The organism is Candidatus Thiodictyon syntrophicum, assembly GCF_002813775.1.
GTDB classification, from domain to species: domain Bacteria; phylum Pseudomonadota; class Gammaproteobacteria; order Chromatiales; family Chromatiaceae; genus Thiodictyon; species Thiodictyon syntrophicum.
Genome location: NZ_CP020370.1, coordinates 6,072,106 through 6,129,042 on the forward strand (window position 1 = coordinate 6,072,106; position 56,937 = coordinate 6,129,042).

Annotated in this window: 52 protein-coding genes, 1 tRNA gene and 1 pseudogene (2 of these 54 cut by a window edge); 25 read left to right on the forward strand and 29 right to left on the reverse strand. The window is 66.3% G+C overall.

Features of this window, described 5'->3' with window-relative positions; translation table 11 throughout:
• On the forward strand, window positions 1–731 hold the 3' portion of the coding sequence (gene hslO / locus THSYN_RS26000; protein ID WP_100921683.1) for an Hsp33 family molecular chaperone HslO. 151 nt of this gene lie to the left of the window's left edge; 731 of the gene's 882 nt are visible here — the last part of the coding sequence; its start codon lies beyond the left edge, outside the window; it ends in the stop codon at window positions 729–731.
• Between the two features lie 222 nt (window positions 732–953).
• The gene (locus tag THSYN_RS26005) at window positions 954–2,201 is read left to right on the forward strand and encodes a NupC/NupG family nucleoside CNT transporter (protein WP_100921684.1); all 1,248 of its coding nucleotides are present in this window, start codon (window positions 954–956) and stop codon (window positions 2,199–2,201) included.
• Here the strand turns inward: THSYN_RS26005 and THSYN_RS26010 are convergent.
• Both THSYN_RS26010 and THSYN_RS26015 read right to left on the reverse strand, forming a co-directional pair.
• Window positions 2,198–2,590: a hypothetical protein gene (locus THSYN_RS26010; protein ID WP_157817938.1), complete on the reverse strand. Its 393-nt coding sequence runs from the start codon at window positions 2,588–2,590 to the stop codon at window positions 2,198–2,200. The two genes, THSYN_RS26005 and THSYN_RS26010, sit on opposite strands and share 4 nt — an antisense overlap.
• Window positions 2,591–2,600: 10 nt before the next feature.
• A complete protein-coding gene (locus tag THSYN_RS26015; RefSeq protein ID WP_100921686.1) occupies window positions 2,601–3,869 on the reverse strand; it encodes an AAA family ATPase in 1,269 nt (422 codons plus the stop codon).
• Window positions 3,870–3,944: 75 nt separating this feature from the next.
• Between THSYN_RS26015 and THSYN_RS26020 the strand changes: the two genes are divergently transcribed.
• Complete coding sequence (locus THSYN_RS26020; protein ID WP_100921687.1) at window positions 3,945–4,214, forward strand: HIRAN domain-containing protein; 270 nt, start codon at window positions 3,945–3,947, stop codon at window positions 4,212–4,214.
• Between the two features lie 72 nt (window positions 4,215–4,286).
• On the forward strand, window positions 4,287–4,586 hold the full coding sequence (locus tag THSYN_RS26025) for a hypothetical protein (protein ID WP_100921688.1): 300 nt from the start codon (window positions 4,287–4,289) through the stop codon (window positions 4,584–4,586).
• 70 nt (window positions 4,587–4,656) lie between these two features.
• On the opposite strand, the gene THSYN_RS26030 is transcribed toward THSYN_RS26025, so the two are convergent.
• The gene (locus THSYN_RS26030) at window positions 4,657–5,565 is read right to left on the reverse strand and encodes a PD-(D/E)XK nuclease family protein (protein ID WP_100921689.1); all 909 of its coding nucleotides are present in this window, start codon (window positions 5,563–5,565) and stop codon (window positions 4,657–4,659) included.
• Between the two features lie 117 nt (window positions 5,566–5,682).
• On the opposite strand from THSYN_RS26030, the gene THSYN_RS26035 reads away from it, so the two are divergent.
• Entirely contained in the window at window positions 5,683–6,357 is a 675-nt protein-coding gene (locus tag THSYN_RS26035) for a protein-L-isoaspartate(D-aspartate) O-methyltransferase (RefSeq protein WP_100921690.1), read from the forward strand.
• Here the strand turns inward: THSYN_RS26035 and THSYN_RS26040 are convergent.
• From THSYN_RS26040 to hrcA, 9 genes are all read right to left on the reverse strand, one after another.
• Entirely contained in the window at window positions 6,342–7,535 is a 1,194-nt protein-coding gene (locus THSYN_RS26040) for an ATP-binding protein (RefSeq protein WP_100921691.1), read from the reverse strand. The genes THSYN_RS26035 and THSYN_RS26040 overlap by 16 nt on opposite strands.
• 192 nt (window positions 7,536–7,727) lie before the next feature.
• Entirely contained in the window at window positions 7,728–7,982 is a 255-nt protein-coding gene (locus THSYN_RS26045; RefSeq protein WP_216644632.1) for a BrnA antitoxin family protein, read from the reverse strand.
• A 175-nt stretch (window positions 7,983–8,157) separates the two neighbouring features.
• Window positions 8,158–8,487 (reverse strand): DUF5615 family PIN-like protein, encoded by a 330-nt coding sequence (locus THSYN_RS26050; protein WP_157817939.1) that lies wholly within the window; start codon window positions 8,485–8,487, stop codon window positions 8,158–8,160.
• Window positions 8,488–8,522: 35 nt separating this feature from the next.
• Window positions 8,523–8,756 (reverse strand): DUF433 domain-containing protein, encoded by a 234-nt coding sequence (locus THSYN_RS26055; RefSeq protein ID WP_100921694.1) that lies wholly within the window; start codon window positions 8,754–8,756, stop codon window positions 8,523–8,525.
• Window positions 8,757–8,952: 196 nt separating this feature from the next.
• Complete coding sequence (locus THSYN_RS34345) at window positions 8,953–9,828, reverse strand: tetratricopeptide repeat protein (protein ID WP_157817940.1); 876 nt, start codon at window positions 9,826–9,828, stop codon at window positions 8,953–8,955.
• Window positions 9,829–10,246: 418 nt separating this feature from the next.
• Complete coding sequence (gene dnaJ / locus THSYN_RS26060; protein ID WP_100921695.1) at window positions 10,247–11,377, reverse strand: molecular chaperone DnaJ; 1,131 nt, start codon at window positions 11,375–11,377, stop codon at window positions 10,247–10,249.
• 145 nt (window positions 11,378–11,522) lie between these two features.
• Window positions 11,523–13,472: a molecular chaperone DnaK gene (dnaK, locus tag THSYN_RS26065; protein WP_100921696.1), complete on the reverse strand. Its 1,950-nt coding sequence runs from the start codon at window positions 13,470–13,472 to the stop codon at window positions 11,523–11,525.
• Window positions 13,473–13,619: 147 nt separating this feature from the next.
• On the reverse strand, window positions 13,620–14,207 hold the full coding sequence (grpE, locus tag THSYN_RS26070) for a nucleotide exchange factor GrpE (protein ID WP_100921697.1): 588 nt from the start codon (window positions 14,205–14,207) through the stop codon (window positions 13,620–13,622).
• Window positions 14,208–14,288: 81 nt separating this feature from the next.
• Entirely contained in the window at window positions 14,289–15,341 is a 1,053-nt protein-coding gene (gene hrcA, locus THSYN_RS26075) for a heat-inducible transcriptional repressor HrcA (protein ID WP_236848701.1), read from the reverse strand.
• A gap of 364 nt (window positions 15,342–15,705) precedes the next feature.
• On the opposite strand from hrcA, the gene THSYN_RS26080 reads away from it, so the two are divergent.
• The 3 genes from THSYN_RS26080 to THSYN_RS26090 all read left to right on the forward strand — a co-directional run bounded on the left by THSYN_RS26080 (window position 15,706) and on the right by THSYN_RS26090 (window position 18,794).
• Window positions 15,706–16,602 (forward strand): NAD(+) kinase, encoded by an 897-nt coding sequence (locus THSYN_RS26080; protein ID WP_100921698.1) that lies wholly within the window; start codon window positions 15,706–15,708, stop codon window positions 16,600–16,602.
• The gene (gene recN, locus THSYN_RS26085) at window positions 16,596–18,281 is read left to right on the forward strand and encodes a DNA repair protein RecN (RefSeq protein ID WP_100921699.1); all 1,686 of its coding nucleotides are present in this window, start codon (window positions 16,596–16,598) and stop codon (window positions 18,279–18,281) included. Before THSYN_RS26080 ends, recN begins: the two co-directional genes overlap by 7 nt.
• Window positions 18,282–18,581: 300 nt before the next feature.
• Complete coding sequence (locus THSYN_RS26090; protein WP_100921700.1) at window positions 18,582–18,794, forward strand: hypothetical protein; 213 nt, start codon at window positions 18,582–18,584, stop codon at window positions 18,792–18,794.
• Here THSYN_RS26090 and THSYN_RS26095 read toward each other — a convergent pair.
• Complete coding sequence (locus tag THSYN_RS26095) at window positions 18,791–19,276, reverse strand: ATP-binding protein (protein ID WP_100921701.1); 486 nt, start codon at window positions 19,274–19,276, stop codon at window positions 18,791–18,793. The genes THSYN_RS26090 and THSYN_RS26095 overlap by 4 nt on opposite strands.
• 465 nt (window positions 19,277–19,741) lie before the next feature.
• Between THSYN_RS26095 and THSYN_RS37450 the strand changes: the two are divergent.
• Window positions 19,742–19,855: pseudogene (locus THSYN_RS37450) on the forward strand (hypothetical protein); the annotation flags it as partial.
• Window positions 19,856–20,025: 170 nt separating this feature from the next.
• Complete coding sequence (locus THSYN_RS26100; RefSeq protein ID WP_100921702.1) at window positions 20,026–20,898, forward strand: formylglycine-generating enzyme family protein; 873 nt, start codon at window positions 20,026–20,028, stop codon at window positions 20,896–20,898.
• 211 nt (window positions 20,899–21,109) lie between these two features.
• Here THSYN_RS26100 and THSYN_RS26105 read toward each other — a convergent pair whose 3' ends face one another.
• The 4 genes from THSYN_RS26105 to fur all read right to left on the reverse strand — a co-directional run bounded on the left by THSYN_RS26105 (window position 21,110) and on the right by fur (window position 23,996).
• Window positions 21,110–21,652, reverse strand: a complete 543-nt coding sequence (locus tag THSYN_RS26105) for an REP-associated tyrosine transposase (RefSeq protein WP_100921703.1) — start codon at window positions 21,650–21,652, stop codon at window positions 21,110–21,112.
• A 343-nt stretch (window positions 21,653–21,995) separates the two neighbouring features.
• Complete coding sequence (locus THSYN_RS26110) at window positions 21,996–23,222, reverse strand: formylglycine-generating enzyme family protein (RefSeq protein WP_100921704.1); 1,227 nt, start codon at window positions 23,220–23,222, stop codon at window positions 21,996–21,998.
• Window positions 23,223–23,240: 18 nt separating this feature from the next.
• Window positions 23,241–23,399 carry a TIR domain-containing protein gene (locus THSYN_RS34355; RefSeq protein WP_157817941.1) on the reverse strand — a complete coding sequence of 53 codons (159 nt, stop codon included), beginning with the start codon at window positions 23,397–23,399 and terminating at the stop codon, window positions 23,241–23,243.
• Window positions 23,400–23,582: 183 nt separating this feature from the next.
• Window positions 23,583–23,996 carry a ferric iron uptake transcriptional regulator gene (gene fur / locus THSYN_RS26115; RefSeq protein WP_100921705.1) on the reverse strand — a complete coding sequence of 138 codons (414 nt, stop codon included), beginning with the start codon at window positions 23,994–23,996 and terminating at the stop codon, window positions 23,583–23,585.
• Between the two features lie 109 nt (window positions 23,997–24,105).
• On the opposite strand from fur, the gene THSYN_RS26120 reads away from it, so the two are divergent.
• Entirely contained in the window at window positions 24,106–24,603 is a 498-nt protein-coding gene (locus THSYN_RS26120; RefSeq protein ID WP_100922614.1) for an outer membrane protein assembly factor BamE, read from the forward strand.
• 202 nt (window positions 24,604–24,805) lie between these two features.
• Here the strand turns inward: THSYN_RS26120 and THSYN_RS26125 are convergent, their stop codons facing one another.
• The 8 genes from THSYN_RS26125 to THSYN_RS26160 all read right to left on the reverse strand — a co-directional run bounded on the left by THSYN_RS26125 (window position 24,806) and on the right by THSYN_RS26160 (window position 32,252).
• Window positions 24,806–25,240: a type II toxin-antitoxin system RatA family toxin gene (locus THSYN_RS26125; RefSeq protein ID WP_100921706.1), complete on the reverse strand. Its 435-nt coding sequence runs from the start codon at window positions 25,238–25,240 to the stop codon at window positions 24,806–24,808.
• Window positions 25,241–25,242: 2 nt separating this feature from the next.
• On the reverse strand, window positions 25,243–26,589 hold the full coding sequence (glmM, locus tag THSYN_RS26130; RefSeq protein WP_100921707.1) for a phosphoglucosamine mutase: 1,347 nt from the start codon (window positions 26,587–26,589) through the stop codon (window positions 25,243–25,245).
• Between the two features lie 37 nt (window positions 26,590–26,626).
• Window positions 26,627–27,493: a dihydropteroate synthase gene (gene folP, locus THSYN_RS26135; protein WP_100921708.1), complete on the reverse strand. Its 867-nt coding sequence runs from the start codon at window positions 27,491–27,493 to the stop codon at window positions 26,627–26,629.
• A 20-nt stretch (window positions 27,494–27,513) separates the two neighbouring features.
• On the reverse strand, window positions 27,514–29,436 hold the full coding sequence (gene ftsH / locus THSYN_RS26140) for an ATP-dependent zinc metalloprotease FtsH (protein WP_100921709.1): 1,923 nt from the start codon (window positions 29,434–29,436) through the stop codon (window positions 27,514–27,516).
• A gap of 97 nt (window positions 29,437–29,533) precedes the next feature.
• Window positions 29,534–30,157: a 23S rRNA (uridine(2552)-2'-O)-methyltransferase RlmE gene (rlmE, locus tag THSYN_RS26145; RefSeq protein WP_100921710.1), complete on the reverse strand. Its 624-nt coding sequence runs from the start codon at window positions 30,155–30,157 to the stop codon at window positions 29,534–29,536.
• 4 nt (window positions 30,158–30,161) lie between these two features.
• A complete protein-coding gene (locus THSYN_RS26150) occupies window positions 30,162–31,019 on the reverse strand; it encodes a hypothetical protein (RefSeq protein ID WP_236848702.1) in 858 nt (285 codons plus the stop codon).
• A gap of 159 nt (window positions 31,020–31,178) precedes the next feature.
• Window positions 31,179–31,532: a high-potential iron-sulfur protein gene (locus THSYN_RS26155; protein WP_100921711.1), complete on the reverse strand. Its 354-nt coding sequence runs from the start codon at window positions 31,530–31,532 to the stop codon at window positions 31,179–31,181.
• A gap of 252 nt (window positions 31,533–31,784) precedes the next feature.
• Window positions 31,785–32,252 (reverse strand): C40 family peptidase, encoded by a 468-nt coding sequence (locus THSYN_RS26160; protein ID WP_100921712.1) that lies wholly within the window; start codon window positions 32,250–32,252, stop codon window positions 31,785–31,787.
• 320 nt (window positions 32,253–32,572) lie between these two features.
• Here THSYN_RS26160 and trxB point away from each other — a divergent pair, with 320 nt between their 5' ends.
• Window positions 32,573–33,538 carry a thioredoxin-disulfide reductase gene (gene trxB, locus THSYN_RS26165; protein ID WP_100921713.1) on the forward strand — a complete coding sequence of 322 codons (966 nt, stop codon included), beginning with the start codon at window positions 32,573–32,575 and terminating at the stop codon, window positions 33,536–33,538.
• A gap of 754 nt (window positions 33,539–34,292) precedes the next feature.
• Here the strand turns inward: trxB and THSYN_RS26175 are convergent.
• On the reverse strand, window positions 34,293–34,796 hold the full coding sequence (locus THSYN_RS26175) for a type II toxin-antitoxin system VapC family toxin (protein WP_236848703.1): 504 nt from the start codon (window positions 34,794–34,796) through the stop codon (window positions 34,293–34,295).
• A gap of 79 nt (window positions 34,797–34,875) precedes the next feature.
• Entirely contained in the window at window positions 34,876–37,479 is a 2,604-nt protein-coding gene (locus THSYN_RS26180; protein ID WP_100921714.1) for an AAA family ATPase, read from the reverse strand.
• 299 nt (window positions 37,480–37,778) lie between these two features.
• On the opposite strand from THSYN_RS26180, the gene hisF reads away from it, so the two are divergent.
• From hisF to THSYN_RS26205, 5 genes are all read left to right on the forward strand, one after another.
• Complete coding sequence (gene hisF, locus THSYN_RS26185; protein ID WP_100921715.1) at window positions 37,779–39,380, forward strand: imidazole glycerol phosphate synthase subunit HisF; 1,602 nt, start codon at window positions 37,779–37,781, stop codon at window positions 39,378–39,380.
• Window positions 39,381–39,649: 269 nt separating this feature from the next.
• The gene (locus tag THSYN_RS26190; RefSeq protein ID WP_100921716.1) at window positions 39,650–40,492 is read left to right on the forward strand and encodes a COG3904 family protein; all 843 of its coding nucleotides are present in this window, start codon (window positions 39,650–39,652) and stop codon (window positions 40,490–40,492) included.
• A gap of 25 nt (window positions 40,493–40,517) precedes the next feature.
• Window positions 40,518–42,095, forward strand: coding sequence for an MBOAT family O-acyltransferase (locus THSYN_RS26195; protein ID WP_100921717.1), 1,578 nt, complete (start codon window positions 40,518–40,520; stop codon window positions 42,093–42,095).
• Window positions 42,096–42,099: 4 nt separating this feature from the next.
• Window positions 42,100–43,353 carry an alginate O-acetyltransferase AlgX-related protein gene (locus THSYN_RS26200; protein WP_100921718.1) on the forward strand — a complete coding sequence of 418 codons (1,254 nt, stop codon included), beginning with the start codon at window positions 42,100–42,102 and terminating at the stop codon, window positions 43,351–43,353.
• A 180-nt stretch (window positions 43,354–43,533) separates the two neighbouring features.
• Window positions 43,534–43,869 carry a hypothetical protein gene (locus THSYN_RS26205; RefSeq protein WP_100921719.1) on the forward strand — a complete coding sequence of 112 codons (336 nt, stop codon included), beginning with the start codon at window positions 43,534–43,536 and terminating at the stop codon, window positions 43,867–43,869.
• Window positions 43,870–43,993: 124 nt separating this feature from the next.
• On the opposite strand, the gene THSYN_RS26210 is transcribed toward THSYN_RS26205, so the two are convergent.
• Window positions 43,994–44,485, reverse strand: a complete 492-nt coding sequence (locus THSYN_RS26210) for a CDP-archaeol synthase (protein WP_100921720.1) — start codon at window positions 44,483–44,485, stop codon at window positions 43,994–43,996.
• Window positions 44,486–44,894: 409 nt separating this feature from the next.
• Here THSYN_RS26210 and THSYN_RS26215 point away from each other — a divergent pair, with 409 nt between their 5' ends.
• The 6 genes from THSYN_RS26215 (at window position 44,895) to THSYN_RS26240 (ending at window position 53,379) form a co-directional block, all read left to right on the forward strand.
• Complete coding sequence (locus THSYN_RS26215) at window positions 44,895–45,326, forward strand: host attachment protein (RefSeq protein ID WP_100921721.1); 432 nt, start codon at window positions 44,895–44,897, stop codon at window positions 45,324–45,326.
• Between the two features lie 130 nt (window positions 45,327–45,456).
• Window positions 45,457–49,032 (forward strand): sulfite exporter TauE/SafE family protein, encoded by a 3,576-nt coding sequence (locus tag THSYN_RS26220; RefSeq protein WP_157817942.1) that lies wholly within the window; start codon window positions 45,457–45,459, stop codon window positions 49,030–49,032.
• Between the two features lie 21 nt (window positions 49,033–49,053).
• On the forward strand, window positions 49,054–51,126 hold the full coding sequence (locus tag THSYN_RS26225) for a carbon starvation CstA family protein (RefSeq protein WP_100921723.1): 2,073 nt from the start codon (window positions 49,054–49,056) through the stop codon (window positions 51,124–51,126).
• A complete protein-coding gene (locus THSYN_RS26230; protein WP_100921724.1) occupies window positions 51,119–51,484 on the forward strand; it encodes a YbdD/YjiX family protein in 366 nt (121 codons plus the stop codon). The genes THSYN_RS26225 and THSYN_RS26230 overlap by 8 nt, the downstream gene beginning before the upstream one ends.
• Before the next feature lie 485 nt (window positions 51,485–51,969).
• Entirely contained in the window at window positions 51,970–52,284 is a 315-nt protein-coding gene (locus THSYN_RS26235) for a hypothetical protein (protein WP_100921725.1), read from the forward strand.
• An 84-nt stretch (window positions 52,285–52,368) separates the two neighbouring features.
• Window positions 52,369–53,379, forward strand: coding sequence for an IS1 family transposase (locus tag THSYN_RS26240; RefSeq protein WP_100917404.1), 1,011 nt, complete (start codon window positions 52,369–52,371; stop codon window positions 53,377–53,379).
• A gap of 648 nt (window positions 53,380–54,027) precedes the next feature.
• Here the strand turns inward: THSYN_RS26240 and uvrB are convergent.
• On the reverse strand, window positions 54,028–56,037 hold the full coding sequence (gene uvrB, locus THSYN_RS26245) for an excinuclease ABC subunit UvrB (protein ID WP_100921726.1): 2,010 nt from the start codon (window positions 56,035–56,037) through the stop codon (window positions 54,028–54,030).
• Between the two features lie 370 nt (window positions 56,038–56,407).
• On the opposite strand from uvrB, the gene THSYN_RS26250 reads away from it, so the two are divergent.
• Both THSYN_RS26250 and ribBA read left to right on the forward strand, forming a co-directional pair.
• Window positions 56,408–56,484: transfer RNA gene (locus THSYN_RS26250), tRNA-Pro, on the forward strand.
• A 138-nt stretch (window positions 56,485–56,622) separates the two neighbouring features.
• On the forward strand, window positions 56,623–56,937 hold the 5' portion of the coding sequence (ribBA, locus tag THSYN_RS26255; protein ID WP_100921727.1) for a bifunctional 3,4-dihydroxy-2-butanone-4-phosphate synthase/GTP cyclohydrolase II. The gene runs 807 nt beyond the window's last position; only the first 315 of its 1,122 coding nucleotides appear in the window; it begins with the start codon at window positions 56,623–56,625; its stop codon lies off the right edge, out of view.

Consider the following 56,937-nt stretch of genomic DNA (forward strand, 5'->3'; position numbering starts at 1 on the left):
CGGTCGCGTTATTGAGCGCCACCATCAAGTTCAATGGCGCCCTGATCCTCCAGGTCCAGGGCCGCGGCCCCCTGCGCACCCTGGTCGCCCAGGCGACCAGTGCCCGCACCCTGCGCGGCATCGCCCGCTGGGAGGGCGAGGTGCCCATGGGCGCAAGCCTTGCCGAGTCGTGCGGCGAGGGGCGTCTGGTGCTGACCATCGAGCGCGGCGGCGGCGAACCCTACCAGGGCATAGTCCCGCTGACGGGCGCCGGAATCGGTGAGGCCCTGGAGCACTATTTCGGGGCCTCCGAGCAACTGCCCACCCGCCTGTGGCTCGCCGCGGATGACCAGCGCGCGGCCGGACTCCTGTTGCAGCGCCTGCCGGGCGAGGAGCGGGGCGACGAGCAAGAGGACGATTGGCACCGGGTCGGCATGCTGGCCGCCACCGTCAAGGCGGGTGAACTCCTGGGGCTGACCGCCCTGGACCTGCTGCACCGGCTCTACCACGAGGACGACGTGCGGCTCTTTGAATCGGAGCCCCTGGCCTTCCGCTGCGGCTGCTCGCGCCGCCGCATCGAGGACATGCTGCGCACTTTGGGCGAGGCCGAGGTCCGCTCCATGGTCACCGAGCAGGGCGCGGTCACCGTCACCTGCGAGTTCTGCAATCGCACCTACCGCCTCGACGCGGTGGATGCCGGCCAGTTGTTCGCCCAGGGCCCTCGCCAGACTCCGTCGGCAGTCCATCATTAAGGAACGGTTCACCGATAAGTTAAACAATTTCATCAGGGACTGCCTGCAGCGCGATTTTCGTTGTCGTTGTCGTAATCGAGGTTATCGTAACGCCCTGGATTCTCTCGCACCCCAAAGTGCATCTCTTTCCGATTACGACAACTACAACGACAACGACAACGACAACGAATGTGTTTGTGTTTAATTTGTGCTTGACTCGTTACTAAGCCCCTGGAGCCCGCGATGTACCTGCTGCAACCCCTGCTCGGCCTGGTCCTGATCACCGCGCTCGCCTGGGCCTTAAGCGAGGACCGCCGCGCCGTCGCACCGCGGCTCGTCATCGGCGCCTTGGCCATGCAGTTCATCTTCGCCGCCGCGCTCCTGAAGCTGCCCCCCGCCAAGCACCTCTTTCTGGCCTTGAATGACGTGGTCACGGCCGTCCAGACGGCCACCGAGCAAGGCACCGGCATGGTCTTCGGCTACCTGGGCGGCGGACCCACCCCCTTCGATCTGGTCCACCCGGAACACGGCTTCGTCCTCGCCTTCCGCGCCCTGCCCCTGCTGCTGGTCATCAGCGCCCTGTCGGCGCTGCTCTTCCACTGGCGCATCCTGCCGGCGGTGGTGCGCGGCTTCGCCTGGGTGCTGCGCCGCACGCTCGGCACCGGCGGACCGCTCGGGCTCGCGGCCGCCGCCAATGTGTTCGTCGGCATGACCGAGGCACCGCTGCTGATCCGGCCCTATCTCGCTGGACTCTCGCGCAGCGCACTGTTCGGGGTCATGACCTGCGGCATGGCCACCGTCGCCGGCACCGTCATGTTCCTCTATGCCGGGATCCTGGGACCGGCGATCCCCGACGCCATGGGCCACATCCTCGTCGCCTCGGTCATCAGCGCCCCCGCCGCGCTGCTGATCGCCGGCCTGCTGGTACCGGAGACCCGTACCGACGACCACCGCGACCCGCCGCCCCTCACCCCCGAGACCACCGGGGCCATGGACGCCATCACCCGCGGCACCCTGGACGCCATCCCGCTCTGGCTCAACATCCTCGCCATGCTGGTGGTCATGGTCGCCCTGGTCGGGCTCGTCAACCAGGGCCTCAGTCTCTTCCCGGACCTGGCCGGCGCGCCCCTGACCGCCCAGCGTGTCTTAGGCTGGGTCATGGCCCCCCTGGTGTGGCTGATCGGCATCCCCTGGTCCGAGGCGACCACGGCCGGCGCCCTGATGGGGGTCAAGACGGTCCTGAACGAACTCATCGCCTATCTCCAACTCGCCGCCCTGCCGCCCGGTGCCCTGAGCCCGCGCAGCGCACTCATCATGACCTATGCCCTGTGCGGCTTCGCCAACTTCGGCAGCCTCGGCATCCTCATCGGCGGACTCGGCGCCATGGCCCCGCAACGGCGCCACGAGATCGTCGGGCTGGGGATGAAGTCCATCCTGGCGGGGACCCTGGCGACGCTGATGACGGGGGCGGTGGTGGCGGTGTTGATCTAGCCGCCGGACAACTCGCGCAACTTGCCACGGAAGGCTTCCCCCTCTTCCACGGCACTGCAGAAGCGGGTCTCCGGGCGCGGATCGCAAGCGTCCAGGACCGCGAGCAGTTCCTGACGAAACCGCTTCAGGCATCGCGAATCGAGGTCGCAGACGACGATGACCGCCGCCGGAAAGTTAAACGCCTTTCCGTAGCCACGCAGGAGCGCGGGTAGCCGATCAAGGAGTATGCGTTTCGAGGCATCGATCTGCCCCCGAAGACCTGGCGGGATGCGACCGACTCCCTTATAGGCCCGGATCGTGAAACTATCCGCCGTCGCGATGATTCGCGGGACCAAGAAATCCAGCATGCGCTTGCCGGATTGGTCCTCCACAAGAATCTCAAAGTGCATCCCGGGCACCCTATCGCGCATCCAGATAATCGCTGTACCAGAGCCCCCCGAGTGGGAGGCCCTCGGCGACCATGGCGCTGACAATAGGGTCCTCACTGGCACGGCGAATGGTCGCGAAACCGTCCGCGCCCTTCGTCAGCACCCAGACCTCGTCCGGCTCCAGGGCATCGACGAAATAGGGTTGGTGGGTTGTGACAAAGATCTGGGAGCCGCCCTTGGTGCCGGTGGCGTGCTGGCGAAACTCGCGTGCCAGGGTCTCCAGGAGTTTGTGGTAGAGCCCGTTCTCCGGCTCCTCGATACAGATGAAAGGCGGCGGGCTGGGGTCTTCCAGCAGGAGCAAATAGGCAAAGACCTTCAGCGTGCCGTCGGACATCTGCTGAGCATAGAAGGGATCGGTGAAGCCCTTGTCGTTGAAGCGCAAGACCAGCCGATCGTCGATGGTCTTCATGCAGTCGATCCGGTCGATCCCCGGAATCTTGCCGGCGACGCGGTCCAGGATGGCCTGGAAGCGCTTCGGGTGCTCCCGCTCCATGAACTGGACCACGTTGCCCAAATTGTCGCCGTGGCTGTTTAGGTGCTTCTGCGGTCCAGCGAGCGGCATGGCACGCGCAGCGTCAGGGGCAAAATGGCTCAGGTACCAACCATCAATGAAGCGGCGGAAGTCGGCAATGTGGGGGTGCTGCTTGAGTGCGCCTAACGTGGCGATGCCGAGGCGGCGGGGATCTTCCAGTTCCACTTCCTCCGCCTGCCCGCCATTAAATTCAAAAGACCAAGCGCGTTCAAGAGACTCGATAACGCCGGCATCCAAGACAAACGGCTCCCCTGTCTTCTCGCCACTCCACGCAAAGCCTTTTCCCGCCTTGAGATTAAGATAGCAATACTGCCACTCGAAAGGGACAAACAATTGAAGCAACGCCTCCTGATAGGCATAGGACCGGCGGGTGGCATCAAGATCGATGAATAGCAGGTAGGTGATAGCCCCTCCGTCCTCCCCCTGGTAATGAACCTCGAATTCTATCGGCCCCGCCTGCCCCTGGGAGCGAATACGCTCAAATCCGCCCCGCCCCCGCGCATCGCACGCCTCCTCCACCCCCTGCCGCAGGCAATCCGCCAGGAAGCCGAAGGCGTCGAACAGACTGCTCTTGCCGACACCATCCTTGCCGATGACGGCGGTCATGGGCGTCAGTGGCCGGGCCTGCTGCGAGTTCGACAGCTTGCCGATCGTAACGTCTTTGAGGGCACGGAAGTTCTTGACGCGAAATCCTTCGATCTTTGCCATGGGGTTCGATCCGACTTTGGCTCAACGGGCGTGAACGGCGACGGCGGGACCAGGCGCGCGGTGCGCCGATTGCCGATGAGAGTATCGCACGCCGCGCCCGCCCTGTGGTCGGCCCTGCACCCCGGCGCCGTGCTCATCCTGACGGCGGAAGAGGACAATCCGCACGACCCCCAGGCGGTGGCGGTCTATTGGCGCGGGTGCAAGCTCGGCTATCTGCCGCGGGCGGAGAATCTGGTGGTGTCCCGGCTACTGGCACGCCGCCGCACCCTGAGCGCCCGCGTCCGCCGCCTGCTGCCGGGGGCGGAGCACGACCAGCGGCTGCTGCTGGACGTCCTGATGCTCTGAGCCGCACCCGGGTTTGCGGCGACACGGGCGAATGCGGGATCATCACCGCCGAACCAACCACCGGAGACGACCATGGGCGAGGAGATCCGCGGCCATTGCTGGAATTGCGGCGCCGGGCTGACCCGGCTGGACCTGGGGCGCGAGTCCCCCTGCCCCGGCTGCGACAAGCCGACCCATTGCTGCCGCAACTGTCGGCACTTTGCCCCGGGGCGCCCCAATGAGTGCATGGAGCCCCTGGTGGAGCGGGTGGTGGAGAAGCTCAGGTCCAATTTCTGCGACCTCTTCGAGCCCGATCCCAAGCCCGCGGCGGGGGCCGCCGCCCCTGACCCGGACGCCCTGCGCAAGGCGGCCGAGGCCCTGTTCGGTCACTGAGCCCGCGCCCCGGAGTCCAATGCTTGCGCCTTGGCGGTGCGCGGACCGGGCCAAGACGCGGGCCAAAGCGCTAAAGCGTCGCCACGTCCAGTGAGTCGCTGAAGGTCTCGATGCCGAGTTGGTCGGCCACCTGCTGCGCCCGGGGGTCGATCATCGGCGAGATCACAATGAGCCGATTGGCCGTCTGGCCGTGGCGTTGCTCGTAGTAGCGCGCCTTGCGCTCGAAGATGTACATCCCGGCCTTGTCGATGGACGACTTGAGTTCGCAGATCAGGAGCAGTCCGTTCTTGATGATGATGTCCAGTTCCACCTGATCGGGACGGCCGAAGACGGTGCCGGCATCGTCATACTCGTCCACCCGCATGACGGTGACGCCGAAGCTTTGCTCCAGGATGCTGGCCAGGGCATTGCGGAAGGTCGCCTCGGATTGGGTACCCCAACGGGAGCCCAGGGCGCCGATGCCGCGCTCGTGTTTCTTGGCCTGGGCCATGATGGCCTCGTGGACCTCGTCGAACTGGCGCGTGTTCTGCGCCCAGCGCCGCTCGCGCTCGGCGGCATTTTCCTTCCAGAGACGACTCTGTTCGTCCATGAAATCGCGCAGGATGGTTTGCTGTTTTTCCCATTTCTGTTCTTGGGCGTCCCATTTCCGCTCCTGAGCCTCCCATCTCTGCTCCTGGGCCTCCCATCTCTGCTCCTGGGCGTCCCATTTCTGCTCCTGGGCGTCCCATTTCTGCTCCTGGGCGTCCCATTTCTGCTCCTGGGCCTCCCACTTGCGCTCGTTGGCGTCCCACTTGCGCTCGTTGGCCTCACGGTCGCGCCGCAACTCGCCCAAGAGCTTCTCGAAGCGATCCTGGGTCTCCAGCCGGTCCGCGAACTGTCCGCGCATCAGGTCCTGGATATAGCCCCGCAGGTCCGGGTCTTCCCGCAGCAGGGCCGGCAGTTCCCGGCGGATCGCCTCTTTCAATGTTTCAGCGTTCATGTGGGTCTCTCGTCAACTCATCGTCGTTTCGTAGTCTAGCCCAGGATGCTCGCCCCCTCACACTGGTCCGACCCCGCACGCCGGGTCTGGCGCCCGCCGCGGTGCTAGACTTCAGGCATGAACAGCCGCCACGCGTCACTGATCGCCGAAATCGAGTCCGAGGTCCGCCAGACCCGGCAGGAACTCGGTTTCGACCGCCTCGCCCCCGCCGTGCGCGCCGCCCTGTCCGCGGTCCCCCGCCACACCTTCGTGCCGCCCGCGCAGCGCGACCTGGCCTACGCCAATCATCCGCTGCCCATCGGCAACGGCCAGACCATCTCCCAGCCCTATATCGTCGCCATCATGAGCCAATTGCTCCAGTGCGGCGCCGGGGAGCGGGTCCTGGAGATCGGCACCGGCTGCGGCTATCAGGCGGCGGTACTGGCCGCCATGGGGCTCGCGGTCTACACGGTAGAGATAGTCCCCGAACTGGCGCAGCGCGCCCGCACGACCTTGCTGGAACTGGGTTATGACCAGGTGCAGGTGCGCACCGGCGACGGCTGGCAGGGCTGGCCGGAGGCGGCCCCCTTCGCCGGCATCATCGTCACCGCCGCCGCCCCGCGGATCCCCAAACCCCTCCTGGAACAACTGCGGCCGGGCGGCCGGCTGGTGATCCCGGTCGGTGCACCAGAGGCCATCCAGGACCTCTGCGTCTACGTGAAGGGACTGTCCGGGGAGGTCAAGGGACACCGCGTACTGCCGGTGCGCTTCGTCCCGGTAACCGGGGGGCTGGGGCGTCAGGACACGCCCTGAGCGGGGGCAGTCGCCGCTAGTTCCGTCAACGCGGCATTGAGCCCGATGGCCTCCACCCCCGCGGTCAAGGGATAGCGGTCTTCCCCGGGGTAGAGGACCCAACTGCGCGCCGGTGCCAGGTCCGCCCGGGCGCTGTGGAAACCCTTCTCGACCCGCGGGGCCAGCGTCCGCTTGATCTCGATCGCCCAGGGTTCGCGTCCACCCGGCAGTTCCAGCAAGAGATCGACTTCCGCGCCGGCGGCCGTGCGATAGAAACCCGCCTGGGTCCTGGGGGGCGCGACCGCCAGCAGGTTCTCGATCACAAACCCCTCCCAACTCGCCCCGACTACCGGGTGGCCCGCCAATGCGTTGTGGTCAGGGATGCCGAGCAGGGCCTGGACCAGGCCGGAATCGCGGACATAGACCTTGGGTGACTTAACCAGCCGCTTGCCGGTATTGGCGCAGAACGGCAGCAGGCGCCGTACCAGAAGCAGGTCTACCAGCAGATCGATGTAGGTCGCGACGGTTGGGGAACTCACCCCGAGCCCCGCGGCCAGGCGCGCCGCGTTGAGCAGGGTGCCCTGATTGTGGGCGAGCATGGTCCAGAGCCTACCCAGGGTCTCGGCCGGGATCCGGGGGCCGAACTGCGGCACGTCGCGCTCCAGGTAGGTCCGGATAAAGTTCTGGCGCCAGACCAGGCTATCGGCATCGGACGCGGCCAGCAGGCTGTCCGGAAAGCCCCCGCGCAGCCACAGACGATTCAGCGCGGCGGGGTCCGGGGCGGCCTCCAGGCAGTTGAGCGGGGCCAGGTCGACATATTCGATGCGTCCGGCCAGGCTCTCTCCCGATTGCCGCAGGAGATCCATAGAGGCCGAGCCCAGGACCAGGAAGCGGCCGGAGCGCCGCCCCCGCCGCCGACCCTGATCGATGAGCCCGCGCAGCGTCTGGAACAGTTCCGGGACCCGGTGGATCTCGTCGAGGATGACCAGCCGGTCCTCGTAGGCGGAAAGAAAGAGCGCCGGATCGGCGAGTTTCGCCCGCTCCTGGGGCAGTTCCAAGTCCAGGTAAAGCGCCCCCGTCTGCGCGGCGATGGTCAGGGCCAGGGTGGTCTTGCCGACCTGGCGCGGCCCGATCAGGGCGACTGCGGCCTGGCGGGCGAGGGCCTGCTCGACGGTTTGGAGTGCGTGCCGGGGGAACATCCTTGCAATCTTAAAGCCTCGCTTTTGATTTGCAAGGATCGAAGAGCCCTTGGGCCGCTCATCAGGGACCGACGACGATGGAGGAGGACATCCGTGCGTCAGCACTGATCCGGAGCCTGGTCACGGAGTACCTGTCGACCCCCGATCCAGACGACGAGGACCCATTCGCCGCCATTACCGGCATCGCCCGGACTAAGTCGACGCGTCCCTGAAAGCGCGCAGAACGGCATTGATACGCGTCTGATAGCCTGGCCCCTGCCCCTTGAACCATTCGATGACGTCCTGGTCGATCCGCAGAGAAATAAGCGACTTGGACGGTACGGGCTGAAGGCCGCGACGCACCACGCCACGCACGACATGCGCGATTTCGGCCTCGGGATGCTCCGACGTCGGAACACCCGGCGCGCCCGAGTCCATCAGCTTAGGCCAGTCAGTTTCTGATTTCATTTGCGTAGATCTGCGCTTCGCGCTTGGTTGCCTTGCGGAAGCCAACATGTCCCGAAGAGCGGGGGTCTCAGGCGCCCTGCCCCGCGAGCGCCGACGGATATCACAATGGTCGAGGGCTACTCGAACCCCATGGCCATAACCTACTTCGCTCACTGGCCCCGCGAGCAACATTGTCTCAGGCCAGCGGAGGCCGGAAGCGTGCCTGGCGTTGATCGAGTATCGCCAAGTGGCCTGGTAGCGAGGCAACCAACGAGTCCAGCGCCAGAAACTGACCAAGCAACGCGACAATTTGTTGGGCGGTCCAGTCGTCCGGGATGCGCATAACGAGCAAACCGGGGGCTATCTGAGGCGGATAGCGCCGCACGTCGGCGAAATCGAGGTCTCGCGTAACCAACACGGCGCTGTCCGCCCGGGCACGGCTGGCAATCTTCCCGTCCGGCGCGTCGCCGAAGCCGATATCGTTCACATGCTCCGCCTGATGACCATGCTGGACGAACAGGGCCAAGGCCGATCGCGGCATGTTGGCATCAAGCAGAAATCTCATGCCGCCCCGCGCAGCAGATGGAACGATTCGTCGTTAACCAACGCGCCGGCAAAGGCGAGCGCTGCCCGAATGTCGTCTTGGGTCAAATCATACTCGCGCTGGACCTCCTCAAAGCCCATGCCACCAGCAAGGCTCCCGACCACGATGGATACCGGAACCCGTGTGCCCTTGACGACGGGTTTACCGTGGCAGATGGCGGGGTCGATCATGATTCGATCGTGATTTGTCATGACGTTGGCCTCAGGCCGCGACGATGGTTGGTTCAGTTGAGATCACCGCAATCGGCTGCCTGCATCAGGCATTCCCGCTTGGGGTCATGAGTGCTGGATTGCAAGACCTGAGCCTAGTCAGTCCCCAGGCTGGCTAGTCCGGGGAAAACTCTCCGGACGGGGCGAATGCCCCGTCCGGCCTTTGAGCAACGCCAAGTTACCGCCTTGGCGGAAGCATTTGAGGAAACGGCCACCGATGTTTATGCATATATTGAAGCAACGTAGGAGCAAGTGTTTCTTTTGACGATCCGTCCAAAAATCCCGCAGGGAAAGAAAGGCCCGGGTTTCGCTCAAGGAACATTATGTACTGCGTAAGTATCTCGCGAAGTAATCCCCGATGCTTCGATGGCAGTTGATGAACGTCCAGTGCGGTAAGCGGACCATTCGTCAATCTTGCAAAAATGTAGTCCTCAGCAGATAGATCCAGAGGTTCTTCGCTCTTTTCACCGACGAAACAGTACTGACTGAAATGGTAAAGCAGTCCTCCAACATCTGCGCCCAGAGGATTGACCTCGGGTTGTGGGGCGCTTCGCTTGACAGACGTAGCGTTCTTAGCTGTCAGTTTTGGAGTTGCGCGACCAGCGGCTTTTTCTTTCTGTTTTTCTAATCTTTGCTCAATCTTGTGCTGGCGTTCTTTATATAACGAGATTTCGTCATTTACTTCCCTCCGCAGGTTATTTCGTATAGTCTTGGATATTCTCGCAGGCTTATTTCCGCTCTGCATTAAGCGCTGTTTCTTATAAAGCTGTTCTCTAGCATCACAGGTGAAGTCGAGATTGTCATGCAGTTGTTGCAGCCAATCAAGCGCGTCGAGGTATTTTCCGGAAAGATGCAAATACCTCGCCAAACGGAAGTAGGCGCTTATTGGCCACTCAGTGCTTACTGTCGCCATAAGGGAGTAGGCGCGCTTTAGACTCTGAATAGCAGAATCATAATCCTTATCTCCTGCTTGAGCAGTTGCTAGTTTCAGTAGGTCAGATATCTCTTTTTCTTCCCGTGTGTTATCGCGGGCAACAATGCTAATATTCACCATTTGACCTCATCATGGCATGGAATAGGTCAGTGTCGAGTCGCCTAACCGCTGTATCAACCCGCAGCGCGACGGCCACCGGGCCGCAAGAGCGGCCCACACATGGGTGACACCGCGGAGCGGTGTCACCAGAGCCCCCCCGTGCGCCGTCATCGCGGTTACACTCGCGACGCTGGAGCGTCGGAATCGCGAACCACGCGAGAACCGGTGGCGGGTCCAATCGTTTATCACGCCTTTTCAGAGCTGAACCTTCTTATTCCAACAACCCAGGGCGCTGCCCTGGGCTGGTTGTCACGCCCCTGCGGGGCTCAAATCAAAGCAGATGACATCATGCCAGTCATCATGAAGTAGATGACCTCTTGCCAGCCACCAGGTTGAAATAAACCAATCGTTTTTTTCGCCCAGCGGGCGAAAAAAACGATCAGAAGCCCATCTTCTCGAAGAAGCTCTTGACCCCATCCACCCAGGTCGAGGCCTGCGGACTGTGCCGCGAACCGCCCTCCTGCATGTGCCCGTCGAACTCCCGCAACAGTTCCTTCTGCCGTTCAGTCAGATTGATCGGGGTCTCGACGAGGACCCGGCAGATCAGGTCGCCGCTCACACTCTCGCGTACCGGCTTCACGCCTTTGCCGCGGATGCGGAACATCTTGGCCGTTTGGGTCCCGGCGGGGATCCGCAGACTGACCTTGCCGTCCAGGGTCGGTACCTCCATGTCGCCGCCCAAGGCAGCCACGACGAACCCGATGGGGACCTCGCAATAGAGGTGTGCACCCTCTCGGGTAAAGATGGGGTGTTCCTGGACCTGGACCTGGACATAGAGGTCCCCGGGGGTGCCGCCATGCTCGCCGCGCTCGCCCTCCCCGGCCAACCGGATGCGATCCCCGGTGTCGACCCCGGGCGGCACCTTGACCGACAGGGTCTTTTCCTCTTGCAGGCGGCCTCGCCCGCGGCAGTGGGGACAGGACTCCTCGATGATATGGCCCTTGCCGCGACACTGGGGGCAGGTCTGCTGGATCGAGAAGAAGCCTTGCTGCATCCGCACCTGTCCAGTGCCGCTGCAGGTGGGACAGGTCTTGGGCTTGGTCCCGGGCTTAGCGCCGGAGCCGCCGCAGAACTGGCACTCCACCAGGGTGGGGATGCGGATCTTGACATCCTTGCCGGCAACCGCCTCCTCCAGCGTCAGGCTCAGGTCATAGCGCAGGTCCGAGCCGCGCCCGCGGCCGCGCCCGCCCCGCCCGCCGAAGATGTCGCCGAAGACGTCGCCGAAGATGTCCTGGAAGGACCCGCCGCCGAAGTCGCCGGGACCGCCGAAACCGCCGGCCCCGGCCTCCACGCCCGCGTGGCCGAACTGATCATAGGCGGAGCGTTTCTTGGCGTCCGAGAGAACGTCATAGGCCAGTTTGATCTCCTTGAACTTGGCCTCGGCACCGGTGTCGCCGGTGTTGCGATCCGGATGGTGCTTCATGGCAAGCCGCCGGAAGGCCTTCTTGACGTCGGCCTCGCTGGCGTTGCGCGCAACCTCCAGGATCTCGTAATAGTCGCGTTTGGGCATGGTTTCAGCTATCAGGTATCAGCGCTCAGCGATCCGCCGTCAGCCCTCAGCAGCGAACCGAAAAGCGCGCGCCGGGGGTAGCGGCATGTCTGACCCCCGGTCGCACTGACGGCTGAGCGCTGACGCCTGACGGCTGACGGCTCGACTACTTCTTATCGTCCTTGACTTCCTCGAACTCGGCATCGACCACGTCGTCCTTGGCGCCACCGCCACCGGAGGCGTGACCGGCCCCGGCGTCGCCGCCGCCCGCCCCGCCCTGACCCTCGCCCGGCGCCGCGCCCTGGGCATAGAGCCGCTCGGCCATCTTGGCGGAGGCGTCACCCAGCTTCTTGGTCAGTGACTCGATGCGGTCCTTGTCCTCGCCCTTGATGGCCTCTTCCAACTCGTGCAGGGCCGACTCGATGCCGGACTTCTCCCCCGCCTCCATCTTGTCGCCGAGCTGCTCCATGGACTTGCGGCAGGAGTGGATCATGCTGTCGGCGTGGTTGCGGGCCGAGACCAGCAGGTGGAAGCGCTTGTCGTCCTCGGCATGGGCCTCCGCGTCCTTGACCATCTTGGCGACCTCCGCGTCCGACAGACCCGAGGACGCCTTGACGATGATGGACTGCTGCTTGCCGGTCGCCTTGTCCTTGGCGGAGACATTGAGGATGCCATTGGCGTCGATGTCGAACTTGACCTCGATCTGGGGCACCCCGCGCGGGGCCAGCGGGATGTCGCTGAGATCGAAGCGACCCAGGGACTTGTTGTCGACCGCCCGCTCACGCTCGCCCTGCAGGACGTGCACCGTGACCGCGGTCTGGTGGTCGTCGGCGGTGGAGAAGACCTGCTGCGCCGAGGTCGGGATCGTGGTGTTCTTCTCGATCAGCTTGGTCATGACCCCACCCAGGGTCTCGATCCCGAGCGACAGCGGGGTGACGTCGAGCAGCAGCACGTCCTTGACCTGGCCGCCCAGCACGCCGCCCTGGATGGCGGCGCCGATGGCGACGGCCTCGTCCGGGTTCACGTCCCGGCGCGGGGTCTTGCCGAAGAACTCCTCGACCTTGGCCTGGACCTTGGGCATACGGGTCTGACCGCCGACCAGGATGACCTCGTCCACCTGCCCGGCGGTCAGGTTCGCGTCCTTCAAGGCGATGCGGCAGGGCTCGATGGTGCGGTCCACCAGTTCCTCGACCAGGGACTCCAGCTTGGCGCGGGTGAGCTTGACGTTCAGGTGCTTGGGGCCGGTCTGGTCGGCGGTGATATAGGGCAGATTGATGTCGGTCTGCTGGCTGGTCGACAGCTCGATCTTGGCCTTCTCCGCCGCCTCCTTGAGGCGCTGCAGGGCGAGCGGGTCGTTGCGCAGGTCCACGCCCTGGGACTTTTTGAACTCCGCCACCAGGAAGTCGATGATGCGCATATCGAAGTCCTCGCCGCCGAGGAAGGTATCCCCGTTGGTGGACAGGACCTCGAACTGGTGCTCGCCCTCGATCTCCGCGATCTCGATGATCGAGATGTCGAAGGTGCCGCCGCCCAGGTCATAGACGGCGATCTTCTGGTCCCCGCGCTTCTTGTCCATGCCGTAGGCGAGGGCCGCGGCGGTGGGCTCGTTGATGATGCGCTTGACATCAAGGCCGGCGATGCGCCCGGCGTCCTTGGTCGCCTGCCGCTGGGAGTCGTTGAAGTAGGCCGGCACCGTGATCACCGCCTCGGTGACCGGGTGCCCCAGGTAGTCCTCGGCGGTCTTCTTCATCTTTTGGAGGACCTTGGCCGAGATCTCCGGCGGGGCCATCTTCTTGCCGTTGACCTCCACCCAGGCGTCCCCGTTGTCCGCCTTGACGATCTTATAGGGCACCATCGCCTTGTCCTTGGCCACCACCTGGTCCTCGAAGCGCCGGCCGATCAAGCGCTTGATGGCGTAGAGGGTATTGTGCGGGTTGGTCACTGCCTGACGCTTGGCGGACTGGCCTACCACCACGTCATTGTCGCCGGTATAGGCGACGATGGACGGCGTGGTGCGGTCACCCTCGGCGTTCTCGATGACCTTGACGCTGTCACCCTCCATGACCGCCACGCAGGAGTTGGTGGTGCCCAGGTCGATACCGATGATCTTTCCCATCTTGTGTCTCCGAATTCTCTTGGTCTCGCGGATGTCGGTGGCGCGCCGGCCCCGAATTGCCCCCTCAGTTGGGGGGAAAGCGGCGGCGGTTCAAGCCGGTTGGTGGTGGCACTTTCATGGTGGCGACGCGCGTTGCGCCGCGGCGCCTCAGGCGGCGCGCGACACCATGACCAGCGCCGGGCGCACCAGCCGGCCGTTGAGGGTGTAGCCTTTCTGCAACACCGCCGTCACTGTATTGGGGGCCAGGTCAGCCCGCGGCTGCACGGACATGGCCTGGTGGAACTCCGGGTTGAAGGCCGCGCCCTGCGGGTCGACCGGCGCCACGCCGAAACGGGCCATCACGTCGTCCAGGAGTTTGAGGGTCAGGTCGTTGCCCTCGCGCAGTTTGGCGATGTCGGCGCCCTCCTCCAGGGCCGCGGCGTGACCCAGCTCCAGGCTGTCGTGGACCTGGAGCAACTCGCGCACGAAGCCGTCCAGGGCGTACTTGTGGGCCTTCTCCAACTCGGTGGCCTGGCGGCGGCGCAGGTTCTCGGTCTCCGCCCGCGCCCGCAGCAGTTGGTCCCAGTAGTCGTCGGCCTTGGCGCGCGCAGCGGCCAGCTCAGCGCTGACCTCGGCGAGCGTGGCGCTGTGCTGTTCGAGCGCCTCGGGCTCGGTGCCCGACGCCGCCTCCGACTCCGGGTCGGACGGGTCCGGGCGCGCGCCCGGGGTGTGGTGATCCATGGTTTCAGTCGTCATATTGACCTCCGTTACGGTCTGCGATCCGGGCGGTGCACCTGGTGAGGGCGCCCGCGGCCGGACCGCGTCTTAAAGCGAGCACTACTGGCGCAGGGCCGCGGCGAGCAGCCGTGCGGTGACGTCCACGATCGGGATCACCCGCTGGTAGTCCATCCGGGTCGGACCGATGACACCGAGCACCCCCACGACCTGGTCGTCGACCCGATAGGCCGTGGTGACCAGGCTGCAATCATCGAGCAGGTCATAGCCCGACTCGTCGCCGATGAAGATCTGCACCCCGCTCGCCTCGATGCAGCGGTCCAGGATGTGCAGGATCTCGCGTTTCTGATTGAAGGCGTCGAACAACTGCTTGAGCCGCTCCATACTGGACAGCTCCCCGAACTCCATCAGGTTAGTCTGACCGGCAATGAAGCAGTCGTCGGTGCGCTCGGCCGCTTCCACCACCTCCTGGGCCAGGGTCACGGCGCGCATCATGAGCGCGTCCATGTTCTGGTGGGTATCCTTCAGGTCCTCCAGGATGCGCTTGCGCACGTCCTTGATATCCTGACCGATAAAGACCCGATTCAGATAATTCGAGGCCTCTTCCAACTGGGCGGGGGTGAAGTTGCGCGCGGTGGTGATGATCCGGTTGTGGACCTCACCCTCGCTGGTGATCAGGATCGCCAGCACGCGCGCCCCGGTCAGGGGCAGGAGCTCGATCTGGCGAAAGGCGTGGCGCTCATGGCGCGGCAGCATCACCACACCCGCCAGTTGGGTGACCCCGGACAGCAGGCGCGAGGTGGACTCCACCAGTGACTTGGCGTCGGTCGCGCCGCCGAAGCGCGCCCGCAGCGTCTCGATCTCCGCCGCCGTCGGCGGATGCACCGTCAGCAGGGAGTCCACGAACACCCGGTAGCCGGCCACGGTCGGCACCCGGCCGGCGGAGGTGTGGGGGGAGACGACCAGCCCCAGATCCTCCAGGTCCGCCATCACATTGCGGATCGTGGCCGGACTCAGATCCAGGCCCGTCTCCTTCGACAGGGTCCGGGAGCCGACCGGTTGGCCGTCCTTTATATAGCGCTCCACCAGCACCTTGAGGAAGTGCATGGCGCGCTCGCTGACCTGGGTCTCGACCTGTTTCGCCTGGGATGCCAAGGGGTGCCTGCCGTATGCTCGGGGGTGACGACGACGCCTGCGTCTGATCGGGTGCCGGCCCGCCGGTGGGGGACCGCTGTTAGCACTCACCCATGGAGAGTGCTAAGCCCTCAATCTAGGGGCTTGGCGACAGACTGTCAAGGCATAAGCGGCACGCCAACCAGGTCGGGCCCCCGGCGCACCGGCCATCCAGCCAAGGGTCCCGGCGCACGCCAAGGCCCGACTCACCCGGCTGGGCATCCGCCCGGGTCGGCGCCCGGCGCTCCCGGCTATTGGCGCGCCTGCCGGCCCATGCTACCGTTCGGGCTCACCCGCCCCCGCAACCAACAGCGCCCGAACCCTCCAGCACGGACTCCCCAATCCCATGCCGCAATTTCGTACCGTCGGCATCATCGGCAGGCAGAGCGGCACACCCGAGGTCGAGTCGATCCTGCGGCGGCTGATCAAGCATCTGCGCCGCCGCTCCTGCCAGGTCCTCATGGACGGCGAGAGCGCCCGCGAACTCGGCCTCAAGGCCGCGGACGGCCTGCCGGTGGCCGTGCTGGGGGCGCGCTGTGACCTGGTGGTGGTGGTCGGGGGCGACGGCACCCTGCTGCACGCTGGCCGCGCCCTGGCCGGGAGCCGGGTGCCGCTCCTGGGCATCAACGTCGGGCGGCTCGGCTTCCTGGTCGATGTCTCCCCGAGCGAGATGGAGTCGGTCCTGGACGCCATCCTGGAGGGCGAATACGAGACCGACCGCCGCGCCCTGCTCACCGCCGCGGTCCTGGGCGATCCGACCGAGGGGCGCGCCTATGCGGCCCTGAACGACGTGGTGATCCACAAGTGGAACACGGCCCGTATGATCCAGTTCGACACCTTCATCGACGGGGTCTTCGTCAGCGCGCAGCGCTCGGACGGGCTGATCGTCGCCACCCCGACCGGCTCCACCGCCTATGCCCTGTCCGGCGGGGGCCCTCTGGTGGCCCCGGCCCTGGACGCCATCCTGCTGGTCCCCATCTGCCCCCATGACCTCAGCAACCGCCCCCTGGTGGTACCGGGCGGCAGTTGCATCGAGGTCCGCGTCTGCGGTCATGACCTGGGCCAGGCACGGATGACCTGCGACGGTCAGACCGAGGTCCCGCTCCCCTCGGAGGCCCTGGTTCGCATCTGCCGCCACCCGGACCGCGCCTGCCTGATCCACCCCAAGGGTCACGATCACTACCAGATCCTGCGCGCCAAGCTCGGCTGGGGCACCCACACCCAGGTGACCTCGCCGTGCTGACCCATATCCTCATTCAAGACCTGGCGATCGTCAGCCGCCTGGAACTCGATTTCGCACGCGGCTTGAGCGCCCTGACCGGCGAGACCGGGGCCGGCAAGTCCATCCTGGTCGATGCCTTGGGGCTCGCCCTGGGAGACAAGACCGACGCCGACACCATCCGCGTCGGCCGGGAGCGCGCCGAGGTGGTCGCGAGTTTCGACCTGACCCAGTGCCCCGGCGCCCGCGCCTGGCTGGCCGCGCAGGCCCTGGACGACGACGGCGAGTGCATCGTGCGCCGTCTCATCGTGCGCGCCGGCCGCTCCCGCGCCTTCATCAACGGCCGCCCCGCCAGCGGCAGCCAACTCAAGGATTTGGGCGACCTGCTGGTCGACATCCACGGCCAGCACGCCCACCAGTCACTACTGCGCCCCAATGACCAGCGCGACCTGCTGGACGCCTATGGCGGTCACGGCGCCCTGGCCGCCGCGGTGGCGGGCGCCTGGCGCGAGTTCCGGACCCTGGACCGGCGGCTCAGCGAGCTTGAGAACGCCGGCACCGAGCGCGCCGAGCGCCGGGACCTGCTGCGCTTCCAGGTCGAGGAATTGGCCGCGCTGGCCCTCACCCCCGAGGAACTGCCCACCCTGGACCAGGAGCAGCGGCGCCTGAGCAATCTGGGCCGCCTGCAGGAGACGGCCGGGCGCGTGCTGGTGCTGCTCGCCGAGTCCGAACCCGCCATCGAGGACCAGTTGCGCACCGCCGGGGCCGAGCTTGCCGACCTGGAGTCAGTCGACCCCGGCCTGGCGCCGACCCGCGAGTTGCTGGAGACCGCCGCCATCCACGCCCACGAGGCCGCCTCCGGGCTGCGCCACTATCTGGACGGCTTGGATCTGGACCCGGCCGCGCTGGCGACGGTGGAGAATCGGCTTGCCCAAATCCACGACCTGGCGCGCAAATACCGCTGCTTTGCCGCCCAGTTGCCGGACCTGCTTCAGACCCGCCGGGCCGAGCTCCAGTCGCTCGACGACGCCGACCTGGGCCTGGAGGCGCTGCGCGAACACCGCGACACCGCCTGGGCCGGATTCAGCGCCCAGGCGCTCGGGCTCACCACCGCCCGCACCGCCGCCGCCACCCGCCTGGGCGCGACCGTCACGGCGGCCATGCAAGACCTCGGCATGGCCGGCGGGCGCTTCGCCGTGCAATTGGAATCCCTGGGGCTGACCGCCGCCGGGGCCGGCGGATGCGAGCGCGTCGCCTTCCTGGTCAGCGCCAACCCCGGGCAGCCCCTGCAATCCCTGGCGCGGGTCGCCTCCGGGGGCGAACTCTCGCGCATCAGTCTCGGTATCCAGGTCGCCACCGCCGAGGTCGGGGCCGTCCCCACCCTGGTCTTCGATGAGGTCGACGTCGGCATCGGCGGCGGCGTGGCCGAGATCGTCGGGCGCCTGTTGCGCCGCCTGGGCGAGGCGCGCCAGGTCCTGTGCGTCACCCACCTGCCCCAGGTCGCCGCCCAGGCCCATCACCAGTTGCGGGTCCGCAAGGAGACCCTGGACGGCGAGACCCACACCCGCATCGACCCGCTGGACGGCGACACCCGGCGCGAAGAGATCGCCCGCATGTTGGGCGGCACCGAGATCACGCGGCGCACGCGCGAACACGCGAGCGAAATGCTCGCCCGCGCCGACGCCGCGGGCCGGGGGCAGTGACACGATCGGGCTTTACACACAAGCCGGGGGGGAGAAGAATAGCGGGGCCGCGTTCGCGGACCATCCAGTCCCGCGGGACACTGCCATTAAGTTAAGCGTCGGCGCCCCCGGCTTCTCGTTCCCACGCTCCCGCGTGGGAATGCCGTGCGGGCGCTCCGCGTCCGGTCTTGGCACTGGACGCGGAGCGCCCGCACTCGCTCCCACCCAGGAGCGTGGGAGCCAGCACGGCTCAACTTAATGGCACTGAGGCCCGCGGGATCCAATCGACAACCAAACGTTTAACCTTGCGGGGAGTACGAAATGACAGGCATCTTGTTGACGATCGGGTGGCTGGCGGGTGCCGCCGGGGTCCTGCTCACCCTCGTGGCCGGGGCGGCCCGGATCAGCGGCCTCTACTGGCTCGGCAGCTTCTCCAGCGGCACCGTCCTGCTGGGCGGCATGGGAATCATGCTGATCGGCTGCCTGGGCTTCCTCGCAGCACTCAGCACGCGCCGCGGCGGCGCCGACCGCTAGGCATTGAGGTCCGGCGGCCCCTGCCACAGGTCCCACACCGGGATCGCCCAGAGTCGCTCGCCGAAGCAGAGCGCACGCTCGCCGGTGTAGAGCAGGACCCCGGCGTGGAAACGCTCCGGCGCATCCGCGGCCAGCGACTCAAGCCCGGCGAAGTCCTTGGCGCCCAAGGTCGCCGCCGCCTTGACCTCGACCCCCACCAAGCGCCCGGCGGGGCCCTCCAGCACGCAGTCGACCTCCCGTCCGCTGGTGGTGCGATAGTGCCAGAGGCCCACCCGGGTCTGCGACCAACCGGCCTGCTTGCGCAGTTCCCCCACCACAAAGCCCTCCAGCAGGTGGTCGAAGGCGGTCGACTCCCGCCCCGCGGGCAGCGCCCGGTAACCGGTCAGATGGGCCGCCAGGCCGGAGTCGATCAGGTGGATCTTCGGCGCCTTGATCAGCCGCTTGCCCAGATTCTCCGACCAGGCCGGCAGGGGGCATGACATAGCCGGCACCGAGCGGCGCGGTCACCGCCCGGGCCAGGGTGCTCTTGCCGGTCTGACGCGCGCCATTGAGCAGCACCACCGGGGTATCGGCCAGTGCGGCACGCAGTTCGGACTCGATATTGCGCCGGATCATCGCTGTATATTCGCCACCTGGTGGTGGATATTCCACCACCAAGGCGACTCTGCACACGCCTGGATGCCGCGCTAATGCTCACTTCTACAAGAACTTGGGCAATGCCTCGCCACGCAAGTCGGCCCGGATGCCGCGTTGGCGGCGTCACGCTTGTGTCAGGCACTGCGCGCTGGGGGATCCAGGGTCCACCGTGCGGGCCTCGACTTCACGCCGTGGCGCAAGCCGTGGCCTCCAGGGGCCGCATCCGGGAACACGCGCTAAACTGAGCAACTTGGCCGCAAACTCGGGCGCTCGCGAGCCGCCGCGGACCGAACAGGAATCAGGGGACCGACTTGGCAACGATCTTCATCTGCTACCGCCGCGACGACAGCGGCCCGGCCGCCGGGCGCATCTACGACCGGCTGGAGGCCCACTTCGGCCGCGGCCAAGTCTTCATGGACGTCGATGACATCCCGCTGGGGGTCGACTGGCTGGACTGGCTCGACCAACAGGTCCGCGGCTCCGACCTGGAGTCCAAGGCTTCAGCCTTGGCCCCCGCCGCCGAGGCTGAAGCCTTGGACTCCAGGGGCCACGCAGGGTCCGCTGCGCGGACCACCGATCCCGTGTGTCAGCCGCCATGCCCGGGCCCAAGATCAAGCCCCCCGCCGCGCCCGATCCCAAGACCCAAGCCCTGCTCGCCGAACTCGCCGCCCCCGCCACCAAGCCCGAACGCCGCCTTGAGATCGGCGACCGGTTGGCCGAACTGGGAGACCCGCGCCCGGGCGTCGGACTGGGCGCCGACGGGCGGCCCGCAATCGATTGGGTCGCGATCCCGGCGGGGGATTTTCTCTACGGCGACAGGAAGGAACGCCGACCGACCGAGGCGTTCCGGATCAGCCGCTTTCCCATCACCAACGCCCAATACCAGGCCTTCATCGCCGCCGGCGGCTATCGGGAAAAGCGCTGGTGGGAAGGGCTCGAGAAGCGGATCGAGTCGCCGGCCGATTCCAAGTGGAAGCAGCCCAACCGCCCGCGGGAAAGCGTCTCCTGGTACGAGGCGATGGCCTACTGCGCCTGGTTGAGTGACACCCTCAAGCTCGAGGTCCGCCTGCCTACCGAGTGGGAATGGGAACGGGTGGCGCGAGGCACCGACGGGCGCGAGTACCCCTGGGGCGACGGCTATCGGGCCGGGTATGCGAACATTGATGAGAAGTACGCCAATGCCGGCCCGAGCTATCTCGAGCAGACCACCGCGGTCGGCCTGTACCCGCACGGCGCCTCGCCGGAAGGCGTGCTGGACCTGTCCGGGAACGTCTGGGAGTGGTGCCTCAACGAGTACAAGGACCCCAGCCGCATCCAGCCCGGCGGCACCGGGTCGCGGGTGGTGCGCGGCGGCTCTTGGGGCCTCTTCCAGCACGTCGCGCGCGCGGCCTACCGCTACGGCTACGGTCCGCACGACCGCTACGACTACGTTGGGCTGCGTGTCTTGTGCGTCTCCCCCATTCACTGACCACTGGATCACTGAACACTGATCACTGATCCTCTGTTCACTGAACCGCGCGCAGCGCGTACCCCGTAGCCTGGATGGAGCGCAGCGCAATCCAGGTCCCGCTCGCCGCCCGCCGGACCATCGTGTGTCTGCGAGGACGCACCCGGATTTCGCTGCGCTCCATCCGGGCTACCGACTGCCAGCCGCGGGGAATCCGGATGCGGCACCGGCTTCATGGATCATCCGGCTCTCCGAATGCCTGGTCTTTGAATTCGCCCGGATCCGCAGCCCACTCCTCGTTCGCCCAGCCCAAACGGACATAGCGATGAAACGATGAATAGGGCCAATCCGCAACCCGGGTCACCCAACCGTGCTTGACCGGGTTGTAATGAACGTAATTGACATGCGTCTCCAGGTCCGCCTCATCGCGGATGGTGTGCTCCCAAAACCGACGGCGCCAAAAGCGATATTCACCGCGCCGGTCCTTCTGGAGCGGGACGCCGGACTTGACCAGCGCCCTTGAGAATCCGCCTTTGATCGCCTTCCATCGCCCCGAATAGTCCGCATCGTTCTCGGGCAGCGTCAGCACGATGTGCAGATGCTCCGGCAACACCACCGCAGCCAGGATATCGAACGGGTGCGCCGCACGGACCTCGCGAAAGGACGTGCGCAGAAGGTCGATGTGTTCGGTCAGCCGCCGCGAACGGCGATCACGCAGCGTCACGGTAAAAAAGTAGGTACCACCCGGGACCAGGTTCCGCCGGAATCGAACCATGTGTCATCCCCCTCCAGTCGATCGCCGCGCTGCCGGCGCGGCCCCACGATACGGTGGCCAGCGTAGCCCGGATGGAGCGCAGCGAAATCCGGGGTGGCCTCGCAGACATACGATAACCCAGTCGGCAGCGGGCGGGGACCTGGATTCCGCTGCGCTCCATCCAGGCTACGGCCTGCGCGCTGCCGGCGCGGCCCTACGATGCGGTGGCCAGCGTAGCCCGGATGGAGCGCAGCGAAATCCGGGGCGGCCTCGCAGACATACGATAACCCAGCAGGCAGCGGGCCGGGACCTGGATTCCGCTGCGCTCCATCCAGGCTACGGCCTGCGCGCTGCCGGCGCGGCCCTACGATGCGGTGGCCAGCGTAGCCCGGATGGAGCGCAGCGAAATCCGGGGCGGCCTAGCAGGCATACGATAACCCAGCCGGCAGCGGGCGGGGACCTGGATTCCGCTGCGCTCCATCCAGGCTACGGCCTGTGGATAGGTGCCGACGGCGGTGGTCTGCTGGAGATAGCTCGGGCCAGCCTCTTGGTTGGTCTCGTTGATATTCGCATACCCGGCCCGATAGCCGTCGCCCCAGGGGTACTCGCGCCCATCGGTCCCGCGCGCCGCCCGCTCCCATTCCCATTCAGTCGGCAGGCGCACATCGAGCTGGAGGGTGTCGCTCAACCAGGCGCAGTAGGCCATCGCCTCGCACCAGTAGACGCGTTCCCGCGGGCGGTTGGGCTGCTCCCAGTTGGGTTCGATCGGCGACTCGATCCGCCGCTCCAACCCTTCCCACCAGCGATTCTCGGTATAGCCGCCAGCGGCGATGAAGGCCTGGTATTGGACGTTGGTGATGGGGACGCGGCCGATCCGGAAGGCGTCGTTGTCGCGGCGCTCCTTTTTCGCGCCGTAGAGGAAGGAGCCCGCCGGGATCTCGACCCAACCGATCGCGGGCCGTCCGTCGGAGTCCAGTCCGACGCCGGGGCGAGGGTCCCCCAACTCGGCCAGTTGGTCGCCGATCTCAAGACGACGCTCGGTCTTGGTGGCAGGGTCGGCAAGTTCGGCGAGCAGGGGTTCGGTCTTGGGAGCGGGCGCGGGGGGCTTGATCGTGCGGCCGGGCAGCGCGGCTGACGCGGGGTCGCTGGTCCGCACAGCGGACCCTACGGGGCCCCTGGAGTCCAAGGCTTCAGCCTTGGCGGTGGGGGCCGAGGTTGACGCCTTGGACTCCAGGTCATTGCTGGGCGCCGCGCCGGTCCGCGCAGCGGACCCAACGGCGGGCGGTGCCGCTGGGTGCGGGTGCTCGGCCAGACGCTCGATACCGCGGATCAGGCGGTCCATGTGGCCGCGAAAATGCGCCCCGGCGGCGTGCACCGTGGTGCCCTGGCGATCGGCGAGCGCCTTGATGCTGTCGGGCAGGTCCCGCTCCAGGGGCATCGCTACGCCCTCCAGGAGGACCGGGACCAGGGGGATGCCGCGCGCGAGTGCGATCTCGATCTCGGTGCGGACATAGTCGCGCGGGGCGTCCAGGCGGCGGCCCGAGCCCGCGTCGGCGGCCCGCAGCCAGTCCCGGCCGATCACGGCCAGCACCACGTCTGAGCCGCGGACCTATTGGTCGAGCCAGTCCCGCCAATTGACCCCCAGCGGGATGTCGTCCACGTCGATGAAGACCCGGCCGCGGCCGAAGTGGGCCTCGAGCCGGTCGTAGATGCGCCCGGCGGCCGGCCCGCTGTCGTCGCGGCGGTAGCAGATGAAGATCGTTGCCAAGTCTGTCCCCCGAATCCCGTTGCGACCCTGGTGCCCCGCGAATCGCCACCGGCTTGCGTGCAACTGCGCAGGTCTATTCTGTGTTCCCGGACCCTGCGCGCCTGGCGTCCATGGCCTCAGCCATGGCTGCTGCCCGCCAAGGCTGAAGCCTTGGACTCCAGCCGCGGTCCGGGGGCGCCGGGCTCACTGCGCGGCGCACTGCGCGCAAACGCCATAGATAACCAGCGAGTGGTTCTCGATGCGGAAGCCGTGAGCGGCGGCGATGGCGCCCTGGCGCTCTTCGATCAGGGGGTCGGCGAATTCCACCACACGGCTGCAGCGGATGCAGACCAGGTGGTCGTGGTGGTCGCCGCTGTTGAGCTCGAAGACCGACTGGCCGGTCGCGAAGTGGCGCCGACAGACGAGTCCGGCCTCCTCGAACTGGGTCAGGACCCGGTAGACCGTGGCCAGGCCGACGTCGTCGCCGTTGTTTAGCAAGGCTTTATAAACGTCCTCGGCGCTGAGATGGCGGCGGCCGCTGCGCTCCAGGATGCTTAGGATCTTCTCGCGCGGACGGGTGACCTTGAGCCCCGCCCCCTTGATCTGCTGGTTGTCCATCCTCGCCCTCCCGGGGGGGTTGCGTAGGCCGCCGGACCTGGTTCGATGATCGCGGGCCGGGGCTGCTGTATGATGCCGGGGTTTACCCGCTTTGCCCTATCATAACAAGATGCGAAAGCTCCTCACCCGTCCGACCGCCTGTCTGCTCGGCCTCGCCGCCCTGGTCTTGAGCGCCTGCGCGGGGGCGCCCAAGGTGGACGACTCTCAGAGGTCCATGCTCGATCGCCTGCCCTTCGTCTACAAGATGACGGTGCAGCAGGGCAACATCGTCACCGCGGAGCAGGTGGATCAACTGCAACCGGGCATGAACAAGCGCCAGGTGCGCTATCTGCTCGGTACCCCGCTCTTGGCGGACTTCTTCAACAGCGACCGCTGGGACTATGTCTACACCATGCGGCACGGCCATAAGGCCCTGGAGCGGCGCCGCGTCACCGTGCTCTTCAAGGACGATGCCCTGGTCGGCGTCGAGGGCGACCTGCGCCCGAACCCCAAGCCGGCTGGGACCGACAAGGCCAAGGAGACCATGGTCTCGGTGCCCGATTACAAGGGCAACGAGGGGTTGATCAGCCGTACACTGCAGGCGATCGGCGTCAAGAAGGCAAACTGAAGCTGTCGCGGTCGCCAAACGCCCATGGAAAAAGGGGTGCCAACCGGTTGTAATTAGACAGGATCAACAGGATTTTTCAGGATTGACAGGATAATAGCTTGACAATCCAGCCCGCCCCCAATCCTGTTAATCGTGCGAAATCCTGTTAATCCTGTCCATTTGCCCGCGGCAAGCGCAACCGGCGGATTTCACTCGGCTGCGTTCAGGCCCCGTAAACGTCATCGGCGCGCTTGCAGAAGGCGTCCACCAGTGAGTTGGCGATCTGGTTGAAGACCGCCCCGAAGGCCTTGTCGATCAGGCGGCCGGAAAACTCGAACTCCAGATCCAGTTCGACCTTGCAGGCGTCCGCGCGCAACGGGGTAAAGCGCCAGCCGCCATGGAGTTTGCGGAAGGGGCCGTCCAGGAGCGCGATGTCCATGCGTCGATCGCGCTCGAAGCGGTTGCAGGTGCTGAAGGTCTGGTGAATGCCCAGGCGCGAGACCTCGATCCGCCCGCAGATCTGCTCCGCGGTTTCGGAGATCACGCGGGTGCTCTGGCACCAGGGCAGGAACTGCGGGTAGGCACCCACGTCATAGACCAGATCGAACATGCGCTTGGCCGAGTGGGCGACCAGGGCGCTCTTCTTGACGAGGGCCACGGTCAGGCCGCCCCAGCGGCGATCTGGTCCCGCACCACCGCGGCCAGCCGGTCGGCCAGGGCCTGGACCTGGGCGCCCTCGGCCCCTTCCACCATCACCCGCACCAGCGGCTCGGTGCCGGATGGCCGCAGCAGCACCCGCCCGCGCCCGGCCAGTTCCTGTTCTGCCATGAAGACCGCGTCGACGACGGCCGGCAGGCTGACGATCTCCCGGCGCTCGGGCAGCCGGATGTTAATCAGGACCTGAGGGTAGTGCTCCACCTCGGCACAGAGGTCGTCCAGGCTCAGTTCCAGACGCCTCAGGGCCGCCAGGACCTGGAGCGCCGCGACGATGCCGTCGCCGGTGCTGGTGCGGTCACGGCAGATGATGTGACCGGAGGGCTCGCCGCCCAGGATGGCGTCGGTGCGCTTCAAGTGCTCCATGATGTAGCGGTCGCCCACCTGGGTGCGGGCGAAACCGATCCCGAGCCGGTGCAGCGCGTGCTCGAACCCGAGATTGCTCATCAGGGTGCCCACCACGTCCCCGCGCAGGGTGCCGGCCGTCTGGCGCGAACGCGCGATGATGTAGAGCAGGTCATCGCCGTCCACCATCGCGCCCCGGGAGTTGACCATCAGGACCCGATCGCCGTCGCCGTCGAAGGCGATCCCCAGATCGGCGCCCGCCTCCACCACCGCCTTGCACAGGGCGCCCGGGCTGGTCGAGCCGACGTTGCGGTTGATGTTGAGCCCGTCGGGCTCGGTACCCATGGGCAGGACCTCGGCCCCCAACTCCTCGAAGACATAGGGGGCGGTGTTGTAGGTCGCCCCGTGGGCGCAGTCCACCACCAGCTTGAGCCCGCGGAAGTTCATCGCCGCGGGGATGGTGGACTTGCAGAACTCGATATAGCGCCCGCCGGCATCCTCGACCCGCCGCGCCTTGCCCAGGGCCGCGGCGTCCACGGTATGCAAGGGCCGCTCGAGCTCCGCCTCAATGGCCAGTTCCACCTCGTCCGGCAGTTTGTCCCCGTCGGCGGAGAAGAACTTGATGCCGTTGTCCTGGTAAGGGTTGTGGGAGGCGGTGATGACGATACCGGCCGCGGCGCGGAAGGTGCGCGTGAGATAGGCGACGCCCGGGGTGGACATCGGCCCCAGCAGGCGGATATTGACGCCGGCGGCGGCCAGGCCGGCCTCCAGGGCCGACTCGAACATGTAGCCGGAGATCCGGGTGTCCTTGCCGATCAGGATGGTGCTGCCGGGGCCGTGACCCAGGACCCGGCCCGCCGCCCAGCCCAGCTTGAGCACGAAATCGGGGCTGATGTTGGGCTCACCGACCCGCCCGCGGATCCCGTCCGTACCAAAATACTTGCGCATCGCAACTCCACCTCAATTCATGGACTGAGAAATCCTGTTAATCCTGTCCATTTGTCCGCTGCCAGGCAAGGCTTGCAGCCGCACGCACGGCCTCCCAAACCAATAGGGCGTCCCGCGTCTCGGCCACGTCATGGACCCGCAGGATGAGCGCGCCGCGCTGCACCGCCAGGAGCGCGGCGGCCAGGCTGGCCGCCAGGCGTTCCCCGGGGGCACGACCGGTCAGGGCGCCGACCATGGACTTGCGCGAGAGGCCCACCAGGACCGGCACCCCAAGGTCGGTGAGGACCTCCAGGTGGGCGAGCAGGGCGAGATTGTGCGCCAGCGTCTTGCCGAAGCCAAAGCCCGGATCGATGAGCAGGCGCTCGCGGGGGATGCCGGCGCGGATGCAGGCGTCCACCCGCGCGGCCAGAAAGGCCCGCACCTCGGCGACCACGTCCCCGTAGCCGGGCGCGACCTGCATGGTGCCGGGCTCCCCCAGCAGGTGCATCAGACACACCGGCACCCCGAGCCGGGCGGCGCTCTCCAGCGCCCCCGGCGCCCGCAGGGCGCAGACGTCGTTGATCAGCCCGGCGCCGGCCGCCACCGCCGCGCGCATGACCTCGGGTTTGGAGGTATCCACCGAGATCGGCACCGCGAGTGACCCGGCCAGGGCCGCCACCACCGGGATCACCCGCGCCAGTTCTTCCGTGAGGGGCACCGGCTGGGCCCCGGGACGGGTGGACTCACCGCCGATATCGATCAGGTCGGCCCCCGCCGCCACCATGGCCTGGGCCCGCTCCAGGGCCGCCGGGCGGGACTGGAAGCGACCCCCATCCGAAAACGAATCGGGGGTGACATTGAGGATGCCCATCACCCGCGGCCGGGTGAGATCGAGCCGGCGACCGCCGCAATCCAGTGATGACATCGGCACCGATCCCGACGGGCTCAGTGCTCGCCGGCGGGGCGGCCCAGGTGGCCGTCATCCCGCGGCAGGTCCGCACCCCGGTCGTCCGCGGCCCGGGGCGTCCGCCCGGGGCGGGTCGGCTCCTCGTCGTTCCAGTCCTTGGGCGGGCGCGGCGGGCGCCCGGACATGATGTCGTCGATCTGGTCCGCGTCGATGGTCTCGTACTTGATCAGGGCGGCGGCCATGGCGTGGAGCTTCTCGGTGTTGTCGGTCAGCAGTTGCCGCGCGCGCGCATAGTTGCGCTCGATGAAGCGTCGGACCTCCTCGTCGATCAGGTGGTTGGTCTCGTCGGAGACGCTCTTGTGCTGGGCCACCGAATGGCCGAGAAAGACCTCCTGCTCCTCCTCGCTATAGGTCAGGGGCCCGAGCCGGTCCGACAGGCCCCACTTGGTCACCATGCTGCGGGCGATGTCGGTGGCGCGGTGGATGTCGTTCTGGGCGCCGGTGGTGACGCTCTCGGCCCCGAAGATCAGTTCCTCGGCCACGCGCCCGCCGAACAGGCTGGAGATACTCGACTCCAGGCGCTGCTTGCTATAGCTGAAGCGGTCGTCCTCCGGCAGGAAGAGCGTCACGCCCAGGGCGCGCCCGCGCGGGATGATGCTGACCTTGTGCACCGGGTCGTGCTCCGGCACCAGCCGGCCAACGATGGCGTGGCCGGACTCGTGATAGGCCGTCAGGCGCTTCTCCTCATCGGACATGACCATGGAGCGGCGCTCCGCACCCATCATGATCTTGTCCTTGGCCTTCTCCATGTCCTCCATGTCCACCAGCTTCTTGTTGGCACGCGCGGCGAAAAGCGCCGCCTCGTTGATCAGGTTGGCCAGATCCGCACCCGAGAAGCCGGGGGTCCCGCGCGCCAGCACGGACGCCTTCACATCCTCCGCGGCCGGGATCTTGCGCATGTGGACTTTCAGGATCTGCTCGCGCCCGCGCACGTCCGGCAGCGGCACCACCACCTGCCGGTCGAAGCGCCCGGGGCGCAGGAGCGCCGGGTCCAGCACGTCGGGGCGGTTGGTGGCGGCGATGACGATCACGCCCTCGTTGCCCTCGAAGCCGTCCATCTCCACCAGCAACTGGTTGAGCGTCTGCTCGCGCTCGTCGTGACCGCCGCCTAAGCCCGCGCCGCGATGACGGCCCACCGCGTCGATCTCGTCGATGAAGATGATGCAGGGGGCGTGCTTCTTGGCCTGCTCGAACATGTCGCGCACCCGGGAAGCCCCCACGCCGACGAACATCTCCACGAAGTCCGAGCCGGAGATGGTGAAGAAGGGCACCTTGGCCTCCCCCGCGATGGCCCGGGCGAGCAGGGTCTTGCCGGTCCCGGGGGGGCCGACCATCAGCACGCCCTTGGGGATCTTGCCGCCGAGCTTCTGGAACTTGGCCGGGTCGCGCAGGAAGTCGACCATCTCCGAGACCTCGTCCTTGGCCTCCTCGGCGCCCGCCACGTCCTGGAAGGTAACCTTGACCTGATCCTCGGAGAGCATCCGCGCCCGGCTCTTGCCGAAGGACATAGCCCCCCGCCCGCCGCCCCCGCCCTGCATCTGGCGCATGAAGAGCACCCAGAGCCCGACCAGGATCAGCAATGGGAACCAGTTGATCAGCATCGACATCAGGACCGACGGCTTATCCAGCGGGGCGGCCTTGATGATGACGTTGTTGTTCAGCAGATCGCCCACCAGGCCGTCGTCACCCGGGCTGTAGGTGGAGAAGCGGCTCCCCGAGTCGGTGAGTCCCGCGATGGTGCGCCCCTGGATGGTGACCTCCTTCACGGTCCCCTGCTTGACCTGTTCGATGAAGGCGGAATAGGTCAGGCTGCGCGGCGCGGAGCGCGTGGTGGTGAAATTGTTGAAGACGGACATCAGCACGATGGCGATGACCACCCATAGAATCAGATTCTTCGCCATATCGCTCACGGCATCTGGCCTCTGGTGATGGGGTACTCAGGGGAGGGCACCCGGCTCTATCCGGGCAAAGTAACACCCTTATGGCGCCGAAAAAAGGTCATTTCGGACGGAAGCCCTTGGCTACCAGGTAGAGTTCCCGGCTCGCGGGCCGCGAGGCCTGGGGCTTGCGGTTGGCCACCACGGCAAAATCGGCGCGCAACCCGCGCAACATCTGGTCGAAGCCCTCGCCCTGGAAGGTCTTGACGACCAGGGCGCCGCCGGGTTTCAGCGTCTCACGCGCAAGCTCCAAGGCCAACTCCACCAGATAGGCGGTACGCGGCTGATCGACCGCCGCCGTTCCCGATATATTGGGGGACATATCGGATAGAACCAGATCCACCGGCGCATCGCCGAGTTGCTCGCGCAGTTGGGCCAGGACTTCCGGCTCACGAAAGTCCCCGGTCAGGGACTGCACGCCCGGCAAGGGGTCCATCGCGAGCAAATCCACGGCGAAGACCTGACCGCGCCCGCCGACCAGGCGCGCGGCGATCTGAGACCAACTGCCGGGGGCGGCGCCCAAATCGACCACCCGCATCCCGGGGCTCAGGAGGCGGTCCTTGTCCTGTAGCTCCAGGAGTTTGTAGGCGGCCCGCGAGCGGTAGCCCTCCTGTTGAGCGCGCTTCACATAGGGGTCGCTGAACTGGCGGTCGAGCCAGCGCCGGCTGGATTTGGTGCGAGCCATGGGGCTAGACGTCGTGGACCCAGGCGAATCCGAAGGCCTCGAGCAGGGCCCCGGCCACCGCCCCGCCCAAGACGCCGCCGAGTGCGGCGTACGGCAGCGCGTCGTAGACCCTGGCCGCGACCGCGCCCACCAGACCGGACTCGTCCCCGAGCAGGGGCCCGGCCATCAGCCAGACCCCGCCGGCGGCAAGCCCGGCCAGCGCGGCCAGCACCAGCGCCTCGATCAGGCGGCAGGGGCGCGCCGCGATGCGCAGCCGGCTGATCTGGCCGATCCACCAACGCACGCTCGTCACATAGAGGGCCCCGTTGACACTGACCAGCAAGGCCAGCATCACGAAGGGCGAGAGCGGCCGGGGGCCGAGCGGCAGGGTCGCGGCGAGCAGGGCGCCGCAGGCCGCACCGGTGGTCAGCCCCGCCAGGACCTTACCGGGTACCCGCCGGGTGCACTGCCCGGGAAAGGACACCAGCAGGCCCACCAGGGCGGCCAGCGCGGCCGCCACGGCGGCGGCCTGGGCAAAACTGAGCAGATCCGCGGCGCTCGTCAAAAGCAGCACGCCCACGATGGCACCGATCCCGGTACCCACGAGGGCCAATTCGTGCGACCCGTAGAGGGCCGCACCCGCCGCCCCGGCCAGGGCGGCCGCGGCCGCGTAGGCCCCGGGGCCGGCACCGAGCCGCTCGAAGATGGCGGTGAGTCCGAGGAACAGCGGTGCATAGATGAGCCCGATGAGGCCCCAGACGAGCCCGCGCAGGAACACCAGTCGCGCCGCCGAAGGCGAGGCGGCCGCCAGCGGCGGCGGGCGGTGGCGGGGGGCCTCGACGGATAAGGGCCGCGCGACCGCGGCCTGCTCTGCAATGGTCATGGTGTCTGGAGGGGTACCAGGGTGGTCGAGGCCGCGGAACGGGCGCCGCGGCGCGGAAAAAGCAGTTTAGCCGCAACTGAACGCAAGACACAGAATGCAAAACGGGGCCCGTGGGCCCCGTTTCTCCCCTCCCCGATATGAGGAGCGGTCGGGCTGCGATCAAGCGGCCTTGACGGTCCAGGAGGAGCACCAGCCCTTGGCACTCACCACCTTACCGGGGAACAGGGTGCAGGTCAGATGATCGGGAACGTCACTGGCGCCCGAGAACTGACAGTTCGAGCACATCTGCTCGGCGGCCGGCATGCCGGGACGGGCAGCCGCCGCGCGATCGGCCTTGGTGGCATCCGCGTTGTACTTCAGGGCGACGCCGGTCGGATCATCGGCAGCGACGGCCGGGGCCGCGGCGCGGGCGATGCCGACACCGACCAGGTTGATGACCGGGATGGCGACAGCGGCGCCGAGCATCAGCTTGACGGCGTCACGGCGGCTCTCGCTCATTGGCTTATCGGACATGTCTGGAAACTCCTCAGGGTTGCAGGATAGTGTTGATGACCCGCCCCGGGACGACGCCTGGGACCGCCGAGTATTCTGCAACAAAGGGCGGGAAAAGGCGAGCCGGTTGCAGCCTGGTGCCGTGCCGCGCAGCCGTCCGAGCGTCCCGCGCCGGGTGCGCCGTGCGCAGCGCTCGCGCCGTCGCCCAGCGCGGTCGCCGGTCCCGGCCCGGTTCCCGGCCACCGGCAGACGCCCGGTGCACCGCCGCCGCGATCATTCCAGGTAGCTGCCCGCGCCGACATAGCGGGCCCTCCAGTACGGCGTATGCAGCCGGGTCAGCCCGACCTTGTGCTTGGACGTCGATGCGTGCACGAAGCGGTCCCGATCCACCATCAGTCCCACATGGTGGACCCCGGGACCGGTATGGAAGAACACCAGGTCCCCCGGGCGCAGCGCGTCCGGGCGCACCGGCCGGGCGGCGTGCAGTTGGTCCAACGACATCCGCGGGATGGACACCCCGGCCCGCTGGTAGGCGTAACGCGTCAAGCCGCTGCAATCGAGCGCCCGGCCCGGCAGGGTGCCGCCGTAGCGATAGGGCGTACCCACCTGAGACAGGGCGGCGGACACCACCTCCGCCCGCTTGCCTCCCCCATCCGAACTGCCGAGCCCCGCGCAGCCGCCCAGCAGCAATGCCGCGGCGCCAAGGACCAGGCCCACCACCAGTCGAGGCACAATCTTCACAATTAACTCCCGCTTAACCTCGCAATCTGTTGTTTCGGAGTTGTTTTATACCTCAAGCGAGTCCTTGTCAAGCGGGATTCAGACGACCACTGATGACGGCCTCCGCACACGGGGTCGGCGCGCGAACGGCGCCCCTCGCGCGGCTCGATCTCCGGGAACATCGACCGCGCGGGCTGCCCCCAAGGCGGCCCGCTGCGCCGGCCGGCTTTACGCGACTGCGCCTAACCCTTAACCTTGTGCCTTTGGCGAGGGTCCCTGCCCGTCGCCCCACCACGCGGCGCCCGGGGACGCACCACTGGCCGCCATCCCGGGAGGAGACCATGAGCACCACCAAGCATTGCCGACTGCTGATCCTGGGGTCAGGCCCGGCGGGCTACACCGCCGCGGTCTATGGCGCGCGGGCGAACCTGCACCCGGTGTTGATCACCGGCCTGGAGCAGGGCGGCCAGCTCATGACCACCACCGACGTGGACAACTGGCCCGGCGACCCGGACGGCGCCCAGGGGCCCGACCTGATGGACCGGATGCGCCGCCACGCGGAGCGCTTCGAGACCGAGATCATCTTCGACCATATCAATCAGGCCGATCTCAGTGCCGCACCCTTCACCCTCACCGGGGACTCGGCCGTCTATACCTGCGATGCCCTGATCATCGCCACCGGGGCCAGCGCCCGCTATCTGGGCCTGCCCTCGGAGCAGGAATTCCGCGGCCGCGGCGTCTCCGCCTGCGCGACCTGTGACGGGTTCTTCTTTCGCGGTCAGAAAGTGGCGGTCATCGGCGGCGGCAACACCGCGGTGGAGGAGGCCCTGTACCTCTCCAACATCGCCTCCGAGGTGACCCTGGTCCATCGCCGCGACAGCCTGCGGGCGGAGAAGATCCTGCAGCGCCACCTGCTGGACAAGGCCGAACACGGCAATGTGCGCCTGGCGTGGAACAGCAATCTGGATGAGATCCTGGGCGACGCCACCGGGGTGACCGGCATCCGCATCAAGAGCACCAAAGACGGATCCACCCGCGACCTCGAACTCCAGGGCGTCTTCATCGCCATCGGCCACCAGCCCAATACCGAGATCTTCGCGGGCCAACTCGACATGGCCGGCGGTTATATCAAGGTCCACAGCGGCACCGACGGCAACGCCACCGCCACCTCGATCCCCGGGGTCTTTGCCGCCGGCGACGTGATGGACCATGTCTACCGCCAGGCGATCACCTCGGCGGGCAGCGGCTGCATGGCCGCCCTGGACGCGGAAAAGTACCTGGACGCGCTGGAGGCGCGCGGGGCCTGAGGTGATTGGTCCGCACAGCGGACCCCACGGCGCCGTGCCCGTAGGGTCCGCTGTGCGGACCAACTGCGCCGCAGTCGGCAAAGTGGCCGGTGTCATGATCGAGGCCCGCCCGCCTGCTTCCGGGGTGGCAGAGCAAACCGGCTAACGGCCATGAGGGGTCGTTCGTCACCCCCGCAACATGAAAGCCCCGGCGGAAGCGGCTTTCACGGTAACCCGACTGACGCGATTCTTCTCTGCGTCTCTGCGCCTCCGCGTGAGATTCTTTAAAGAGGTCTCACACAGAGGCGCAGAGCCGCAGAGGCGGTGACCCACAACACTCGGGTACCCCGCGAGGCCTCGTCGCGGCTGAAGCCGCTCCCACAAGGCCCCCGCCGGACTTTCACGGTAGACCTAACTCCGGCAAATGCTCACGCCAAGAAGAAACAAAGGGATTTGCGCAGCATCCGGATCGCCCGATGGGTGAGCCAAATCACTTCGACAACGCCTTGAAATTCCTTGGTAAACTTGGCGCCTTGGCGTGAGCAACTGCCGGATTCAGCATAAGGCGGAACCGCTGGCGCGTTCCGCCCTGCGCGGACCCTAACCATGCGGTATCGCGCGACAGACCCTGGGCCTAAACTCTCTATTGGGGTCGACAGCGAGTGGAAAGCCATTGCGCTCCCAATCTTTGAGATCTTCGGCAATAGCGTGTACGTTGTAATTGAGCTTTGCAGAATACTCGTCGCGCAGGCGCCGGGTTTCTTCAACAATCGGATCACTCCACATCGCGGTTACCCCCTATAAGTTCGTCAGGCGTGCAAAGCACCGGGGGTGCAAAACCGCACTCCCGACAGATTTGCTCGATCAAAGGTCTCTTGATGGCGTTTGCTATGTGCGCGCAGTTCCAGGTCAACAGGAAGTCGACGCGATGAAACGCGGCGGTGGCGATATGCAATCCATCGGCTGCAGCCTTGGGTGGGAGAGCAGCGCGTTGAATCAACGTTTCTGCCAACTGTTCTGCCTCCGGTGTAATGGCAAGGAGCGGGATGTCCCGCAAGCATTGTAACCGCGCAATCGCCGCTGCAGGGTCTCCCGCGCTGGCTTCTCTAAAGACCAGTGGGGAGGCGTAGACAGAGAAATTGGTGCGCTCAGAGGCCCACCAGTCCTGTGTCGTTTGCTGATGGCCCGCGATGATGATGTCACGACTTGGCCGCGCAGCCAAATAGCTGATGACGCTCGTTTCGACGTAAACCACGTTGCCCATAAACTCTCTCATCATGCCTTATCACCAAGGACACTTGAAGCTTGGTAACCAGATCGAAGGCGGAACCGCTATCGCGTTCTGCCCTACGCAGGCTTCACGCCTTACGTTTCTGCGCCGTGATCCTGCTTCTATTTTCGATACCGTCCCGCCAAGTATCCAACGCCATGATGTCCGCTAGTAGTTCGTCGGGTTCGGGAACAGCGATGCCGCCTTGTAGGGCTTTGTCATGCGCGTAGTTTGAGCATTTCGTCATACCGGCATGCACTTTGGCATAGTCGTCATCTTCGACAACAACTCCTGCAAGTCGCTGTGTTTCAATGCCTTTACGGAAGCGTAGGATCACCTCGCGCAGGAGAACTTCCTCCACGGCGCGTTCCCACGTCATGCGGAGCCGAAAATAGGCGTCAACCGTTTGCTTCCGGTACTCCTCCTCTTCGCCGTCCTTGTGAAGTTTGGCAATGGATTGATGCTGAGCCTTCAAGGCTCGAATCCGCTTGCTGGCGGTTTTCCCCTCGAAGGGGAGATCCGGATCGGCAATACCGAACCCCTCAGCACGGCGTGTCAGGCTCTGGGTGGCAATCGGCACTCCAGCCAGCTTCGCCTCCTCTGCCAAGAGACAAAGGAAATAGATGTCATGGGTGAATACGATGATCTGACGCTGCGCTGCTTCGACTGCTAGGCGCTTCGCCACCCGTTCGCGGCGGCGATGATCGAGCGAGGACACCGGGTCATCGAACACGATTCCGCCTTTACCACCAATCAGCCCGACCTCGGCCAGGAAGGAGCCAATTGCGACTGCTCGCTGCTCGCCTTCACTTAGGATATCGCCGGGGCTGCGGCACTGTGGCAACTCCAGCTTTAACTTGTGCAACGGTTTGCCTCTGTCGGAGCGGCTCTGGAGCGAAACGCGGAGCGTGCCAACGCCCAGCGCCTTGAATTCGCGGTTGAGCGCTTCGGCCAGTTCTTTGGACACGACTTTTTCGGCGAGTTCCGACGCCTTCAGCGAGATGGCCTTGGTCTTGACGGCTGACAGGCACTGCTTAAGTCTAGCCTGATGGCCGAGTCGCGTGACGGCCGTGACCACAGCATCCTTGACCTGACTCAGACGCACTCGCGCATCGAGTTCGACGAACTGCTTTTGAAGTGCGGCACGTGCCTTCTCGTCGGATGCTATCTCAAGAGTTCCGGCTTCGGCATTCAGCTTTTCGGCCAATGCTTGAAGTCGCGCCGCCGGGTTGACCAAAGCCTGATTGGTGCCATCCCATTGGTGTGCAAGCACCGCCGCCTTGATAGCTCCCTGGCGAGCGGTCAGCGCTAGCTCAAAGGCTTTGGTATCATTGGCGAGTTGCGGGTCCAGGACTTCGATCTCGCCACGGGTCACATCATCGAGATTCAGTGTCAGGATGTTCGCAACGAACGGCTTGTACTCTGCGTACAGGGCGGTGCGGCACGCCTGGGCGGTTTTCTCTGCCTCCGCCTGGATGAATGCCTCAAAGCGCAGCAAGCGAACGGCGCCTTCGGCGAGAGGTTGCTGGCACAGCGGGCAAGGCGAATCCGTGCCGAGATCCGGAAATGCTTTGTCTGGGTGGGATTGGATTGCGAACTTACGAGCGGCATCGAACAGCTCGCGCCATGCCTCTCCCCCAGTACCTGGCAGCAGGTTCTCTCCCTCCTTAAACTGCTTGGCTGCGAGTGCCGCGGCCACCTGTGCCGTGCGGTAACTGTCTGCCAGGCTGCGCAACCTGGCGACCACCGTATGATCAACCAGCGCGTCCTTATTGATTGCGTTTGTCGCGATGGCGGCGACTCGACGGGCACGCAGGCGCAATTGCACCGCCTTCTCCTTCGGATTGTTCTCTTTCAGACTATTGCTCAGCACCGCATGCTGGGCCAGTTCGTCCGCCGACAGCGTGGCCAGCGCGTCGATTTGGGCCTGCGTCGTCTTGGCCGACAGTCCTGAAATCAGTTTGCCGACGAGCGTGTCGCCGTGCAGCGGCACGAACGCCGAAAGGGCGGCGGCGGACTGCGCATGCTCGTTCTCGATCGCGGCCTTCAACTGCGCGCAAACCTTCGCGAGCCCCTCGAAAACATCGAGCCCGTAAGGAACATAAGAAAAGTCATCTTCGCTATCGAGGTAGGCACGCGCACAGCGCGAGTCGAAGATTGCGAAAGACGACAGCGCAGCGGGAGCGGCATTACCGTCAGCCCACTGAGTATCTTGCGCAACGCCATCAACAGCAAGCTCGAAGGCGGCTTCGGCTACCCCAGCTTTACCCATGGCAAGGTTGGCGTTCGGATAGATTGCTTCCGTCTGATCGCGCGCCCGGCAGGCGCGTTTAAGCACGCGCGAGTATCCGGACTTTCCAGAACCGTTGTCGCCATAGATGACGGTCATTCCGGCAGGGCTAAACGGCAAGCGCTGATTCTCTGCAATCGCATTGACGTTCCGCATATTCTTCATGGCAAGCAGTTCGACGTGAGTCGTCAGTTTCACTGGCGCGGGGATCTGGTCGGCCGTGAGGGGCTTAGGCTTGCGGCCCTTGGGGTCCGGAATGCCGTGCGCAACTTTGAGCAGCGCAAATAGATCATCGTGGTCTTCTACCGTAAGTGTCTGCTTAGCCAGCAAGCGCGCCACAGCATCGCTTTGCCATACTGGAAGACTCTGCGACCAATTTAGAATTTCTTGCAGTAGCGTCAAAACAGCCTCTTTGTTGTTCGTGGACCAATCGAAAGACGATCACAAAGCCAACTGGATTTCGCCGGATGGACTACCTTATAAACCGCCGGGTCGCCGGTAGTGGAGCAAAAATCCTTGCCGCTGTCAAGAACCTGGGCGCGCACGGCAATCGTGTGCAGCACTCTGCAGGCCTGTGCGGGTCGCGAGGACGCGCCGGGACGCACCGGCAGGCGATAGCACCTCCCAAACGGGTACACTAGCCCCCACGACCGGCCCCGCCCCCGGGGCCGCGGCACCCATCAACCGCCCGGGACCCCAGCATGATCTCCCTTCTGGACTACGGCGCCGGCAATGTCCGCAGCCTGCGCAACGCCATCCAAGCACTCGGGTTCGAACTGACCGAGATCGAACACCCTTCGGATATCCTCAAGGCCGAGCGCCTGATCTTCCCCGGCGTCGGGGCCTTCGGGGCGGCCATGGAACGGCTGCACCAGTTGGGATACGTGGAGCCGCTGAAGGAGTATCTGGCGGCCGGGCGGCCCTTCCTTGGGATCTGCATCGGGCTCCAGACGCTGTTCGAGGGCAGCGAGGAGTCGCCGGGTGTGGCCGGGCTCGGGCTGATCCCGGGGCTGATCCGGCGCTTCGACGATCCCAGCCTCTCGGTCCCGCACATGGGCTGGAACGGGGTGCGGGTGGAGCGGCCCTCGCCGCTGTTCGCGGACTATGGGGGGGAGAAGTTCTACTTCGTCCACTCCTACCGGGCCGAACCGGATGCGCGCAACGCCGACTGGCGGCTTGCGACCACGGACTATGGCCAGCCCTTCCTGAGCGCCGTGAGCCGCGGGCGGGTGGCGGCGGTCCAGTTCCACCCGGAGAAGAGCGGGGCGGCGGGGCTTAGGCTCCTCAGGCACTTCCTGGCGGGCGAGGAACAGGCCGACCTGTCCCCGGCGGCCCTGGCGAGTGCGGCGGGGCCGACCCGCTTCGCCAAGCGCATCATTGCCTGCCTGGACGTGCGCGCCAACGACCAGGGCGACTTGGTGGTCACCAAGGGCGACCAGTACGACGTCCGCGACAAGGGTGAAGGCGGCGCTGTGCGCAATCTGGGCAAGCCGGTGGAACTGGCGCAACGCTATTACGAGGAGGGGGCCGATGAGGTCACCTTCCTCAACATCACGGCCTTCCGGGACTTCCCGCTCGACGACCAGCCGATGATGGAGGTGCTGCGGCGGACCTCGGAGCGGGTCTTCGTGCCGCTGACCATCGGCGGGGGCATCCGCGCCTTCACCGACGGCGAGGGTCGGCACTATGGCGCGCTTGATGTCGCGCACGCCTATTTCCGCTCCGGTGCGGACAAGGTCTCCATCGGGTCGGACGCGGTGGAGACGGTGCTCGGGGTCCTGGCGCGGGGCGGCAAGGACGGGGGCAGCTCCATCGAACAGATCGCCCGGGTCTACGGCAATCAGGCGGTGGTAATCTCCATCGACCCGCGGCGGGTCTATGTGGACTCACCGGCGGCGACCCGGCACGCCACCGTCGAGACCGCCACCCCGGGGCCGCACGGCGAGCGCTTCTGCTGGTTCCAGTGTACCGTCAAGGGCGGGCGCGAGGGGCGCGACCTGGACGTAGTGGAACTGGCGCGCTGCTGTGAGGACCTGGGGGCCGGGGAGATTCTGGTCAACAGCATCGACCGGGACGGCAGCAAGGCGGGCTTCGACCTGGAACTGATCCAGTCGGTGCGCGCCGCGGTGCGGATCCCGGTGATTGCCTCCAGCGGGGCCGGGCGGGTGGAGCACTTCTCGGAGGTCTTCGCCGCGACCGGGGTGGAGGCGGCCCTGGCGGCGGGGATCTTTCATCGGCGGGAGGTTCCGATTGCGGCGGTCAAGACCCATTTGCGGGGACGGGGGATCGAAACCCGGGCCTGATACCTGGCGGGGGTTCGGTCCGCGCGACCCCGGCCAGCGTAGCGAAGCCCAGCCCGCAGAAAAAGAAGTTTAGCCGCAAATGAACGCAAATTGACGCAAATAATCAGAAACTTGGCGTTTGCTGCATGTTCACCGTCCGGGTGACGCCCGCGATGATGCTAACCAACAGATTTATTTGCGCTTATTCGCGTTCATTTGCGGCCAAATACTCTTTTTTGGTACGACGAATCGGATTGGAGAGCGGAAGCTTGCGGTATCTGGGTGGACGGATGAGATTGACCCTGTCAATGGCCCTGGTGGTCGCCCTGGTCATCGCCGGCTGCGCCAGAGGCGGCAGCCGGGACGGGGGCGCGCCGCCGGACGGTCTGACCCGGGATCAGTTGCTGTCCGAGTTGGCGGCCTGTCACCTGTTGCGCGTCGCCCAGGCCGGGGACAAGGCGGTCACCGACGCCACCGTGATCGCCGCCGTGCGGCGCTACGGCTTCACCCCGGCGGCGGTGGTCCAGCGTGCCAACCAGTTGCTGCTGCGCGATCGGACGAACGGGGCGGCCCTGGGCCGGCAGGCCGGCGCGGCCTGCAACAACCTGGCGGACGTCACGCAGGTCGCCCCGGCCCTGGTGCGGTTCGAGCCGAGCGGGCAGGCGCGCTCCGCCTGGCTGCGGGTCGAGGCCGAGATCACCGACGGGTTCGCCGACCGGGTCATCCGCGAACTGCGAGCCCGGCGCGCGGTCGGTCTCGTCATCACCAGTGCCGGCGGCTCGGTCTTCGAGGCGCGCAAGCTCGGGCGCTATCTGCGGGCCAATGGGCTGCGCGCGGCGGTCGATCAGGTCTGTGTCTCGGCCTGTATCGACGTACTGGCCGGCGGGACCGAACGCTATGCCACCCCCAAGGCCCGGCTGGGCGTCCACCAGAGCAGCGTCCCGGGGCGCTACAGCAGCCATGAGGGCGGCCAGATCTATGTGGCCGACTCCTTCCGCTACCTGCGCGAGATGGGGGTCGATGCGGACGTGGCAATCGCCGCCGCCTCCGTCCCCCGTAATACGATCCTCCTGATCCCGCTGCGCGATGCCCTGGCGACCCGGTTGCTCACCGCCGTGGTGGAGCGACTCTAGTACCGCGAGGCGCCAGGACCGGACCGTGCTGTTCAATTCCTACGAGTTCATCCTCGCCTTCCTGCCCGTCACCCTCGTGCTCTTCTATTGGATCGGCGCCGGCGGGCGCACGCAGTTGGCGCTCGGTTGGCTGGTGGCGGCCTCGCTGTTTTTTTACGCCTGGTGGAATCCGATCTATCTGGGGCTCTTGATGGCCTCGCTGGTAGTCAACTTTGGATTGGGGCGTCTGCTCACCCCTGCCGCGACTGGGCAGCGGCGGCGCCGCTGGCTGCTCGGGATCGGCATCGCACTCAATCTGGGCCTGCTCGGCTGGTTCAAGTACGCGAACTTCTTCGTCGCCACGGTCAATCAGGCGGCCGGCACCGGCTGGACCCTGGAATCGATCCTGCTGCCGCTCGGCATCTCCTTCTATACCTTCCAGAAGATCGCCTATCTGGTAGACTCCTACCGCGGCGAGGTCTATGAACACGGGTTCCTTCATTATTGCCTGTTCGTGACCTTCTTCCCCCAGTTGATCGCCGGTCCCATCGTCCATCACAAGGAGATGCTGCCCCAGTTCTGCGACCCGGGGATCTTCCGCTTCAGTCATGAAAAACTGGCCGTGGGACTCACCCTGTTCGCGATCGGGCTATTCAAGAAGGTGGTCCTGGCGGATGGGATGGCGGGCTATGCCTCCCCGGCCTTCGCGGCGGCGGCGCAGGGCACGAGCTTGAGCTTCAGCGAGGCCTGGGGCGGCGCCTGGGCCTATACCCTGCAACTGTATTTCGATTTTTCCGGGTACTCGGACATGGCCGTGGGGCTCGCGCGGATGTTCGGGATGCGCCTGCCGATGAATTTCCATAGCCCCTACAAGGCGGTCAATATCATCGACTTCTGGCGCCGCTGGCATATCACCCTGTCGCGCTTCCTGCGTGACTACCTCTACATTCCGCTCGGGGGCAACAGCGGCGTCGGCGCGCGCCGCTACCTCAATCTGATGGCCACCATGCTGATCGGGGGGCTTTGGCACGGCGCCGGCTGGACCTTTGTGCTCTGGGGCGCCCTGCATGGGTCCTATCTGGTCATCAACCACCTCTGGCACGCCATCAGACGTCGCCTGGGTCTCACCATCGGCAGCGGGGGGCGGCTCGGGCGCATCAGTGCCCGCCTGATCACCCTGATCGCGGTCGCGGTCGCCTGGGTGCTGTTCCGGGCCGCCGACCTGGAGACCGCGCGCTCCATGCTGTCGTCCATGGCGGGGTTGAACGGGATCGGCCTGCCGGGGGGGCTGGCAGCGCCGGTCGAGGCCCTGGCGCCCTGGCTGATCCCGGCCCTGGGGCTCAATTTCGGTGGGACCTTCCCACACGAACTGGTCTATTGGCCCGCGGGCCTGCCCTGGATCGGCCTCCTGCTGGTCATCGCACTCATTGCCCCCAACAGCAACCAACTCCTGCGCCGTTATGACCCGGTACTGCCGCCCGAGCGCCTGCCCCTGGAGCTTGGGGCCTGGGTGTGGCCGACCTGGCGCCCGGCCCTGGGCTATGCCCTGGTGACCACCGTGGCCTTGATCTGGAGCCTGACCTGGATGACCAGTGTCAGTGAATTCCTGTACTTCCAGTTCTGAGCGAATGAGCGCCCGCGCCTATAACCTGGTGGTGCTGGGCGGCGTCGGCGCACTGCTGGTCATCGCCGCCTGGCTGGCCCTGACCCAGGAGCCCTTGAGCGGCGACCTGACCCGCGTCGGCGCACTCCCCGAGCGGGACTTCGGGTGGCAGGACACCAAACCGCGCTTCGCGCCGGAACTGTTCCGCTATCGCGCCAAGGACGAGCCGATCGAGAGTGCCCAGGTGGTGGTCATCGGTGACTCCTTCTCCCATCAATCGGACCACGGGTTCGGTTGGCAGAATTTCTTCGTGGCCCGCACCGGACTGGAACTGCTGGTCTATCACCTGCGCGGACGCCCGGCCGAGCAGGTCCTGTTGAGCCCCGAACTGCGTCGCAACCCCCCCAAACTGGTGATCTACGAGATCGCTGAACTCAACCTGCCGGACTTCGTCCCGCGCTATGCGGGTGACTGCACCCTGCCGCCCACGCGCGCCTGGGAACCGCTCGCGGTACACCCTGTCCCCTATCGGCTCGCGGCCTATACCCGCCGCACCTCCTGGGGTTGGGAGTTGAAACCGCGCATCGAACAGGCCATGCATATCATCAAGGTGCGCGCCGCCGCACTCCTGGGCGAGGCCGGTGTGCGGCAACTCGAGCTCACCCGTACCGACCTCTTCAGCAGTCGCAATCAGTCGCTCCTGGTCTATGGCTATGATGTGCCCGCGGACGACTGGCGCTCGTTGGATCTCGCGGGGATGGCCTGCGGACTGCGCAACCTCAAGACCACGGTCGAACAGGTCCTGGGCGCCCCCCTGGTCGTCCTCTACGCCCCCGGGAAACTCTCGGCCACGGCGGCCTATGTCCCCGACGCACCGGCGAGTTACGGCGGGTTTATCCCGGCCCTGCGCGAACGCAGCGCCATCCCCGCGCCGGCCGTCCTTGAGCGTCTGCGCGAGGCCGTCGCGGCCGGCATCCAGGATGTCTACCTGCCCGATGACTCCCATTGGGCCAACCAGGGCCACGCCATCGCCGCCGACGCACTCTACGATTTCCTCCTCGCGCGGGGGCTGATCCGGGCCGCGGACCCGCCGCCGGACGCCGACCCGGTGCCGGGGACCGCGGGAAGGCTTGCCCCAGGCCCGGAACATGGCCTACAATCGGGCAGCTACGGCCTCCTCCTAAGCCCCGCGGACCCACTCGGAGGCCCGGGTGGTGCCCCCGGCCCCGCACCGACGCTCGACGACCGCGGTCACGGCGGTACAATCCCCGCTCCCTGATGCGGGCGCCGCCCGCACCGGGGTCGGCTCAATCGAACACACCGTGATCCGTCGCGCACCAGGCGCCGGACCAAGGTCGCGATCAGCGCGACGCGCACGCCGGACCACTGCCTACCCGGTCGTCGGCACCTGACGATAGGTGCGGCGGCCGCCACCTTTACCTAGAAAGTGATGATCACAATGAAAACTGAAACCGAAGACCTGGAGTCAGGACAGAGCCATGGCTTCTTTGGCGACGACCTCGTGGTCGGTATCGCCGACCACGATTGGCCCAACCACGCGATCGACATCATTGTCGGCTCGCCCGGGTCCGCGGACCGTTCCGAGAAGCTCAAGGTCGGCCAAATGACCAGATACGCACGGGCAGACAATTCCGCACTGTACGAGATCCGCCTGCGCAGCGTAGATGGCTTCGGCACCGGGCGGCTATCCTGCTCGTTCCAGGTCATCCAATTCGATGATCCGGCACTCATTGCCACCATCAGGGCAAGAACGGGTTGGGAAGTCGGTCAATGACCAGCCGGCAACATCGTCGCTGCTTGCTTTAGTGGCCGCTGACGCGTCGGTCTGAAGCGAAGCCGCGCTGACACATCAACCCGCAATGCATCGCCACCGCGGACACGACGCGGCGCGCGGGACCTTAGGCTCGCCGGCCCGTCCCCAGCCGCTTGAGCAAGGGTGTCATCAGCAGGTCGATGAGCGTAAAGGCCGTCACCGCCAGCCCCAGGTCGAACCAACTCAGACCCATGGGCGCCTTGGCGAGCAGGGCCGGGATCAGGGTCTCCGGCACCTGGTCCAAGAGCGGCGCCGCGGCGCTGGACTTAAGCCCCAGACGCCGCTTGGTGAAACTGGCAAGGAGATCGCCCGCCATGGCCCCCAGGGCGATGGCGAGCCCCAGCCCCCATCCCCATCCCAGTGCCCAGGCCGCCGGCGGGGTCAGGACCAGGGCCGCGACCAGGCCCCGCCAGGTCTTAGCCTTCCCGAACACGGGGCGGCCATCCCGCCACCGGCGCCCCCCGTCCAGGGGCGGGGCAAGCGCCCCGCCCCACAGCAGGGCCAGCAGGACGGGTGCCCCATTGACCAGGAGCAACAGGGCGAGCAGCGAGAGGAGCGGACTCCAGTGGGGCGACACGGGGATTTCCAGCGGTAGACGAAACTGGAGCCGATTATAGGGCCTGCGCCGGGAACCCGAGCGCCGGAGACGGGTACGCGATGCGTACCCTATAGCTACAGCGACCGGACGTTCTCTCGGACCGGGCGTCGTTGTCGTTGTCGTTGTCGTAATCGAATAATCCGACCACGACAACGACAACGACAACGACAACGAGAGCGTACCCGGGATCCCGGTCACCACATCAGTTCCGATCGCACCCCCGCGGGACACCCGGATGCCTGGGCACCGGGGCAGGCCGTCCAGACGCCGACCCTGCTGTTACACTTAAGCCACGGCACCTCGCCGAGACACCGGCCGCGGGGTCTGCCCGCCGCCCGGGCCGCACCCGCCCGGTCCACCCAGCTACCGCCTGAGGGGAGTTCACGCCATGCCCACCTGGATCCTGGTCGCAGACAACAGCCGCGCACGTATCTTCACCGCCGACAAGGCCGCCGGTCCGCTGCACGAAGTCCGCACCCTGACCTCCCCCGAGGCGCGCCTGCACGAAGGCGATCTGGTCACCGACCGGGCCGGACAGGACCGCAACCCGGGCGTCGCCGGCCATGGCTTGAGCGGCGAGCGCCCCCACAAACACGACATTGCCGAGCGCTTCGCCGCCCAGGTCTGCGAAGAGTTGGAAACTGCACGCAATCAGGGGCAGTTCCGCAAGCTCTATGTGGTCGCCGCCCCCGCCTTCCTCGGGATGCTCCGCCACCATGAGTCCCCGGCCCTGCGCCAACTGATCGTTGCGGAGATCGACAAGGGCCTGGCCACCCAGGACCCGGCCGCGATCCGCAAGGTCCTGCCGGACTTCCTGTAGGGTCCGCTGTGCGGACCAGGCACCGCCGCCGCGCGCCCCTCGCCGCGGCCAATGCGCCGTGCGGTAATGACGGGCGCGCTGCAACGCCGCGTGCCAAGATACGCCTTTGATCATGCCGCGAGGCGCTGCCTTGTCACCGCCAACGCACCCCCACCCGCCCCCCCCGGCACCGTACCGTCCGGTCAACGCCGAGGCCTTTCGCCATTGGGTCTTGCGCCCCGCCGAGGGGGTCTTTCTTTTCCATCCCCGGGCCATCGAGCGGCTGCACGGACTGGGTACACCGCGGGGGGCAATGGAGGTCTGCTACCACCTGATGGCCCGCGGCCCCTTCCTGCAGGGGTTGGAAGCGGAAAACCCCGAGGCCCTGTCGGTCATCGAGGGGCTGCGCCTGCCGGAGTGGGTCATACTCCTGCCGATGCCGGGTGCACCGGTGCTCAGGGCCACCCCGCAGCGGTCCCTGCTGCGGGACTACTGGGCGCGGCGCTTCGAGGGCGAGGTGGCCCGCACCTGGCAAACGGCCCGGGACGACAACCAGGACCTGACCCACTTCGGCCCCGCGACACTCACGACCCTGATCGGCGGCACCGCGCTCGCCGAGGCCCGGGAGGTCCTGGCCCGCGACGGGGTGCCGGAGGCGGTGGCGGACGAGGCACAACTGGGTCGCGCGTTCGTGGCCCGGGTGGTGCGCCTGCGCTATTTCGCCCCCGGTAGCCGCGGCTGCTGCTTCCCCGCGGTGCCGGACTGGGCCGCGGTGGATCGGTGGCTGGAAGAGAGCGGGCTGGACCTGCCCCCGCCCCGGTCCGGCGGCCGGCTGCCCCAGGCCATGGAGCGCACCCGCCCGTCGGTTATCTGCGGCACCCCCGGACTGTGCCTGCAGCTACCCGCGGACCTGCCCTATGGCCGCTCCGATCCGGACCGGCTGACCGGGGCCTGCAATTGGCTGGTGCAAGCCGAGCCCCCCGTCTGCGCGCCGCCGGATCCGGCCCCCGCGGGGACCGCACCGGTTACGACCCCGGGACTGGCCGCGCGGGTGTTACCGGACGCTGGTCCTGACCCAGGCGCCAGATCCCGCTCGGACGTCCAGTCCCGGTGCCTCCTCGCCCTGCACCGGGGGGCCGCGATCCGTCGCCGGCCGGGCCGCCTCGCGCGCCTCGGGGCGGGCCTGGCAGAGGCCCTGCAAGCCCCGCTCGATGGGCTGCTCGACCTGTGGGACACCCTGTCCAGGGTCCTGGCCCGCGAGCGCCCGCCGCTCGCCGGGAGGGCACTCCTGGCCCTGATCGCAACCTTGAGGTCCGCCACTGCGGCAGCCCAGCGGGCGGACTGGGAGGGTCGCTTCGCCGCCGCCCTGCGGCACCTGGCCGCGCTCCGCGCCCGCTATGAGGTGGCAGTCGGGCCCGGCGACGGCGCCGGTGAGGACACCGCGGACCCGGTGCTGCGGCTCCTGGATCAGCGCCAGAGGACCACGGCGGAGGCCTTCGCCCACGTCCTGGCCGCGACCTGGCGCCTGTCCCCCGCCACCGCCGATGAACTGGGCGAGTTGCTCCGACGCCTGGCGGCCGAGCGCGGGGCCGCCGCCCGCCCGGCCCAGACACTGCTCGGCCAACTCGAAACGGCCCTGCGCGAGGGCCGCACCACCTATTATCGGATCAGGCTACGCGCCTGGTTTACGCCGGCCGGGCCACGCCAGGTCCTGCCCTTCCAGGGTCCTTTGAAGGCCCTGGCCGCCCTTGACAGCGCCCGCCGCCTGCTGGAGGAACTGCCCTGGCCGGTGGCCGACCTGGACCGGCTGGGGGCGCCGCTGGCGACGCTCGCGGGGCGCATCGACGGGGGCCTCCAGGAGCGCCTGCGCGCCCGCCTGCTGGAGGTCCTGGAGACGGCCGGACTGGTCCCCGCCGACCCGGCGGGTCGGCTCGCCGGCCGCCGCCTCGCCGACTCCCTGGCGCGCCTGATCCGGCGGCAGCGGCAACTGCGGTTCGCCGATCTGCGCGACCTGCTGAACCAGGACACCCTGAGTCTGCCCGATGCGCAATGGGGAGACTGGCGACACGGCGACCGCCTGGGCTACTTCGATCAGGCCGCGGCACGGGCTCTGCCCGGGATCTATCGACCCGGTGAGTTCTATGTGAAGGGGCTGCAGCGGCTGAGCGCACCCCTCTTCGGGACCCGGCGCGGGCGGCGCGGCCTGCGCCTGGTGCTGCTGCCGGTGCTCGCCGCCTGGGCCGCCCTGGCGGTCACGGCACTCCTGTGGGACCTGTGGGACAGCAGCCACCCCCCCTTGACCGCCCCCTGGGTGGTCCTGCTCCTGGCGGCGGTCTTGAGTGCGAGCGCCAACACCGATGCCGGCCGGCGCTGGGCCCGCCGCCTCTGGCGGGGGGCGGCGTGGCTGACCCGCCTGCTGCTGTTGACCGGCCTGCCCCGCCTGTTGCGCTCAGCCCCCGTGCGATGGCTCCTTGAACGTCGCCTGGTCCGGGCCCTGCTGGGGGGCATTCTGGCCCCTGTGACGATCGGCCTCCTGCCCCTGCTGCCGCTGGCGGTCCTGTGGTTCCTCGTCACGCCGGGAACGTCCGGGCCCGCGCATTGGACGGCGGTGCTGGCACTGGCCTATGCGCTGGGCACCCGCTTGCGGGACACCCCGGCGGGGCGCCGCCAACTCGACGACCTGGCGACCGCCGGACGCCAGTTCAGGGAGTTGCTGCGGCAGGAGCGGCTGGCGGACCTGATCGCCCCCGTCATGGAGTTCTTCAAGCGGGGCCTGCGCACCCTGGACCAGGGACTGCACCAGATCCGCACCCGGTTGAGCCCGCGCCTGGGCGAGGTCCCCGGCGTCACCCTGCTCAAGGCCCTGGCGGCCCCCCTGTGGACGGCCTGGGAGGCGGCACTGCAATTCTACGTCGTCGTCCTGATCGAGCCCCAGACCAACCCGATCAAGCACTTCCCCGTCGTCACCCTGGGCCACAAGCTACTGCTGCCCTTGCTCCCAACGCTCGGCAGGGGGCTGCACGCCGGACTCTCACCCCTGTTGCCCGCCCCCATCGCCCTGCCGCTGATCGCCGTCACGCTGTTCCTCCTGCCCGGGCTCTTCGGCTTCCTGTTCTGGGAACTCAAGGAGAACTGGCGGCTCTACGGCGCCAACCGCGCCCACCCCGTGCCCAGGGCCCGCCTGGGTACACACGGCCACACCCTGAACGGTCTGTTGCGGCGCGGCCTGCATGGCGGCATTATCCCCAAGGCCTTCGACCGACTCCGCCAGGTCCTGGATCGCCAGGTCCGCGACGAGGCCCCGGACCCCCGGGCGCTGCGCCGCGCCCTGGCCCGACTGGAGGAGATCACCGGGCTGATCGCGCACTTCGGCGAACAGGAACTGGCGATCCCCCTGCGCGAGGCATCCCGGGGTGGCGGTGCCGGGGCGTCCGACGGGGCGGCGCAGTTGACGATGCAGCCGCCCCAGTTGGCGAGCCGGGGGATCGAGTTGCGTATCCAGCGCGCCGGGTCTGCCACGGCACTACCGGTGGAACTGGTGCTGCAACTGGCGCTCGGCACGGCCGCGCACGGGTCGCAACTGACCTGCACCCTGGACTGGCGCGGCCCCTGGGCGGACCTGGACCGGGAGTCTCAGTGGCGCATGGCGGCGGTGGTCCGCCGCTTTGCGCGCCGCTGCGGGGCCCTGGTTGCCGAGTCGCACAGTCCCGATCATTCAACCCTCTGACACGAGCGACAGGAGAGTGATGTGAAGTCGAATGATGTAAAGTCGAAAGTCATCTGGCTGGTCGTGGCCCTGGTGGGGGCCGGCGCCTTTGCCATCCTCGCCCTGAGCCGCGGCGAGCCCGTCAATGCCGCCTGGCTGGTGCTGGCGGCGGTGTCCTGCTACGCGATCGCCTACCGGTTCTACAGCAAGTTCATCGCCGAACGGGTGTTCGAGCTGGACGATCGCCGGCTGACCCCGGCCGAGCGCCGCAACGACGGTCTGGACTATGTCCCGACCAACAAGTATGTCGTCTTCGGTCACCACTTCGCCGCCATCGCCGGGGCCGGCCCCCTGGTCGGCCCGATCCTGGCGGCACAGATGGGCTTCCTGCCCGGCACCATCTGGATCCTGGTGGGGGTGGTGCTGGCCGGGGCGGTACAGGACTTTCTCGTCCTCTTCATCTCGCTGCGGCGCGACGGGCGGTCACTCGGTGAGATGGCCAAGGAAGAACTGGGTCCCACCATCGGGACCATCGTCATGCTCGGAACCCTCGCGGTGATGATCATCATCCTCTCAGCCCTGGCGCTCATCGTCGTCAAGGCCCTGACCGCGAGCCCCTGGGGCACCTTCACCATCGCGGCGACCATCCCGATCGCGCTCTTCATGGGCATCTACATGCGCTTCATCCGCCCGGGGCGCATCGCCGAGATCTCGGTCATCGGGTTCGTCCTGATGATGGCCGCGATCGTCTATGGCGGGGACATCGCCCAGGATGCCTATTGGGGACCCTTCTTCACCCTCACCGGTCCGCAGTTGACGCTCGCGCTGGTCACCTACGGCTTCGTCGCCTCGGTGCTGCCGGTCTGGCTGCTGCTGGCACCGCGCGACTACCTCTCCACCTTCCTCAAGCTGGGCGTCATCGTGGGGCTTGCGATCGGCATCCTGATCGCCCTGCCCGAACTGAAGATGCCTTCCGTCACGCGCTTCATCGACGGCACCGGCCCGGTGTTTTCCGGCGCACTGTTCCCCTTCCTGTTCATCACCATCGCCTGCGGCGCCTGTTCGGGCTTCCATGCACTGGTGGCCTCCGGTACCACGCCGAAACTGGTGGAGCGCGAGAGCCAGGCCCGCCTCATCGGCTATGGCGGCATGCTCGGCGAGTCGCTGGTGGCGATCATGGCGCTCATCTGCGCCTCGGTCCTGGACCCCGGTGTCTATTTCGCGATGAACTCGCCGGCCGCCCTGATCGGCACCACGGTGGAATCGGCCTCCCAGGCGATCAACAACTGGGGCTTCGTGATCACGCCGGAGGCCCTGACGCAGATTGCCAAGGACGTGGGTGAGACCAGCATCCTGTCGCGCGCCGGCGGGGCCCCGACCTTCGCCGTGGGCATGGCGGTGATCGTCACCGATCTCTTCAACAGCAAGGCGATGATGGCCTTCTGGTATCACTTCGCGATCCTGTTCGAGGCCCTGTTCATCCTCACCGCGGTCGATGCCGGCACCCGTGCCTGCCGCTTCATGGTGCAGGACCTGGCCGGCATCCTGATCCCCAGCCTGGAGCGCACGCGCAGCCTGGCGGGCAACCTGATCGGCACCAGCGTGGCGGTCGCGGGCTGGGGTTGGTTCGTCTATCAGGGGGTGACCGACCCGCTCGGCGGCATCAATTCGCTGTGGCCGCTGTTCGGCATCGGCAATCAGATGCTGGCCGGGATGGCACTGATCATCGGCACCGTGGTGCTGTTCAAGATGAAAAAGGGGCGCTATGCCTGGGTGACCCTGGTGCCGACGACCTGGCTGCTGGTCACCACCATGACCGCCGGCTACCAGAAGATCTTCAGCAACGATTGGCACATCGGCTTCCTCGCCCTGGCCCGCCGCTTCACCGAGGCCGCGGCCGAGGGCAAGGTACTGGCACCGGCCAAGTCCCTGGAGGAAATGGCCCGTGTCGCCTTCAACAACCAGGTCAATGCGGCGATGTGCGCTTTCTTCATGATCGTTGCGATCACACTCGCCATCGCCGCCGTCGGGGCCATCCGCCGGGCGCTCGCCAGCCCCACCCCGACCGCCAGGGAAACCCCCGTGGTCTACCGCGAGGGGGTCGCTTATGCCTGACCTGACCGACCTGACCGGGCCCGACCGACAAAGCGCGGCGCCGTCCCTGGACGACGCCTACGCCCGCTACGCGGCCGGGCTCCGCGCGCGCGACCCGCGGTCCGTACCAATGTCGGAGGCACAGTTCGAGCGCTACAGCCTGGGCTCGAGTTGGCTGACCGGCCTCAAAGAGGTGGCGAAGCGGGTCGTGCAGACCTGCCGTCTGGTGGTCGGCATCCACGACTATGAGTATTACCTGGACCACATGCGCTCGCGCCATCCGCAAGTCACCCCGCTGACCCGCGAGGCCTTCTACCGCTACTGCCTGGAGGCGCGGTACCCGAGCGCGGAGCGCAGCGGCGGGCGGTGCCCCTGCTGACTGGATTGCGCCACGCGGATGGCGCCGGCCGCCGGGCGGGGCAAGAGGCCCCGCCCGGCATTGCAAGACCGGAAGATCGAGGCTTTACCGTGAAAGTCGCGCAGCGACGCTGTGGGAGCGGCTTCAGCCGCGACGGGCCGCGTGGGGAACGCGGCATCGGAGGTTCAGCGCCTGGACGGTCTCAACCGGCCGTTTCGAGCCCTGGCCCCGTCATGCGTCGGCCTGCGGCATGTGCCGGTTCGATCTTGCCCGAACGACGATTGCGGGCCGGCCGGAGGCTAGGGTGTTCAATCTGACCTAAAAAGGCGCCGAAAAGTCGATGCAAGAAGCGTGTTGCCTGGAAGGCCCGGCGGTCGGTTCTGTGCTTGGGGGAGTACGATGACGCGTGCGACACTTTCTCATGCCAAGCCGTTGACAAACGACGAACGCTTGATCAGTCTACTGGCGCGGTGATCTGACCGCCTTGCCGGAGCACGCACGACGTGATGAATGCATTCAAGAGCCCAGCGAGCCGTCTGGCCAACCTGTTCCAGCGATCACGTGATGCCTGGAAGGCGAAAGCGTTGGAGCGGCAGCAGCGCCTGCGGGCCGCGGAGGTCAAGATTCGGGATCTGGAGCACAGCCGCGCGCAGTGGAAGGCGCGTGCGCTAAAGGCGGAGCGTGCGCGAACGGGAGCCGAAGAGGCCGCGGCGCCGGCGGATGACGAACCAGCGGATGAGCCACCACACCTTGCGCTGTCCCCGCCGGTCGGCCATCACTATTCGGTCATGGTCATGCAGTTAGGCACTGGTTCAGTTTAATTCCTGTTTACAAGACATTGAAATATATGTAATATATCTAGTTCGGCGCGGGTTTCCGTCACTTTTTGAATAAGTGAGAACTTCTTGAACGGACAATGGACATGCCCTCATTGCAATTCACAGAATTGTCGGCATCACAAGACGTATCAAACCGGTCATAACGGTACGCGTTTGCTGTGGCGATGTCAAAGTTGCAATAGGCTCTTTTCCGAGACCAAAGCCACCCTTATCGAGGGGCTCAGGAAACCGACCAGCTTCATCATTCAAGTGCTCAAAACGCGCACTGAGGGGATCGGCTTGAACGCCGCCTGCCGGGCCTTCGCGATTGCGAAGAATACGTTGCTCCTATGGGAGCGTCGCCTGGCCGATTGCAAGGATGTGCTGGTCATATATGCCCTGACGCACACCTTTATTGAGCAACTGATCGAAGGTGATGAGCTTTATACGAAAGTGAATAGGAATGTCCCCCCGGAGGATTGTGAAGGCTGGACGATCGTACTGATGGAAAGGGCAAGTCGATTTATCTGGGCGCTTCAGTGCGGGAAAAAGGATCGCAGCCTATTTTCATATGCCATACAAATACTTAGAGATGTCATCCTGCGTACTGGCGATGTCACTCTAGTCACCGACGGGGAACGTCGGTATGGCAATCTCCTGTTTGAAATTTGCCACGAAGTATTGCGAACCGGAAAACGCGGCCGCCCACCGAAAGTGCTTCGTCGCGGTGTGAAGGTGCGCCTTAAGAATAAAGGGAAAGGAACTGATAGAACGGGGCACTCGCGTCCCAAATACGAAACCCCTCATCCGGAGCATCCAGAAACCGATCAAGATGTGACGCCAGCCGATATTCATGCTAATCATTTGGAAGCATCGAACGCTTCATTTCGGCGAAAGAATTCTGCTTATCGCCGCCGAACGAATACGTACGCGAAGAGCATTTCTGGTTTGCAAAGAACATTGGATATGTTGTGGATTGTCCATAACTTTATTCGCAGCCACTTCACGACAAAACAGGTTCCTGCGGTGGCTCTGGGGATTCTCCAGCAGGGACTCTCGTGGGATGAGGTCCTTAGAGTTCGACAGCCCAGGTTATAAAAATACTACAAAAACATAAGGATAAGGAAGAACCAAACTGAACCAGTGCCGAAAAATTGCAACCGCTCGAAAAGCATCTCGCCTGACGTTCATAGCGCCATTCGGGGCCTTACCTGCAAGTCCATCGCGGCGTTGCGATTTGCTGCCGGGATGGACCGCACTGGGGTGCGGCGCCCCCAGAGTCGCGGCGCTTTGCGCCGCATGGATCAGTGACAGGAACAATGGCCTTGATCATGGTTCCGGCCGACGGCCACCTTCTGGAGTCCAAGGCTTCAGCCTTGGCAAAGACCTCGCGTGCGCGCGACTCACGCAGGAGTTGCAGCAACACCGCCGCCAGCGGGTCGGGGGCGGCGGCGGTCAGGCCCAGGGTTCGCAATGCCTGTACCACCGGGTCCACCGCCACCGTCGCGGGGACGGCATCGCTGAGCCGCAGGTCCAACAGGGTCTGGTCATTGGCGGGAGGCGCCGCGGCGGGCAGCGGTAACAGCGGGTCAGTCTATGGAAAGGCATCCGGCCAACGGCTCGCACCATTCCAGTATCCAAAATCGGCGAATGCCCTCGCAAGGCGTTCCAGAACGTTCAAGGGTGGAGGATACCGGGGGCCCTGTCGAATGCGCAAGCTTCGCGATGACCACGGCACCCACCCCGTCACACCGCCAACCCTTTTCCCTGCAACTCCTTGATCCGATCCCGCACCGCCGCCGCCTTCTCGAACTCCAGGTCCTTGGCGTAGCCGTACATCTCCTTTTCCAGGGCCTTGATTTTTTTCGCCATCTGCACCGGTGTGAGGTTGGCGTACTCGGCGATCTCCTCGGCCACCCGGGCATAGGCGCGGGCCGAGCGGGGGGCGCCGGGGGTGGAGCCTTCCAGGATGTCGGCGACGGACTTTTGGATGCTCTGGGGGGTGATGTCGTGGGCCAGGTTGAAGGCGGTCTGTTTGGTTCGGCGGCGCTCGGTCTCGCCCATCGCGCGCTCCATAGAGCCGGTGATGCGATCCGCGTAAAGGATCGCCTTGCCGTTGATGTTGCGGGCGGCACGGCCGATGGTCTGGATTAATGATCCCTCGGAGCGCAGGAAGCCCTCCTTGTCCGCATCGAGGATGGCGACCAGCGATACCTCCGGCATATCGAGCCCCTCGCGCAGGAGGTTGATGCCGACCAGCACGTCGAATTCGCCCAGGCGCAGGTCGCGGATAATCTCGACCCGCTCCACGGTGTCGATGTCCGAATGCAGATAGCGGACCTTGACCCCGTGCTCATTGAGATATTCGGTCAGGTCCTCGGCCATGCGCTTGGTGAGTGTCGTGACCAGCACCCGCTCGTGGACGGCGGCCCGCAGGGTGATCTCGGAGAGCAGGTCATCGACCTGGGACAGGGCCGGGCGGACCTCCAGGTCCGGGTCCACCAGGCCGGTGGGGCGCACCACCTGTTCCACCACGGCGCCGCCGGAGTGGTCGAGCTCATACTGGCGCGGGGTGGCGGAGACATAGATGGTCTGGGGCTGGCGCGCCTGGAATTCCTCGAAGCGCATGGGGCGGTTGTCCAGGGCCGAGGGGAGCCGGAAGCCGTAGTCGACCAGGTTCTCCTTGCGCGAGCGGTCGCCGCGATACATGCCGCCGAGCTGGGGGACCGTGACATGACTCTCGTCGATGACCACGATGGCATTGGCCGGCAGATAGTCATAGAGGGTCGGCGGGGGCTCGCCGGGGCCGCGGCCGGAGAGATAGCGGCTGTAGTTTTCGATTCCGGAGCAATAGCCGACCTCCATCATCATCTCCATGTCGAAGATGGTCCGCTGTTCCAGTCGCTGCGCCTCCACCAGCTTGTCGTTGTCGCGCAGCCAGATCAGGCGGTCCTTCAGTTCCACCTTGATCTCGTCCACGGCATTGAGGATGGTCTCGCGCGGGGTGGCGTAATGGGTCTTGGGGAAGACGGTATAGCGCGGTACGCGACGCAGGACCTCACCGGTGAGTGGGTCGAAGACCGACAGGGCCTCGATCTCGTCGTCGAACAGCTCGATCCGGATCGCCTCCTCGTCGGATTCCGCCGGGTGTATGTCGATCACATCCCCGCGCACCCGGTAGGTGCCGCGGGCCAGCTCGATCTCATTGCGGCGGTATTGCAGGTCCGCCAGGCGCCGCAGCAGGGCGCGCTGGTCGATCACATCGCCGCGCGTCAGGTGCAGGACCATCCTGAGATAGGCATCCGGGTCGCCCAGGCCGTAGATGCTCGAGACACTCGCCACGATGATGACGTCCGGGCGCTCCAACAGGGCCTTGGTCGCCGACAGGCGCATCTGTTCGATATGTTCGTTGATCGATGAGTCCTTTTCGATATAGGTGTCGGAGGCCGGGATATAGGCCTCGGGCTGGTAATAGTCGTAATAGGAGACGAAGTATTCCACCGCGTTGTGCGGGAAAAAGTCGCGCATCTCGCCATAGAGCTGGGCCGCGAGGGTCTTGTTCGGCGCCAGGATCAGGGCCGGGCGCTGGACCTGCGCAATGACGTTGGCGATGGTGAAGGTCTTGCCGGAACCGGTGACGCCGAGCAGGGTCTGGGCCGCCTCCCCGTCGTTGAGACCCTCGACCAGGCGGCGGATCGCCTCCGGCTGGTCACCGGCGGGGGCGAACTGGGCGACCAACTGGAAGGGTTTGGACATCGGGGGACCTCGGGTTGGCCGGGTGGGGCCGGCGCGCGTTGCGTGTCTCTTAAAGATAATCCCTGAAAAAGCAGTTTAGCCGCAAATGAACGCAAATGGACGCAAATAATCAGTGACTTGGCCTTTACTGCACGTTCACCGTCCGGGTGACACCCACGACGATGCTAACCAGCAGATTTATTTGCGCTTATTTGCGTTCATTTGCGGCCAAATACTCTTTTTAGGACAAGTCGGAGTCGCGGCGTCCGACCCAATGCCCGGGAACCGACCCGGCCGCGTGACCGCGGACCGGGACTGGGAGAAATCCGTGTCCGGGGGCCGCTTGCACGTTGACACCGGGCCCCGCGACACGTAACCTTGTCGATCTTTCCGGGGCGTAGCGCAGCCTGGTAGCGCACCTGAATGGGGTTCAGGTGGTCGGAGGTTCAAATCCTCTCGCCCCGACCAAGTGTGACTGGGGCGGTAACGGAGCCATCTGTTACCGCCCTTTTCCGTTTTGACCTCCCGGACACCCTGCCGCGGCGCACGGACCGCGTGTGTCGGCAGCCCCGGCCCCCTCCCTCGACTTTTCCGGCAGTCCCGCCCATGTCCCTGAACAGCAGCGAAGAAATCATCGAGGACCTGCGCGCCGGACGCATGGTCGTCATCATGGACGACGAGGATCGGGAGAACGAGGGTGACCTCCTGCTCGCCGCCGATTGCGTAACGGCCGAGGCGGTCAACTTCATGGCCCGCTTCGGGCGCGGTCTGATCTGTCTCACCCTGACCCAGGAGCGGTGCGAGCGACTGCGCCTGCCGCTCATGGTGAGCGACAACCAGACCCCCTACAACACCGCCTTTACCGTCTCCATCGAGGCGGCCGAGGGTGTCAGCACCGGCATCTCCGCGGCCGACCGCGCC

What these genes read in the sequence shown, in the direction of transcription:
- THSYN_RS26005 (WP_100921684.1), top strand. Translation starts at nt 954, where the DNA reads ATGTACCTGCTGCAACCCCTGCTCGGCCTGGTCCTGATCACCGCGCTC.
- THSYN_RS26010 (WP_157817938.1), bottom strand. Translation starts at nt 2,590, where the DNA reads ATGCACTTTGAGATTCTTGTGGAGGACCAATCCGGCAAGCGCATGCTG.
- THSYN_RS26015 (WP_100921686.1), bottom strand. Translation starts at nt 3,869, where the DNA reads ATGGCAAAGATCGAAGGATTTCGCGTCAAGAACTTCCGTGCCCTCAAA.
- THSYN_RS26020 (WP_100921687.1), top strand. Translation starts at nt 3,945, where the DNA reads ATGAGAGTATCGCACGCCGCGCCCGCCCTGTGGTCGGCCCTGCACCCC.
- THSYN_RS26025 (WP_100921688.1), top strand. Translation starts at nt 4,287, where the DNA reads ATGGGCGAGGAGATCCGCGGCCATTGCTGGAATTGCGGCGCCGGGCTG.
- THSYN_RS26030 (WP_100921689.1), bottom strand. Translation starts at nt 5,565, where the DNA reads ATGAACGCTGAAACATTGAAAGAGGCGATCCGCCGGGAACTGCCGGCC.
- THSYN_RS26035 (WP_100921690.1), top strand. Translation starts at nt 5,683, where the DNA reads ATGAACAGCCGCCACGCGTCACTGATCGCCGAAATCGAGTCCGAGGTC.
- THSYN_RS26040 (WP_100921691.1), bottom strand. Translation starts at nt 7,535, where the DNA reads ATGTTCCCCCGGCACGCACTCCAAACCGTCGAGCAGGCCCTCGCCCGC.
- THSYN_RS26045 (WP_216644632.1), bottom strand. Translation starts at nt 7,982, where the DNA reads ATGAAATCAGAAACTGACTGGCCTAAGCTGATGGACTCGGGCGCGCCG.
- THSYN_RS26055 (WP_100921694.1), bottom strand. Translation starts at nt 8,756, where the DNA reads ATGACAAATCACGATCGAATCATGATCGACCCCGCCATCTGCCACGGT.
- THSYN_RS34345 (WP_157817940.1), bottom strand. Translation starts at nt 9,828, where the DNA reads ATGGTGAATATTAGCATTGTTGCCCGCGATAACACACGGGAAGAAAAA.
- dnaJ (WP_100921695.1), bottom strand. Translation starts at nt 11,377, where the DNA reads ATGCCCAAACGCGACTATTACGAGATCCTGGAGGTTGCGCGCAACGCC.
- dnaK (WP_100921696.1), bottom strand. Translation starts at nt 13,472, where the DNA reads ATGGGAAAGATCATCGGTATCGACCTGGGCACCACCAACTCCTGCGTG.
- grpE (WP_100921697.1), bottom strand. Translation starts at nt 14,207, where the DNA reads ATGACGACTGAAACCATGGATCACCACACCCCGGGCGCGCGCCCGGAC.
- THSYN_RS26080 (WP_100921698.1), top strand. Translation starts at nt 15,706, where the DNA reads ATGCCGCAATTTCGTACCGTCGGCATCATCGGCAGGCAGAGCGGCACA.
- THSYN_RS26090 (WP_100921700.1), top strand. Translation starts at nt 18,582, where the DNA reads ATGACAGGCATCTTGTTGACGATCGGGTGGCTGGCGGGTGCCGCCGGG.
- THSYN_RS26095 (WP_100921701.1), bottom strand. Translation starts at nt 19,276, where the DNA reads ATGTCATGCCCCCTGCCGGCCTGGTCGGAGAATCTGGGCAAGCGGCTG.
- THSYN_RS26100 (WP_100921702.1), top strand. Translation starts at nt 20,026, where the DNA reads ATGCCCGGGCCCAAGATCAAGCCCCCCGCCGCGCCCGATCCCAAGACC.
- THSYN_RS26105 (WP_100921703.1), bottom strand. Translation starts at nt 21,652, where the DNA reads ATGGTTCGATTCCGGCGGAACCTGGTCCCGGGTGGTACCTACTTTTTT.
- fur (WP_100921705.1), bottom strand. Translation starts at nt 23,996, where the DNA reads ATGGACAACCAGCAGATCAAGGGGGCGGGGCTCAAGGTCACCCGTCCG.
- THSYN_RS26120 (WP_100922614.1), top strand. Translation starts at nt 24,106, where the DNA reads ATGCGAAAGCTCCTCACCCGTCCGACCGCCTGTCTGCTCGGCCTCGCC.
- glmM (WP_100921707.1), bottom strand. Translation starts at nt 26,589, where the DNA reads ATGCGCAAGTATTTTGGTACGGACGGGATCCGCGGGCGGGTCGGTGAG.
- folP (WP_100921708.1), bottom strand. Translation starts at nt 27,493, where the DNA reads ATGTCATCACTGGATTGCGGCGGTCGCCGGCTCGATCTCACCCGGCCG.
- ftsH (WP_100921709.1), bottom strand. Translation starts at nt 29,436, where the DNA reads ATGGCGAAGAATCTGATTCTATGGGTGGTCATCGCCATCGTGCTGATG.
- rlmE (WP_100921710.1), bottom strand. Translation starts at nt 30,157, where the DNA reads ATGGCTCGCACCAAATCCAGCCGGCGCTGGCTCGACCGCCAGTTCAGC.
- THSYN_RS26150 (WP_236848702.1), bottom strand. Translation starts at nt 31,019, where the DNA reads ATGACCATTGCAGAGCAGGCCGCGGTCGCGCGGCCCTTATCCGTCGAG.
- THSYN_RS26155 (WP_100921711.1), bottom strand. Translation starts at nt 31,532, where the DNA reads ATGTCCGATAAGCCAATGAGCGAGAGCCGCCGTGACGCCGTCAAGCTG.
- trxB (WP_100921713.1), top strand. Translation starts at nt 32,573, where the DNA reads ATGAGCACCACCAAGCATTGCCGACTGCTGATCCTGGGGTCAGGCCCG.
- THSYN_RS26175 (WP_236848703.1), bottom strand. Translation starts at nt 34,796, where the DNA reads ATGATGAGAGAGTTTATGGGCAACGTGGTTTACGTCGAAACGAGCGTC.
- hisF (WP_100921715.1), top strand. Translation starts at nt 37,779, where the DNA reads ATGATCTCCCTTCTGGACTACGGCGCCGGCAATGTCCGCAGCCTGCGC.
- THSYN_RS26190 (WP_100921716.1), top strand. Translation starts at nt 39,650, where the DNA reads ATGAGATTGACCCTGTCAATGGCCCTGGTGGTCGCCCTGGTCATCGCC.
- THSYN_RS26200 (WP_100921718.1), top strand. Translation starts at nt 42,100, where the DNA reads ATGAGCGCCCGCGCCTATAACCTGGTGGTGCTGGGCGGCGTCGGCGCA.
- THSYN_RS26205 (WP_100921719.1), top strand. Translation starts at nt 43,534, where the DNA reads ATGAAAACTGAAACCGAAGACCTGGAGTCAGGACAGAGCCATGGCTTC.
- THSYN_RS26215 (WP_100921721.1), top strand. Translation starts at nt 44,895, where the DNA reads ATGCCCACCTGGATCCTGGTCGCAGACAACAGCCGCGCACGTATCTTC.
- THSYN_RS26230 (WP_100921724.1), top strand. Translation starts at nt 51,119, where the DNA reads ATGCCTGACCTGACCGACCTGACCGGGCCCGACCGACAAAGCGCGGCG.
- THSYN_RS26235 (WP_100921725.1), top strand. Translation starts at nt 51,970, where the DNA reads ATGAATGCATTCAAGAGCCCAGCGAGCCGTCTGGCCAACCTGTTCCAG.
- uvrB (WP_100921726.1), bottom strand. Translation starts at nt 56,037, where the DNA reads ATGTCCAAACCCTTCCAGTTGGTCGCCCAGTTCGCCCCCGCCGGTGAC.